This is a genomic window from Pseudomonas sp. S2_B10 (assembly GCF_054668425.1).
The window spans coordinates 4,564,974-4,622,644 of sequence record NZ_CP162768.1 but is presented as its reverse complement, the minus strand read 5'-3'; the positions used below and the strand labels follow the sequence as shown (position 1 = coordinate 4,622,644).

The 57,671-nt window shown below is 60.9% G+C and carries 48 protein-coding genes (2 of these 48 cut by a window edge); 25 read left to right on the top strand and 23 right to left on the bottom strand.

Annotation, left to right across the window (positions count from 1 at the left end; genetic code table 11):
- A protein-coding gene (gene arfB / locus AB4O45_RS20645) for an alternative ribosome rescue aminoacyl-tRNA hydrolase ArfB (protein WP_016771119.1) crosses the window boundary here: on the bottom strand, positions 1 to 366 show its 5' portion. It extends 48 nt beyond the left edge of the window; only the first 366 of its 414 coding nucleotides appear in the window; it begins with the start codon at positions 364 to 366; its stop codon lies beyond the left edge, outside the window.
- Positions 367 to 590: 224 nt separating this feature from the next.
- Positions 591 to 2,003, bottom strand: coding sequence for an amino acid permease (locus AB4O45_RS20640; protein ID WP_252868992.1), 1,413 nt, complete (start codon positions 2,001 to 2,003; stop codon positions 591 to 593).
- Between the two features lie 891 nt (positions 2,004 to 2,894).
- Here AB4O45_RS20640 and AB4O45_RS20635 point away from each other — a divergent pair.
- Positions 2,895 to 3,032, top strand: a complete 138-nt coding sequence (locus AB4O45_RS20635; protein WP_003222780.1) for a hypothetical protein — start codon at positions 2,895 to 2,897, stop codon at positions 3,030 to 3,032.
- 71 nt (positions 3,033 to 3,103) lie between these two features.
- On the top strand, positions 3,104 to 4,069 hold the full coding sequence (locus AB4O45_RS20630; protein WP_076566543.1) for a M29 family metallopeptidase: 966 nt from the start codon (positions 3,104 to 3,106) through the stop codon (positions 4,067 to 4,069).
- A 196-nt stretch (positions 4,070 to 4,265) separates the two neighbouring features.
- On the opposite strand, the gene rluB is transcribed toward AB4O45_RS20630, so the two are convergent.
- The 6 genes from rluB to AB4O45_RS20600 form a co-directional block, all read right to left on the bottom strand.
- Positions 4,266 to 5,486, bottom strand: coding sequence for a 23S rRNA pseudouridine(2605) synthase RluB (gene rluB, locus AB4O45_RS20625; RefSeq protein WP_041478987.1), 1,221 nt, complete (start codon positions 5,484 to 5,486; stop codon positions 4,266 to 4,268).
- Positions 5,487 to 5,628: 142 nt separating this feature from the next.
- On the bottom strand, positions 5,629 to 5,820 hold the full coding sequence (locus AB4O45_RS20620; protein WP_016771121.1) for a DUF1289 domain-containing protein: 192 nt from the start codon (positions 5,818 to 5,820) through the stop codon (positions 5,629 to 5,631).
- Between the two features lie 143 nt (positions 5,821 to 5,963).
- Positions 5,964 to 6,929 carry an SMC-Scp complex subunit ScpB gene (scpB, locus tag AB4O45_RS20615; protein ID WP_041478986.1) on the bottom strand — a complete coding sequence of 322 codons (966 nt, stop codon included), beginning with the start codon at positions 6,927 to 6,929 and terminating at the stop codon, positions 5,964 to 5,966.
- An 11-nt stretch (positions 6,930 to 6,940) separates the two neighbouring features.
- Positions 6,941 to 7,639, bottom strand: coding sequence for a segregation and condensation protein A (locus AB4O45_RS20610; RefSeq protein WP_172828192.1), 699 nt, complete (start codon positions 7,637 to 7,639; stop codon positions 6,941 to 6,943).
- Positions 7,640 to 7,762: 123 nt separating this feature from the next.
- A complete protein-coding gene (locus AB4O45_RS20605) occupies positions 7,763 to 8,392 on the bottom strand; it encodes an L-threonylcarbamoyladenylate synthase (RefSeq protein ID WP_041478985.1) in 630 nt (209 codons plus the stop codon).
- A 13-nt stretch (positions 8,393 to 8,405) separates the two neighbouring features.
- Complete coding sequence (locus tag AB4O45_RS20600) at positions 8,406 to 9,269, bottom strand: PHP domain-containing protein (RefSeq protein ID WP_252868989.1); 864 nt, start codon at positions 9,267 to 9,269, stop codon at positions 8,406 to 8,408.
- 87 nt (positions 9,270 to 9,356) lie between these two features.
- On the opposite strand from AB4O45_RS20600, the gene AB4O45_RS20595 reads away from it, so the two are divergent.
- The 6 genes from AB4O45_RS20595 (at position 9,357) to AB4O45_RS20570 (ending at position 13,687) form a co-directional block, all read left to right on the top strand.
- On the top strand, positions 9,357 to 9,953 hold the full coding sequence (locus AB4O45_RS20595) for a septation protein A (protein ID WP_024012071.1): 597 nt from the start codon (positions 9,357 to 9,359) through the stop codon (positions 9,951 to 9,953).
- Position 9,954: 1 nt separating this feature from the next.
- On the top strand, positions 9,955 to 10,254 hold the full coding sequence (locus AB4O45_RS20590; protein WP_016771127.1) for a YciI family protein: 300 nt from the start codon (positions 9,955 to 9,957) through the stop codon (positions 10,252 to 10,254).
- A gap of 108 nt (positions 10,255 to 10,362) precedes the next feature.
- Complete coding sequence (locus AB4O45_RS20585; RefSeq protein WP_460160482.1) at positions 10,363 to 10,773, top strand: translation initiation factor 2; 411 nt, start codon at positions 10,363 to 10,365, stop codon at positions 10,771 to 10,773.
- A 7-nt stretch (positions 10,774 to 10,780) separates the two neighbouring features.
- Positions 10,781 to 11,458: a response regulator transcription factor gene (locus AB4O45_RS20580; protein ID WP_016771129.1), complete on the top strand. Its 678-nt coding sequence runs from the start codon at positions 10,781 to 10,783 to the stop codon at positions 11,456 to 11,458.
- A gap of 259 nt (positions 11,459 to 11,717) precedes the next feature.
- Positions 11,718 to 12,170, top strand: a complete 453-nt coding sequence (locus AB4O45_RS20575; RefSeq protein ID WP_042607494.1) for a Spy/CpxP family protein refolding chaperone — start codon at positions 11,718 to 11,720, stop codon at positions 12,168 to 12,170.
- A gap of 176 nt (positions 12,171 to 12,346) precedes the next feature.
- Positions 12,347 to 13,687, top strand: coding sequence for a sensor histidine kinase (locus tag AB4O45_RS20570; protein ID WP_236167940.1), 1,341 nt, complete (start codon positions 12,347 to 12,349; stop codon positions 13,685 to 13,687).
- Positions 13,688 to 13,901: 214 nt separating this feature from the next.
- Here the strand turns inward: AB4O45_RS20570 and AB4O45_RS20565 are convergent, their stop codons facing one another.
- Positions 13,902 to 14,468 carry a nitroreductase family protein gene (locus tag AB4O45_RS20565; RefSeq protein WP_056783730.1) on the bottom strand — a complete coding sequence of 189 codons (567 nt, stop codon included), beginning with the start codon at positions 14,466 to 14,468 and terminating at the stop codon, positions 13,902 to 13,904.
- 121 nt (positions 14,469 to 14,589) lie between these two features.
- Here AB4O45_RS20565 and AB4O45_RS20560 point away from each other — a divergent pair, with 121 nt between their 5' ends.
- Positions 14,590 to 16,044, top strand: coding sequence for a TrkH family potassium uptake protein (locus AB4O45_RS20560; RefSeq protein ID WP_024012066.1), 1,455 nt, complete (start codon positions 14,590 to 14,592; stop codon positions 16,042 to 16,044).
- Here the strand turns inward: AB4O45_RS20560 and AB4O45_RS20555 are convergent.
- Complete coding sequence (locus AB4O45_RS20555) at positions 16,001 to 17,062, bottom strand: AraC family transcriptional regulator (protein WP_202947690.1); 1,062 nt, start codon at positions 17,060 to 17,062, stop codon at positions 16,001 to 16,003. The genes AB4O45_RS20560 and AB4O45_RS20555 overlap by 44 nt on opposite strands.
- A 165-nt stretch (positions 17,063 to 17,227) precedes the next feature.
- On the opposite strand from AB4O45_RS20555, the gene AB4O45_RS20550 reads away from it, so the two are divergent.
- Positions 17,228 to 17,539: an Mpo1-like protein gene (locus tag AB4O45_RS20550; protein WP_236167941.1), complete on the top strand. Its 312-nt coding sequence runs from the start codon at positions 17,228 to 17,230 to the stop codon at positions 17,537 to 17,539.
- Positions 17,540 to 17,553: 14 nt separating this feature from the next.
- On the top strand, positions 17,554 to 18,144 hold the full coding sequence (locus tag AB4O45_RS20545) for an HD domain-containing protein (protein ID WP_056783723.1): 591 nt from the start codon (positions 17,554 to 17,556) through the stop codon (positions 18,142 to 18,144).
- 110 nt (positions 18,145 to 18,254) lie between these two features.
- Here the strand turns inward: AB4O45_RS20545 and AB4O45_RS20540 are convergent, their stop codons facing one another.
- Positions 18,255 to 19,070 carry a UDP-2,3-diacylglucosamine diphosphatase gene (locus tag AB4O45_RS20540; protein WP_056783721.1) on the bottom strand — a complete coding sequence of 272 codons (816 nt, stop codon included), beginning with the start codon at positions 19,068 to 19,070 and terminating at the stop codon, positions 18,255 to 18,257.
- A 135-nt stretch (positions 19,071 to 19,205) separates the two neighbouring features.
- Between AB4O45_RS20540 and AB4O45_RS20535 the strand changes: the two genes are divergently transcribed.
- Both AB4O45_RS20535 and AB4O45_RS20530 read left to right on the top strand, forming a co-directional pair.
- The gene (locus tag AB4O45_RS20535; protein WP_095180690.1) at positions 19,206 to 19,970 is read left to right on the top strand and encodes an AraC family transcriptional regulator; all 765 of its coding nucleotides are present in this window, start codon (positions 19,206 to 19,208) and stop codon (positions 19,968 to 19,970) included.
- Between the two features lie 72 nt (positions 19,971 to 20,042).
- Complete coding sequence (locus tag AB4O45_RS20530) at positions 20,043 to 20,936, top strand: DMT family transporter (RefSeq protein WP_095180689.1); 894 nt, start codon at positions 20,043 to 20,045, stop codon at positions 20,934 to 20,936.
- Here the strand turns inward: AB4O45_RS20530 and AB4O45_RS20525 are convergent.
- A complete protein-coding gene (locus tag AB4O45_RS20525; protein WP_076566525.1) occupies positions 20,930 to 21,217 on the bottom strand; it encodes an Rdx family protein in 288 nt (95 codons plus the stop codon). The genes AB4O45_RS20530 and AB4O45_RS20525 overlap by 7 nt on opposite strands.
- 71 nt (positions 21,218 to 21,288) lie before the next feature.
- Here AB4O45_RS20525 and AB4O45_RS20520 point away from each other — a divergent pair, with 71 nt between their 5' ends.
- Positions 21,289 to 23,478: a patatin-like phospholipase family protein gene (locus AB4O45_RS20520; RefSeq protein WP_310214889.1), complete on the top strand. Its 2,190-nt coding sequence runs from the start codon at positions 21,289 to 21,291 to the stop codon at positions 23,476 to 23,478.
- A 128-nt stretch (positions 23,479 to 23,606) separates the two neighbouring features.
- Here AB4O45_RS20520 and AB4O45_RS20515 read toward each other — a convergent pair whose 3' ends face one another.
- The 3 genes from AB4O45_RS20515 to recQ all read right to left on the bottom strand — a co-directional run bounded on the left by AB4O45_RS20515 (position 23,607) and on the right by recQ (position 28,410).
- Complete coding sequence (locus AB4O45_RS20515; protein WP_252868982.1) at positions 23,607 to 25,409, bottom strand: FimV/HubP family polar landmark protein; 1,803 nt, start codon at positions 25,407 to 25,409, stop codon at positions 23,607 to 23,609.
- 127 nt (positions 25,410 to 25,536) lie between these two features.
- Positions 25,537 to 25,971: a MarR family transcriptional regulator gene (locus AB4O45_RS20510; protein ID WP_016771142.1), complete on the bottom strand. Its 435-nt coding sequence runs from the start codon at positions 25,969 to 25,971 to the stop codon at positions 25,537 to 25,539.
- Between the two features lie 309 nt (positions 25,972 to 26,280).
- Positions 26,281 to 28,410 (bottom strand): DNA helicase RecQ, encoded by a 2,130-nt coding sequence (gene recQ, locus AB4O45_RS20505; protein ID WP_460160481.1) that lies wholly within the window; start codon positions 28,408 to 28,410, stop codon positions 26,281 to 26,283.
- Between the two features lie 397 nt (positions 28,411 to 28,807).
- Between recQ and AB4O45_RS20500 the strand changes: the two genes are divergently transcribed.
- From AB4O45_RS20500 to AB4O45_RS20490, 3 genes are all read left to right on the top strand, one after another.
- Complete coding sequence (locus AB4O45_RS20500) at positions 28,808 to 29,395, top strand: UPF0149 family protein (RefSeq protein ID WP_101158594.1); 588 nt, start codon at positions 28,808 to 28,810, stop codon at positions 29,393 to 29,395.
- Between the two features lie 10 nt (positions 29,396 to 29,405).
- On the top strand, positions 29,406 to 29,801 hold the full coding sequence (locus AB4O45_RS20495; RefSeq protein ID WP_056783699.1) for a YbaN family protein: 396 nt from the start codon (positions 29,406 to 29,408) through the stop codon (positions 29,799 to 29,801).
- 149 nt (positions 29,802 to 29,950) lie between these two features.
- Entirely contained in the window at positions 29,951 to 32,971 is a 3,021-nt protein-coding gene (locus AB4O45_RS20490; protein ID WP_460160480.1) for an Ig-like domain-containing protein, read from the top strand.
- Positions 32,972 to 33,138: 167 nt separating this feature from the next.
- Here the strand turns inward: AB4O45_RS20490 and AB4O45_RS20485 are convergent, their stop codons facing one another.
- Positions 33,139 to 40,986, bottom strand: a complete 7,848-nt coding sequence (locus tag AB4O45_RS20485) for a retention module-containing protein (protein ID WP_460160479.1) — start codon at positions 40,984 to 40,986, stop codon at positions 33,139 to 33,141.
- Between the two features lie 532 nt (positions 40,987 to 41,518).
- Here AB4O45_RS20485 and AB4O45_RS20480 point away from each other — a divergent pair.
- The 3 genes from AB4O45_RS20480 (at position 41,519) to AB4O45_RS20470 (ending at position 46,578) form a co-directional block, all read left to right on the top strand.
- Positions 41,519 to 42,877 carry a TolC family outer membrane protein gene (locus AB4O45_RS20480; protein ID WP_016771146.1) on the top strand — a complete coding sequence of 453 codons (1,359 nt, stop codon included), beginning with the start codon at positions 41,519 to 41,521 and terminating at the stop codon, positions 42,875 to 42,877.
- 169 nt (positions 42,878 to 43,046) lie between these two features.
- Complete coding sequence (locus AB4O45_RS20475; RefSeq protein ID WP_457264029.1) at positions 43,047 to 45,206, top strand: type I secretion system permease/ATPase; 2,160 nt, start codon at positions 43,047 to 43,049, stop codon at positions 45,204 to 45,206.
- A gap of 10 nt (positions 45,207 to 45,216) precedes the next feature.
- A complete protein-coding gene (locus tag AB4O45_RS20470; protein ID WP_056783689.1) occupies positions 45,217 to 46,578 on the top strand; it encodes an HlyD family type I secretion periplasmic adaptor subunit in 1,362 nt (453 codons plus the stop codon).
- A 118-nt stretch (positions 46,579 to 46,696) separates the two neighbouring features.
- On the opposite strand, the gene AB4O45_RS20465 is transcribed toward AB4O45_RS20470, so the two are convergent.
- Positions 46,697 to 47,293, bottom strand: coding sequence for a tRNA-uridine aminocarboxypropyltransferase (locus AB4O45_RS20465; RefSeq protein ID WP_353187803.1), 597 nt, complete (start codon positions 47,291 to 47,293; stop codon positions 46,697 to 46,699).
- Positions 47,294 to 47,299: 6 nt separating this feature from the next.
- A complete protein-coding gene (locus tag AB4O45_RS20460) occupies positions 47,300 to 48,193 on the bottom strand; it encodes a LysR family transcriptional regulator (RefSeq protein WP_095180681.1) in 894 nt (297 codons plus the stop codon).
- A 396-nt stretch (positions 48,194 to 48,589) separates the two neighbouring features.
- On the opposite strand from AB4O45_RS20460, the gene speB reads away from it, so the two are divergent.
- The 4 genes from speB (at position 48,590) to AB4O45_RS20440 (ending at position 52,980) form a co-directional block, all read left to right on the top strand.
- Positions 48,590 to 49,540 carry an agmatinase gene (gene speB / locus AB4O45_RS20455; protein WP_003222717.1) on the top strand — a complete coding sequence of 317 codons (951 nt, stop codon included), beginning with the start codon at positions 48,590 to 48,592 and terminating at the stop codon, positions 49,538 to 49,540.
- A gap of 10 nt (positions 49,541 to 49,550) precedes the next feature.
- Positions 49,551 to 49,973 (top strand): YybH family protein, encoded by a 423-nt coding sequence (locus AB4O45_RS20450; protein ID WP_460160478.1) that lies wholly within the window; start codon positions 49,551 to 49,553, stop codon positions 49,971 to 49,973.
- A 51-nt stretch (positions 49,974 to 50,024) separates the two neighbouring features.
- The gene (locus tag AB4O45_RS20445; RefSeq protein WP_460160477.1) at positions 50,025 to 51,527 is read left to right on the top strand and encodes a purine-cytosine permease family protein; all 1,503 of its coding nucleotides are present in this window, start codon (positions 50,025 to 50,027) and stop codon (positions 51,525 to 51,527) included.
- A 73-nt stretch (positions 51,528 to 51,600) separates the two neighbouring features.
- A complete protein-coding gene (locus AB4O45_RS20440; RefSeq protein WP_056783679.1) occupies positions 51,601 to 52,980 on the top strand; it encodes a sodium:solute symporter family protein in 1,380 nt (459 codons plus the stop codon).
- Between the two features lie 161 nt (positions 52,981 to 53,141).
- Here AB4O45_RS20440 and AB4O45_RS20435 read toward each other — a convergent pair whose 3' ends face one another.
- Positions 53,142 to 53,270, bottom strand: coding sequence for a PA1414 family protein (locus tag AB4O45_RS20435; RefSeq protein ID WP_003184145.1), 129 nt, complete (start codon positions 53,268 to 53,270; stop codon positions 53,142 to 53,144).
- A gap of 142 nt (positions 53,271 to 53,412) precedes the next feature.
- A complete protein-coding gene (gene ptrR / locus AB4O45_RS20430; RefSeq protein WP_056783676.1) occupies positions 53,413 to 54,306 on the bottom strand; it encodes a putrescine utilization regulator PtrR in 894 nt (297 codons plus the stop codon).
- A 103-nt stretch (positions 54,307 to 54,409) separates the two neighbouring features.
- Between ptrR and AB4O45_RS20425 the strand changes: the two genes are divergently transcribed.
- A complete protein-coding gene (locus AB4O45_RS20425) occupies positions 54,410 to 55,591 on the top strand; it encodes an MFS transporter (protein WP_460160476.1) in 1,182 nt (393 codons plus the stop codon).
- On the opposite strand, the gene AB4O45_RS20420 is transcribed toward AB4O45_RS20425, so the two are convergent.
- From AB4O45_RS20420 to AB4O45_RS20410, 3 genes are all read right to left on the bottom strand, one after another.
- Positions 55,539 to 56,468: a DMT family transporter gene (locus AB4O45_RS20420; protein WP_460160475.1), complete on the bottom strand. Its 930-nt coding sequence runs from the start codon at positions 56,466 to 56,468 to the stop codon at positions 55,539 to 55,541. The two genes, AB4O45_RS20425 and AB4O45_RS20420, sit on opposite strands and share 53 nt — an antisense overlap.
- A 253-nt stretch (positions 56,469 to 56,721) precedes the next feature.
- A complete protein-coding gene (locus AB4O45_RS20415) occupies positions 56,722 to 57,114 on the bottom strand; it encodes a DUF2177 family protein (protein ID WP_460160474.1) in 393 nt (130 codons plus the stop codon).
- 95 nt (positions 57,115 to 57,209) lie between these two features.
- Positions 57,210 to 57,671: the 3' portion of a CvfB family protein gene (locus AB4O45_RS20410; RefSeq protein WP_016771157.1), read on the bottom strand. It continues 375 nt past the right edge of the window; only the last 462 of its 837 coding nucleotides appear in the window; the start codon falls outside the window, past its right edge — the gene reads right to left on this strand; its stop codon occupies positions 57,210 to 57,212.

Here is a 57,671-nt window from a genome sequence, read left to right as displayed (position 1 = left end):
TTTCGACTCCAGCCGACGCTTCTTCGAGCCGAGGGTCGGCTTGGTAGGGCGGCGTTTCTTTTCCACTTTGGTGGCGCTGAGAATCAGCTCGACCAGCCGCTCCAGCGCATCGGCGCGGTTGGCTTCCTGGGTTCGGTATTGCTGCGCCTTGATGATCAGCACGCCATCGCTGGTGATACGACTGTCACGCAGTGCCAGCAGGCGTTCCTTGTAGAACTCCGGCAACGACGAGTTGGGAATGTCGAAGCGCAAGTGCATGGCGCTGGAGACCTTGTTGACATTCTGCCCACCGGCGCCTTGCGCGCGGATGGCGGTCAATTCGATCTCGGCATCCGGCAGATGCACGTTGTTGGAAATCACCAGCATGGAAAAGCGTCCGTAATCAGAGCGCGCAGGATAACCTGATTCACTCAACCTCTGTGGGAGCGAGCCTGCTCACGAAGGCGGTGTGGCAGTCGATGCAGATGTTTCTGATGGACCGCTTTCGCGAGCAGGCTCGCTCCCACAGGGTTCGGTGTGATGTCAGATTTTTCCATTTCAAAACAACAAACCCGGCACTCTGGCCGGGTTTGCTGTTTCTGCTTGAGCGGTTACTTGGCGATCACTGGCAGCGCCTGCTGGGCACTGCGCTTGTTCTTGATCAGGTAGCAGACCCACATGAACACCACCCACACCGGAATCGCGTATACCGATATCTGAATCCCCGGGATCAGCAGCATCACGCCGAGGATGAACACCACGAACGCCAGGCAGACGAAGTTGCCGTACGGGTACCACAGCGCCTTGAACAGCGGCGTCTGTCTGGTCTGGTTCATGTGCTGGCGGAATTTGAAGTGCGAGTAGCTGATCATCGCCCAGTTGATCACCAGCGTCGCAACCACCAGCGACATCAGCAGTTCCAGCGCGTGCTGCGGGATCAGGTAGTTGAGCAACACGGCAACCAGCGTCACTGCCGCCGAAGCCAGAATCGAACGCACCGGCACGCCGCGCTTGTCGATCTTCGCCAGAGCTTTTGGCGCATCGCCCTGCTCGGCCATCCCCAGCAGCATACGGCTGTTGCAGTAGGTGCCGCTGTTGTACACCGACAGCGCGGCGGTCAGCACGACGAAGTTGAGAATGTGCGCGGCGGTGTTGCTGCCGAGCATCGAGAACACTTGTACGAACGGGCTGCCGCTGTAGGAATCGCCCGAGGCGTTGAGCGTTTCCAGCAGGCTGTCCCAAGGAGTCAGCGACAGCAGGATCACCAGCGCGCCGATGTAGAAAATCAGGATGCGGTAGATCACCTGGTTGATCGCTTTCGGAATCACGGTTTTCGGCTTGTCGGCTTCAGCGGCGGTGAAACCGAGCATTTCCAGACCGCCGAAGGAGAACATGATGATCGCCATGGCCATCACCAGACCGCTCACCCCATTGGGGAAGAAACCGCCGTGGGACCACAGGTTGCTCACCGAGGCTTGCGGGCCGCCGTGGCCGCTGACCAGCAAGTAGCTGCCCAGGGCGATCATGCCGACGATGGCCACGACCTTGATGATCGCAAACCAGAATTCGGCCTCACCGAAGACTTTGACGTTGGCCAGGTTGATCGCGTTGATCAGCACGAAGAATGCAGCAGCGGAGACCCAGGTCGGGATGTCCGGCGCCCAGTAATGGATGTACTTGCCGACCGCTGTCAGCTCGGACATGCCCACCAGAATGTACAGAATCCAGCAGTTCCAGCCCGAGAGGAAACCGGCGAAACCGCCCCAGTATTTGTGGGCGAAGTGGCTGAAGGAACCGGCCACCGGCTCTTCGACGATCATTTCGCCGAGCTGGCGCATGATCATGAAGGCGATGAAGCCGCAAATGGCGTAGCCGAGGATCATCGACGGGCCGGCGGATTTCAGTACCCCGGCAGAACCGAGGAACAATCCGGTACCGATCGCGCCACCGAGGGCGATCAGTTGAATATGGCGATTTTTCAGGCCGCGCTTAAGCTCGCCTGATTGCGAGGGTTGTCCACTCATGAAAAGGTCTCACGCAAGGTTTGATGATGTTCAGTAGACGTTGCTGCAAGGTTGCGATTTCAGGCAGCCCCGATCAAACCCCAGCGCAGGCACCAGGAGTTCAGCTCATTTACAACGGTCATGCGTCACCTGTTTGTTTTTATCTGTGACGAAATCGAACCCGGCACGCTTGTGGCGCGGCGGAGTGAACAAGGCGGATAGCCTCGAGATTTTTGCGATTACGCAGAGGGTCACAGTTAAAACGCGGCGCATTGTACACCGCTAACCCCCTGCTGCCAGACCCGCCTGATCAGCGTGTCGGTTGCCGGGATTGCACGTGTCCGCCTCGACAGTGCCGAGCGGCTGCAAAATATGAGTCAGGCCTTTGCAGGCCATCGACGGGGACGAGGAAAAAACCGTCCCACGGGGAGAAGTGGAAATCAGTCGCGGCGTTCATTGCGCCTCCTTCTTGTTATTCGCCTGCACGACAGGCATGGGGCGCATCACACCCTGCCTGAACACTGGAAACAAGCGCGCCAGAGCCTTGCGCGGCAGCTGTCCTCCCGGCTTACGGAAGCTTTTCCTTACAACCGATGCGGAGGCGGGAAATCACCGCTCCGGCGGGGTCTATTCGTCACGTTTTGTTTACAACGCGTAACGAATATTTTCCGAATCAGAAATTTCCGAAGGACGTCTGCATATTGACGGTAGCTAGCTTGCTATCAATTTCGCCTGCCTAGTTTTTTGTTTTCAAATAAGAAAACCGATCCTGAAAAACAGAACAAAAAGTCTATTTAAAAATTAAATGGATAAAATTTTGCATTACGAAAAAGCCTCAACTAGGTTTTTCACGTCTCACCGGCCACCTCGACCGGTCAGTCATAAACCGTGAAATTCTCTAGGAGATCGACCATGCAAGCATTGGAAAAAGACTTGGATACCGAACTGCAACTGGACGAATGGTTTGAAGCGCCAACCCATGAGGCCGCTGTGGAAATGATGCAAGCCGACGCGGTGGTTCCGTTCGGCACGGCGATGTGGCCTCTGTAAGACATCCCGGGCAGGCACGGTCCGGCCGGTCGTGCCTGCCGCTTCATTCCCCGGTCAGTCAGGGAGGATTCATGGACAAGCCCCGCGCCATCTCGCATTTCCTTTACTACCTCGAACATCACCCTGCCCTCGCCGGCCTCGACTCGGCGAAGGTCATGCTTGGCCACACCGCCGATTACGAAGCCCTGACCGGCGCCATTGCCGAACAGGCCGGCGAGCATCCGCGCTTTCAGTTCAGCGCCCGGCGTCTGGACCTGGAAAGCACCGCAGCGCTGTCCGCGGCGATTGCCGACAGCGATCTGTACATTTTCTTCTACGACTCTTCCACCCTGCCCAACCCACGCCCCGACGGCCCGGAATTCGTTCGTGCGCTGCAAGCGGTGATGGCGGAAAACTGGAAGAAGTCGCTGCTGTTCAAGGATTACGGCGACTATTTCTACGACACCTTCAGCATCACCCCGCAACGCATCGCCGGGCTCAACAGTCACCTGATCCAGCGCATGTCCCAGGCGACCACGCTGAGTTTCAAGGATGACCACGGCTCATGGTTCGAAACGCCGATGAGCAGCATCAAGAAGTGGACCGACATCAATGGCGTCGGCAACTTCGACCTCGCCCCCGGCGAAATCGCCACCCATAGCGAAGCCATCAATGGCCACGTGAAGTTCAAGGGCACCTTCCTCAGCACCATCCCCTTCGCGCGCAAGTACGGCGTGCTGGAATCGCCGCTGGAGCTGTGGATCGAGAACTCGACCATCAGCCGCATCGCCACCGACGTGCCGGGGCTGGAACATGATTTCAACAAGTACCTGGATGCCAACCCGTCGAACCGGCGGATTGAGGAGTTGGGGATTGGCACCAACGAAGGCGTGAAGGATCTGTATGCGCGCAATGCCGGGTTTGAGGAGCGGCATTGTGGGTTGCATCTCGGATTAGGCGGTGGCGCCAAGGGCAGTCATCACCTGGATCTGATCTTTTCGGGCGGGGTGTTGGCGCTGGATGACAAGCCGGTTTTCGATGGCCGATTTGTGTTTTAGGCGACTGACGCCTTCGCGAGCAGGCTCGCTCCCACAGGGATTTATGTTCGACGCAACTCCAATGTGGGAGCGAGCCTGCTCGCGAAGAGGCCCAATCAGACGCTACATGAGTTTCGCCAGACGAAAAAAAACGCCAACCCTAAGGTTGGCGTTTTTGCTTCAACTTGCAGCTTGCAGCTAGTAACTCACAGCTGCCTTATTCCGGCTTTTTGCGACCGAAACCCGGGCGCTGACCGGAACCGGCCGGTGCGCCGCGACGCTTGCCCGAGGGCTTGTCGCCGTCGACCAGTTTGATCCCCGGGCGCTTCGGCGCCGGTTTGGCCGGGCGCTTGTTGGTGGTGTCGGCTGGACGATCCGCTACCGGCGTACCGCGACCGGCAGGAGCGCCGCGTTCGCCACGCTCAGTACGGCCATTGGCCGGACGCGGTGCGCGCTCGCCGTCACGGGCGACTGGCTTGCGACCTGGACGCTCGCCTTCGATCTGCGGCTCACGGCTCGGGCGCGGCGCGGTCGGTGCGCCGGCGGCTGGACGCAGGGTGCGTACGCGCTCGGTCTTGGCCATCGGCCGCGACGATTTGCGCTGCATGCGTTCGAGCTTGTCCTTGCTCTTGGCGTTCAGCTGCGGCATTGCCACCGGCGTCAGGCCGACTTCGGCGCTGAGGACGTCGACTTCGTACTGGCTCATTTCGCGCCAGCGGCCCATCGGCAGGTCGGAGTTGAGGAACACCGGACCGAAACGCACGCGCTTCAGACGGCTGACCACCAGACCCTGCGATTCCCACAGACGACGCACTTCACGGTTGCGCCCTTCCATGACCACGCAGTGGTACCAATGGTTGAAGCCTTCACCGCCCGGCGCCTGTTGAATGTCGGTGAAACGCGCCGGGCCGTCTTCCAGCACCACGCCGGCCTTCAGGCGTTCGATCATCTCGTCGTCGACTTCACCGCGTACACGCACGGCGTACTCGCGGTCCATCTCGTAGGACGGGTGCATCAGACGGTTGGCCAGCTCACCGTCAGTGGTGAACATCAGCAGACCGGTGGTGTTGATGTCGAGACGGCCGATGTTGATCCAGCGGCCTTCTTTGGGGCGCGGCAGCTTGTCGAACACGGTCGGACGGCCTTCCGGGTCGTCACGGGTGCAGATTTCGCCGTCGGGCTTGTTGTACATGATCACGCGGCGCACCGACTCGGCGGCCTCTTCGCGTTTGATCACTTTGCCATCGATGGTGATGGCGTCGTGCATGTCGACGCGCAGGCCGAGGGTGGCGTCTTTGCCATTGACCTTGATCCGGCCCTGGCTGATCCAGGATTCCACGTCACGGCGCGAGCCGACGCCGATACGGGCGAGGACCTTCTGCAGCTTTTCGCCTGCTGGGCCGATTTCCTGGTCGTCTTTCTGATTGATGTCACTCATCTGGGCACCTCCCGGTGTGGTCTGTTCAGGCGGCGCCTGAAGTATTGAAAACTGGGTCCAGGCCGAAGGGATCGGCGAAGGGTCGCGAATCATACGCGGATGTGCGCCATCGCGCATCAGAGACTAGCTGATCGATTGCCGGTTATTTCTTTTTCCGCCGACCGGCACCGCCGAGTTTGATCAGGCGCAGCGCGGCTTCGGCCAGCACCGTGCGTTTGTCGTCCTTGTCGAGCTTCTTCCAGGCCTTGATCTCGCGCTTGCTGCGACCGCAACCCAGGCAGATGTCGTCGGAGAATTTGCAGAGGCTGATACAGGGGTCTTTGGTTGAGCTCATCGCAATCTCCAGAACGACATTTCACCCTGTGGGAGCGAGCCTGCTCGCGAAGGCCCGTTGTCATTCAGCATTAATGTATCTGACACACCGCCTTCGCGAGCAGGCTCGCTCCCACAGCGTCTTCACTGGTTTCTCGATAGGCGTCAGTCTTCGAACTCGCGCCGTTCGGCTTCGATCGCCTCGGCCAGTGCGCGGGCTTCGGCTTCTTCTTCGCTGAGTTCCGGTTCAGGCTGTTCGAGGGCGGCAACGGCGGCCAGGAGCTTCTCGCGGGCCTCGGCGACACCGAGAATGTCTTCTTCCGGTTCGGCGTCAGGCGCCGCTTCAAGTTCAACTTCAGCTTCAACAACCGGCTCGATGATCTCAGGCTCAGCCACCGGCGCTTCGCCATCCACCGCATCGCGCAGCAAATCGTCGAAATCGGTTTTGATGCCCTCTTCCATGCTGTCCAGCTCCAGCAGCAGGGAATGGAAACTGGTTTCTTCCTTCTCCTCCTCCGGTTCGGCGCTGGCGTCGGCCAGTTCCTGCAGGCTCTGCGGCACCGGCGCGTCGTCGAAATCGAGCACCGGCTCGGCTTCCATCTCGCGCAGCTCGGCCAGCGGCGGCAGATCTTCAAGGTTTTTCAGGTTGAAGTGATCGAGAAACGCCTTGGTCGTGGCGAACATCGCCGGTTTGCCCGGCACGTCCCGATAGCCGACGACGCGGATCCACTCACGCTCGAGCAAGGTCTTGACGATGTTGCTGTTGACCGCCACGCCACGCACGTCTTCGATCTCGCCACGGGTGATCGGCTGGCGATAGGCGATCAGCGCGATGGTCTCCAGCAACGCACGGGAATAGCGCTGCGGGCGCTCTTCCCAGAGACGGCCGACCCACGGTGAAAACTTCTCGCGGATCTGCAAGCGATAGCCCGACGAGACTTCCTTGAGTTCAAAGGCGCGGCCCTCGCAGGACTTGCCGAGCAGGGTCAGGGCTTTCTTGAAGACCGCCGGCTCCGGCCGCTCGCCTTCTTCAAACAGTTCATACAGGCGCTCAAGGGACTGCGGCTTTCCCGAGGCCAACAGAAAGGCTTCAAGCAGGGACGCCAGCTCGCGGGGTTCAGTCAGGTTCATACAGGGACTCGTTATTCGGCTCGGGCTCGCACGTGGATCGCAGCGAACGGCTCATTCTGCACCAGCTCGACCAAGGATTCCTTGACCAGTTCAAGGATCGCCATGAAGGTCACCACCACACCCAGGCGGCCTTCTTCAGCGGTGAACAGCTCGACAAACGGCACGAAGCCGCCGCCCTTGAGCCGTTCCAGCACATCGCTCATGCGTTCGCGGGTGGACAGCGCTTCGCGACTGACCTGGTGGCTTTCGAACATGTCGCCACGGCGCAGCACCTCGGCCATGCACATCAGAATCTCTTCCAGCGCGACGTCGGGCAACAGCTTGCGCGCCCGCGCTTCTGGGGCGTCGAGCTTGGGCACGATCACATCGCGACCCACCCGGCTCAACCCATCGATACCTTCGGCAGCAGCCTTGAAACGCTCGTATTCCTGCAAGCGGCGGATCAGTTCGGCGCGTGGATCGTCTTCTTCATCTTCGACGGTTTCAGCGCGCGGCAGAAGCATGCGCGACTTGATCTCGGCGAGCATCGCCGCCATCACCAGGTATTCGGCGGCCAACTCCAGACGCACCGATTGCATCAACTCGACGTAGCCCATGTACTGGCGAGTGATTTCCGCCACCGGGATGTCGAGGATGTTGATGTTCTGTTTGCGGATCAGGTACAGCAGCAGGTCGAGCGGGCCTTCGAAGGCTTCAAGGAAGACTTCCAGCGCATCCGGCGGGATGTACAGGTCCAGCGGCATTTCCATGACCGCCTGACCATAGACCATCGCGAACGGCAGTTCCTGCTGGGCGCCGGCCTGGGGATCGACCACGGTTTCCACTGCGGACATTCAGGCCTCGACCATGAACGGCGTCGGATCGCCGCAACCGACGCGGACCACTTCCGGGTCGTCGCCGGTCAGGTCAATCACCGTCGAGGCTTTGATGCCGCCGAAGCCGCCGTCGATGATCAGATCGACCTGGTGCTCGAGCAACTGGCGCATTTCGTAGGGATCGGTAAGTGGGTCTTCATCGCCGGGCATGATCAGCGTCACGCTCATCAGCGGCTCGCCGAGTTCGGCCAGCAGCGCCAGCGCGATCGGATGGCTTGGCACGCGCAGGCCGATGGTGCGTTTTTTCGGATGCAGCAACAGGCGCGGCACTTCGCGGGTGGCGTTGAGAATAAAGGTGTAAGGCCCCGGCAGGTGCGCCTTGAGAATGCGGAAGGTGCCGGTGTCGATCTTGGCGTAATTGCCCAGTTGCGACAGGTCGCTGCAGATCAGCGCGAAGTTGTGCTTTTCATCGAGCTGACGCAGACGTCGCACACGCTCGATGGCGGTCTTGTCGCCAATCTGGCAACCAATGGCGTAGGACGAGTCCGTGGGATAAATCACCACCCCGCCTTTGCGGATGATCTCGACCGCCTGTTTGATCAGGCGCGCTTGCGGGTTTTCCGGATGTATCTGGAAAAATTGACTCACATTCTCTACCTGTTCAGACGGCGGCAATATCTGTGTCATGTTTGAACCGACACCACAGGGGTGGAAGGTCCTCGGGAACCGGCCGGTACTGGCCGATCTCGGACCAGCCGCCAGGGCCATGGAAGTCACTGCCGGCGCTGACCAGCAGACCGAACTCACGGGCAAGGATCGCCAGGCTGCCCACCTGTTCTGCGGGCTGATGGCCATTGACCACCTCGATAGCATGCCCGCCTGCTTGAATATAGTCGGCAATCAGCTTTCGGCGCTTGCTACGGGTGAAATCGTAGTGCCATGGATGCGCCAGGCTGACCCAGGCACCGGCGGCGCGCAGGGTTCCGACAGTGTCTTCCAGCGTCGGCCAGTGCAGTTTGACATCGCCGAGTTTGCCGGCGCCGAGCCATTTGCGAAATGCCTCGGCGCGATCCTTTACATAACCTTCACGCACCATCCAGTCGGCGAAATGCGGCCGGGCCGGCGCGTTGCCGCTGTCACCCAGTTCCTGCTGGATCTGCCGGGCGCCGTCGAGGGCACCGGGCATCCCCTTGAGTGCGAGCTTGCGGCTTATTTCTTCCGACCGCAGCCAGCGGCCATCGTGCAATTTGGCGATCGCTTCAACCAACGGCGCGGCGTTGACGTCGAAACCGTAGCCCAATACGTGAATGGTCGCCCCGCCCCAGGTGCAGGACAATTCGACGCCGTTGACCAGTTGCATGCCCAACTCGGTGGCGGCAGCACGCGCCTCGGCGAGCCCCTCAAGAGTGTCGTGGTCGGTCAACGCCAGGACTCGCACGCCGTTTTCGAACGCACGCGCAACCAGAACCGCAGGCGCCAGGGCGCCATCGGAGGCCGTGCTGTGGCAGTGCAAATCAACATTCACGGGGAGTTGTAACCTCAAATCAGCTGGCGCTATCGCGCGCCCATATGTTTGTTATTATGCCGCCACATCCAGCTTCTGGCTCTCACTGTGAAACAATTCATCGATTTCATCCCGCTTCTGCTGTTCTTCATCGTTTACAAACTTGATCCACGGGTCGTCGACATTGCCGGCCAGCAAGTGACCGTAGGCGGTATCTACAGCGCCACGGCGATGCTGATCATCAGTTCCCTGGTGGTGTACGGCGCGCTGTTCATCAAGCAGCGCAAGCTGGAAAAGAGCCAGTGGCTGACGCTGATCGCCTGTCTGGTATTCGGCAGCCTGACGCTGGCCTTCCACAGCGAAACCTTCCTGAAATGGAAAGCGCCGGTGGTCAACTGGCTGTTCGCTGCGGCGTTCATCGGTAGCCACTTCATCGGCGATCGCTTGCTGATCAAACGCATCATGGGTCACGCGCTGACCCTGCCGGACCCGGTCTGGACCCGCCTGAACATCGCCTGGATCGCGTTCTTCCTGTTCTGCGGCGCCGCCAACCTGTTCGTCGCTTTCACCTTTCAGAGCATCTGGGTCGACTTCAAGGTGTTCGGCAGCCTGGGCATGACCGTGCTGTTCCTGGTCGCACAGGGCGTTTACCTGTCGCGCCATCTGCATGACACCGATACCACAACGCCAAAAACCGAGGACTGACATGCTCTACGCCATCATTGCCACCGACGTTGCCAACTCGCTCGAAGCTCGCCTGTCCGCGCGCCCGGCGCATCTGGAACGCCTGCAAGCGCTCAAGGGCGAAGGCCGCATCGTGCTGGCCGGCCCGCACCCGGCGGTCGACAGCAATGATCCGGGCGCAGCGGGGTTCACCGGCAGCCTGATCGTCGCCGAGTTCGACTCCCTCAGCGCCGCTCAGGCCTGGGCCGATGCCGACCCGTACATCGCCGCTGGCGTTTACGCCAATGTGATCGTCAAGCCGTTCAAGCAAGTCCTGCCTTAAGTCCTGCCACGCGATGAACCTTCTCGGTTCATCGCGCTCTCAATCGCTCATTATTCTCGTTTGCCTGCCGACAACCTGCCCAATATCCATTTGGAAACAGGTGTCGCGATGCGCAAGGGTCCGTTGTGTCTGATGTTGCTCACGTTGTCGATCATGGCCCCCGCCCATGGTGAGGAAACCACCGAAGGCGGCAGCTCCACGCCATTGTCATTGAGCGCCGGCAGCCAGATCCCCGAGCTGCAGCAGCGGCTGAAGGCCAGTGAACAGCAGCGCGAAGAACTGAACAAACAACTGCAAAATGCCGACAACACTCGCGAAAGCGCCCAGCTCGCCCGGCTGCGCCAGGAGAACCAGCGTCTGAAGCTGCAACTCAAGGAAGCCCAGGCCAGCCCGCTGCCGCGTTTGCTGACCGATCAACAGCAGTGGTTCGTCACTGGCGCCGGGGTAGCGCTATTGGCGCTGCTCTGCGGTATCTTTGCCAGCGGTGCAAGCCGAAAACGTCGGCAATGGCTAAATTGAGTGAGTCATGAGCGAGCTGTTATTGATTGATGATGACCAGGAGTTGTGCGAACTCCTGAGTAGCTGGTTGAGCCAGGAAGGCTTCCAGGTGCGCGCCTGCCACGACGGCCAGAGCGCCCGCAAGGCGTTGGCCGAAACCGCCCCGGCGGCGGTAGTGCTGGACGTGATGCTGCCCGACGGCAGCGGTCTGGAACTGCTCAAGCAATTGCGCAACGACCACGCCGACCTCCCGGTGCTGATGCTATCAGCGCGTGGCGAACCGCTGGACCGCATCCTCGGCCTCGAACTGGGCGCCGACGATTACCTAGCCAAACCCTGCGACCCCCGCGAACTGACCGCGCGCCTGCGTGCCGTGTTGCGCCGCAGCCACCCGGCAGCCGTTTCGACGCAGCTCGAGCTGGGCGACCTGAGTTTCAGCCCGGTGCGCGGCGTGGTCAGCATCGACGAAAAAGAACTGACCCTGACCGTCTCCGAAAGCCGCCTGCTCGAAGCCCTGCTCAAACAGCCGGGCGAGCCGCTGGACAAACAGGAACTGGCGCAACTGGCCCTCGGCCGCAAGCTGACCCTGTACGACCGCAGCCTCGACATGCACGTCAGCAACCTGCGCAAAAAAATCGGCCCCCACCCCGACGGCCGCCCGCGCATCGTTGCGCTGCGTAGCCGTGGTTACTACTACAGCCTGTAAAACCATCTTGTTCCGTGTACAAGCTGCCCAAGGCGGCGATCTTCAGGCTGCAGGACGCAGAGCGTCCTCGGCTGCATTCCTACGCAGAGCGTGGGAACGATCAGATCGCAGCCTTCAGCACCTCCTGCACTGGATATGTGTAAGGCCGGGCACGAAACGTCTTTACCGAAGCTTTACGCTGCGCTGACCGCCGTTGACCTTGATCTGCGTAATCTGCACTCATCCGGAACGTACCGGGAACGAGACAAGGAGATACACCATGCGCAAGACTCTTATCGCTCTGATGTTCGCTGCCGCTCTGCCAACCGTGGCCATGGCCATGCCGCAGGATGGCGGTCCGCTGGGTGGTCCACTGGATGGCCCGCGCCACGGCGGTCAGATGCACGGCGGCATGCACGGCAAAGGTCCGTACAGCCAGCTCGACCTGACCCGCGAACAACGCGAGCAGATTCGCAAGATCATGGGCGAGCAGATGCACGAGCGTAAGCAGGTGGTCGACAAGTACCTGGAAAAACTCTCGCCGGCCGACCAGAAAGCCATGAAGGACGAGATCGCGGCCAACCACAAGAAAGCCGAGTCCGATGTCCGGGCACTGCTCAAACCCGAGCAACAGAAGCAGTTCGACGAAATCCAGAAGAAACGCGCCGAACGCCGCGCCGAGTGGGCCGAGTTCAAGGCCTGGAAAGCGCAGCAGGCACAAAAGGCGCAATAATGGCTTGACCCCGGGCCCGACGACTTACCTCGTCGGGCCTGTTCCATTCAAATCGAATGTGGGAGCGAGCCTGCTCGCGACGGCGGTGTATCAGCCAGCGATGGATTGACTGACACTACGCCTTCGCGAGCAGGCTCGCTCCCACATTTGAACGGTGTGTTTTTTGAGGATTTTCTGTGCGTTCACTGTTCTGGCGGATTCTTGCGAGCTTCTGGCTGGCCATCGCTCTGGTAGCCGGGCTGTCGATCCTGCTCGGGCACATGCTCAATCAGGACGCGTGGATTCTCAGCCGCCATCCCGGCCTCAACACGCTGGCGGCGGAATGGACGCAGACTTACGAAACCCAAGGCGAAGAAGCCGCCCAGGACATCCTCGAACAACGTAAACGCCAGTATCACATCGACGTTCAGGTGCTCAACGAAACCGGCGATCCGGTGGTGCGTGGCACCTTCCCGCGCCGCGCCGCAGCATTCGAGGCGCGGCAGAACAACGACGATCGCCGCCTGCCGTGGCGGCGCCTGACCGACGAAATCACCAGCGAAAAAACCGGTGACACCTACCTGTTCATCTACCGCATCCCGCACCCGGAACTCGACGCCTGGCACCGCGAAAGTCTGCTCTGGCCACTGAGTGCGCTGGGTATTGCGCTGGTGGTGCTGACCCTGTTCAGTTTGCTCGTGACTTTCTCCATCACCCGCCCGCTCAGTCGCTTGCGCGGCGCGGTGCATGATCTGGGGCAGACGACTTATCAGCAGAACAGTCTGGCGAAACTCGCCAACCGCCGCGACGAATTCGGCGTGCTGGCCACCGATTTCAACCGGATGGGCGCGCGCCTGCAAAGCCTGATCGGCAGTCAGCGCCAGTTGCTGCGCGATGTCTCCCATGAACTGCGCTCACCACTGGCGCGCCTGCGCATCGCGTTGGCTTTGGCCGAGCGCGCCAACCCGCAAGAGCGCGAAAAACTGTGGCCACGCCTGACCCGCGAATGCGATCGGCTGGAGGCGTTGATCAGTGAAATTCTGGTGCTGGCGCGAGTCGATGCCGACAATGCCAGCGCTGAAGAAGTCGACCTGAATGCGTTGCTCGCCACACTGCAAAAGGATGCGCAGTTGGGCTCTCCCGAGCAGACCGTACGCCTGCAAGCTGAGTCACAACTGAATCTCAAAGGCTGGCCGACGATGATCGAGCGCGCCGTGGATAATCTGCTGCGCAACGCCCAGCGCTTCAACCCGAGCGATCAGCCAATCGAATTGCAGGCTGCGCGGCAGGGAGAGCGGATTGTCATCAGCGTGCGCGACCACGGGCCGGGGGTGCAGACCGAACATCTGAGTCAGTTGGGCGAGCCGTTCTACCGGGCGCCGGGGCAGACCGCTGCCGGGCATGGCCTGGGGCTGGCGATCGCCAAACGCGCGGCAGAACGGCATGGCGGCACGCTGACGCTGGCCAATCATCCGCAGGGCGGCTTTGTGGCGAGTCTGGAATTGCCGCTGGTACCGGGAGTCGTGGTCCAGCCCTGAAAAAGCCCCTCACCCCAACCCTCTCCCGGAGGGAGAGGGGGCCGAGCGAGTTGTCTGCCGTTGTGCATCGACCTTATGGATTCGCAGAAACCAGACGTCCGGTATCCCGACGCTGGATTCAGCGAAGGACGCTCAGGTCGGTGTAATTCCAAAGCATCCCCCAATCAGTCCCCTCTTCCTCTGGGAGAGGGTTAGGGTGAGGGGCTTTTGATCTTCAGACCTTACCTGGCCAGGCGCTGACGAACTCAGCCAGATCAACCTTCTCCGCCACGCGCGGCTCTTTCTGCGGCGTGCCGAGATAGAGGAACGCGATCACCTCCTCGCCTTCCACCAGCCCCAGGCCTTCGGCCACATGCTTGGAGTACGCCAGATCCCCGGTGCGCCACACCGCGCCAATCCCCTGCGCATACGCCGCGAGCAAAATCCCGTGGGCCGCACAGCCGGCCGTGAGCAGTTGCTCGGCCTTCGGGTATTTCACGTGTTCCTGCAATTTCGCGATGACCACAACCACCAGCGGCGCGCGCAGTGGGCCGTTGCGCGCCTTGTCGATCATCGCGTCGGTGACTTCACCGCCCTGCTGGCGGGCCGCCTCGGCCAGCAACTCGCCCATTTGCTCACGCGCTGCGCCTTCGACGGTCAAAAAGCGGTACGGCTGCAAGTGCCCGTGATCCGGGGCACGCAAGGCCGCGCCGAACAGGGCTTCGCGCTGCTCGGCAGTAGGGGCCGGTTCGACCAGGCGGGGAACGGAAACACGGTTGAGCAACGCGTCGAGAGCCTGCATCGGCCACCTCCTTTGAAAAATGTGCAGCTATTCTAGCTGCAACTGCGCAGCGCCTGCCGGTTTACATGCCTTGCCCCACAGGTAGAATGGCGCCCTTGTTCAATCAGCCCGAGCGGATTTCATGGCGTTGCCGACCTTACGGATCATTGGTTTTATCATCGGCATCTTCCTGATAACCCTGGCTGTGGCCATGGTCGTGCCGATGGCCACGCTGGTGATTTTCGAGCGCACCAGCGATCTGCCGTCGTTCCTCTGGGCGAGCATGATCACCTTTGTCGCCGGCCTCGCTCTGGTGATACCCGGCAGACCGGAACACATTCACCTGCGCCCGCGCGACATGTATCTGCTGACGGTCAGCAGTTGGCTGGTAGTGTGCATTTTCGCCGCGCTGCCGTTTCTGCTGACCCAGCACATCAGCTACACCGACTCGTTCTTCGAAAGCATGTCCGGCATCACCGCCACCGGTTCCACGGTGCTCAACGGCCTGGACAACATGTCGCCGGGGATTCTGATGTGGCGGTCGCTGCTGCACTGGATCGGCGGCATCGGCTTCATCGGCATGGCGGTGGCGATTCTGCCGCTGCTGCGCATCGGTGGCATGCGCCTGTTCCAGACCGAATCCTCGGACCGCTCGGAGAAGGTCATGCCGCGTTCGCACATGGTGGCGCGGTTGATTGTGGCGGCCTACGTCGGCATCACCATTCTCGGCAGCCTGGCGTTCTGGTGGGCCGGGATGAGCCCGTTCGATGCGATCAACCACGCGATGTCGGCGATTTCCACCGGTGGTTTCTCGACCTCTGACCAGTCGCTGGCCAAGTGGACGCAACCGGCAGTTCATTGGGTGGCGATTGTCATCATGATCCTCGGCAGCCTGCCGTTCACCCTGTACGTGGCGACGCTGCGCGGTAACCGCCGTGCGTTGATCAGGGATCAACAGGTGCAGGGTTTGCTGGCGATGTTGCTGGTGACCTGGCTGGTGCTCGGCACCTGGTATTGGTGGACCACCAAGCTGCATTGGCTGGAAGCGCTGCGGCATGTGGCGCTGAACGTGACCTCGGTAGTCACTACCACCGGCTTCGCCCTCGGTGACTACAGCCTGTGGGGCAACTTCTCGCTGATGCTGTTTTTCTATCTGGGCTTTGTCGGCGGCTGCTCAGGTTCGACGGCGGGCGGGATCAAGATTTTCCGTTTCCAGGTCGCCTACATCCTGCTCAAGGCCAACCTCAATCAGCTCATCCACCCGCGCGCGGTGATCAAACAGAAGTACAACGGTCACCGTCTCGACGAAGAAATTGTCCGTTCGATCCTGACTTTCTCGTTCTTCTTCGCCATCACCATCTGCGTGATCGCGCTGCTGCTGTCGCTGCTCGGAGTCGACTGGATGACCGCACTGACCGGTGCCGCCAGCACCGTGTCCGGCGTCGGCCCGGGTCTGGGCGAAACCATCGGCCCGGCCGGCAACTTCGCGACGTTGCCGGATGCGGCGAAGTGGATTCTGTCGTTCGGCATGCTGCTCGGCCGACTGGAGATCATTACGGTGTTTGTGCTGTGTATTCCGGCGTTCTGGCGTCATTGACTGCGTCCGGCACCTGCGTCAGGCGCAAGCGGTATTCGCCGGGTGTGGTGTCGAACCAGCGGCGAAAAGCGCGGAAGAAGTTGCTCGGGTCGGCAAAGCCCAGCAGGTAGGCGATTTCCAGCAAGGTCATGCTCGGTTGCGCCAGATATTGCTCAGCCAGCTCGCGCCGGGTGTCGTCGAGCAACTGCTGAAAACTGGTGCCCTCCTCCTGCAAGCGCCGCTGCAAAGTGCGCTGCGACAGGTGCAGCGTCTGCGCCACGGTGTCGCGCTTGGGTTCGCCCTGGGGCAACAAACGGCACAGCACCTGGCGTGCCCGGTGCGTCACGCGGCTCTCGGAGAACCGCGCCAGATATTCCCCGGCAAAGCGATCATGCAACAGCGCCATGGCTTCATTGGCGGTCGGCAGCGGCGCCTCCATATCGGCCCGTTCGAAGATCAACGCGTCGTATGGCGCGTTGAACACCAGCGGTGCGTGAAACGCTTCTTTATAAGGTTGCAGATTTGTCGGCTGATCGCCCTGAACCAACACTTTGACCGGGTGCAGCGGACGCCCGGTCAGCCAGCCGCACAGCGCCAACGCGCAGGCCAGTGACGCTTCGGCACTCTGCCGGGTCGGCGGCAGATGATCGCCGTGCACGGTGAGAATCAGCGCGTAACCTTCGTCGAGCAGGCGAAAGCTCAGGTCAGCGCTTTCGGCAATGATGCGTTGATAGCGCACCAGACGCTGGAAGCCTTCAGCCAGGGTATTGCTCGACATCAGCGCATAGCCGGCGACATGAAACGAGGCCGGGCGCACCACTTTGCCCATGTTCAGGCCGATCGCCGGGTTGCCGGAAACCTCGACCGCGCGCTGCCAGAGCCGGGTCATGGAGTCTTGCGGGAAGCGTGCATCCGGATCTTCAAGGGCGCTGAAATCCAGCCCCAGTTGCCTGAACAGAACCCGGCAATCCAGGCCGTCCATCTCCAGTGCTTTGACAATCCCCATCGCCCAGCTTGCAGAAGTCGTTCGTTCGCTCATGGTTGTTATTCTTTTACATGACGGGCTGCAGATAACCGCCCTATTTGCGAAGGATACTAAAGTGGCGCCGATTGTCACTGGCCCACGCCAATGATCACTCTAGACTCAAATAAGCTCCCCGCCGAACAACTTGTCGCCAGAACAATCACCACAGAGAGCGCGGTCGTGGAAAACATCAAGCAGTTCAACAGCTTCGCCGAGTTCTACCCCTTTTACCTCGCCGAGCACAGCAACAGCACCTGCCGTCGTCTGCATTTCATCGGCACGTCTCTGGTCATCTTCATTCTCGCGCTCAGCATCGCCAAAGGCGCCTGGCTGCTGTTGCTCGCGCTTCCTCTGGCCGGTTACAGCTTTGCCTGGATCGGCCATTTCTTTTTCGAGAAAAACCGCCCGGCGACGTTTCAGTATCCGCTGTACAGCCTGCTCGGCGATTTCGTCATGTACCGCGACATGATTCTCGGTCGCGTGGCGTTCTGAATGAGGGTCTGCCAATGAATGCCCATGCTCGCTTCACCCATATGAAGGACGGCACCGAGGAAGACTGGGCGATTATCGCCGCCGATTTCAGTGCCTATGCCAGACAGCTGCCATCGCGGATCCTCGCGCATTTGAAGCTGCTTGAAGGCGACTTCGGTGGTTTCCCGGTGGATCGCCTGACCCACTCGTTGCAAACCGCGACCCGCGCGTTTCGCGACGGGCGTGACGAGGAATACGTGGTCTGCGCGCTGTTGCACGACATCGGCGACACCCTCGGTTCCTACAACCATCCGGACATCGCCGCAGCGATTCTCAAGCCGTTCGTGAGTGCGGAAAATCTGTGGATGGTGGAGAAGCACGGCATCTTTCAGGGCTATTACTTCTTTCATCACCTGGGCATGGATCGGCATTTGCGCGAGCAATTCAAGGACCATCCGCAGTTCCACGCCACTGCCGAGTTCTGTGCCAAATACGATGCGGCGGCGTTTGATCCGGCGTATGACACGCTGCCGCTGAGCTTCTTCGAGCCAATGATGGAGCGGCTGTTTGCGCAGCCGAAGAACTCGATCTACAAAGCCGCGATGCAAGAACACAGCCCGGCCTGAGAACACATGTGGGAGCGAGCCTGCTCGCGAAAGCGCTGTATCAGGCACATAAGCTTTGTCTGACACTACGCCTTCGCGAGCAGGCTCGCTCCCACAGGGTGATCTTTCGCTCAGGCGAGCTCGGCAACTTTGGCAGCCTTGAGCTCCGCCTCCCGCGCCTGGGCATCCGCCAGCCGATACAACTCGATCGTGCCGTCCCAATGCTCGATCAACGCGGTGCACGATTCGACCCAGTCGCCACAATTGAGGTAGTCCACCTCCCCCACCTTACGAATCTCGGCATGGTGTATATGCCCGCAAACCACGCCATGCAGTTCGCGCTTCACGCACTCGTGGGCGATGGCTTCTTCAAAGTCGCTGATGAAACTGACGGCGGTCTTGACCTTGTGTTTCAGGTACGCCGACAGCGACCAGTAACCGTAGCCATAGCGGGCGCGCCAGTGATTGAGCCAGCGGTTGAGGGTCAGGGTGAATTCGTAGGCGGAGTCGCCGAGAAACGCCAGCCAGCGGTGATAGCGGGTGATCACGTCGAACTGATCGCCGTGAATCACCAGCAAATGCCGGCCATCGGCGGTGACATGCACCACTTCGTCGACCAACTGGATATTGCCCAGAATCAGTTTCGAATAGCGCCGCAGGAATTCGTCATGGTTGCCGGTGACATAGATCACCTCGGTGCCGCGCTTGCTCATGGTCAGCAGGCGGCGGATGACGTTGGTGTGGGCTTGCGGCCAGTACATGCCGCTGCGCAGTTTCCAGCCGTCGATGATGTCACCGACCAGATAGACCTTGTCGGCGTGGTAGCCCTTGAGAAATTGCGACAAGTGCTCGGCCTGGCAATCCCGGGTGCCCAGGTGCACATCGGAGATCCACAGGGTTCGCACCCGTTGTTTGCGACTGGGTCGGGCGAGCTCGGCGCTGGTCATGGGCAACCCTCTGCGATGTTTTCGCCAGCTTGCGCGCGCCGGGTTAATCGACCGTGACAAGCGTGAGTCAGTCGTGTGACAACGCATCCGGCGTACGGCGGTGTAGACTGAGGGCCACTTCGGAGACAACCTGCCATGCGACCGATCCTCACCTTGCGTCAGTACACCCACGACTTGATTGTGCACAGCCACGAGCACCCGCAGTTGGTGTTCGGGCTGTCCGGTGCGCTGGATTTCGAGGTCGAGGGCTGTGGCAGCCAAGTGCGTCAGCAGAGTGTCGTGGTGGTTCCGTCCGGCGCTCATCATGCCTGCGACAGTCCCCAAGGCAGCAGCTGCCTGGTGCTCGACATCCCTGAAGGGCAATGGGTGCAGGATTCGCTGGGCGCGCATGCCGAGGCCAGTCGCCGCTTGCTCGATCATCCGGGGCGGCTGTCGCTGGACTCGGGGCAGAGCCAATTGGTCAGCTGGCTGGCGAACAGTCCGGTCAGCGATCCGTTGATCGCGCAGCAAGGCGCGGTGTTGCTGTTGGCCAGTCTCAATCACGCGCAACCTGCCGAACTCCGCGCGCGTCGCTTGCCCTACGCCGCGCTGGATGCGCACATCGAGCAATACGCCGCCTATCCGCTGCAAGTGGCCGACCTGGCGCGCGTGGCCGGGTTGTCCAGCGCGCGCCTGCACGCTCGGTTCATGGCCGAATGCGGACAGACGCCGATGGATTACATCCGCAGTCGACGCCTGCATCTCGCGGTGCAACTGCTGCGCGACACTGCATTGCCGATTGGTGAAGTAGCCAGTCGCGTCGGTTACAGCTCGCAAAGTGCGTTCTCGGCCGCAGTCCTACGTGAGTTCGGCTCGTCGCCCGGACATCTCCGGCGCGATTCCTACGACAAAAGACGATAGCCTGCCGACAGACTTGCAGGCCGAGACGCGGTTCAATGGCCCCATGAAGTTGAACCTGAAAAAAGGAATGCAATGACTCCGCGTACCGCCCTCGGCGCTCTGCATATCGGCGCTTTGATGTTTGGCCTGACCGGTGTGTTCGGCAAACTCGCTGCCGCATCCCCTGCTGTGATCGTATTTGGACGTGCAGCTTTCGCCGTGCTCGCCCTGGCATTTTTTGCCCGTTTCGCCAGCCAGCATGGTTGGCAGAAACTTCAGGCCGTGGACTGGCGGCGCCTCGCCCTCAGCGGCGTGTTGCTGGCCGGGCACTGGGTGAGTTTCTTCATATCCGTGAAGATCGCCGGGGTGGCCATCGCCACGTTGGGCTTTGCCAGTTTCCCGGCGTTCACGGTGATTCTCGAAGGACTGATCTTCCGCGAACGCATCCGTGCCAATGAAATCGTCCTGGTGGTATTGGTCAGCATCGGTCTGGTGCTGGTGACGCCCGCATTTGATCTGGGCAGCGGCGCCACCGTCGGCTTGCTTTGGGCAGTGTTGTCCGGCCTGCTGTTTTCCCTGCTGTCGCTGACCAACCGCGCCAGTTCCGGGCGCATCCCGGCGGTGCAGGCAGCGTTGTGCCAGAACGTCGTCGTGGCGTTGTGTCTGTTGCCGGTCGCGGCGCCGCAGTTGAGTCAGGTCCGAGCGCTGGACTGGTTGTGGATCGCCCTGCTCGGAGTGTTCTGCACGGGCGTGGCGCACAGCCTGTTCGTCGCCAGTCTGGCGGTGATCAAGGCACGCACGGCGGCAGTGGTGTTCGCCATGGAGCCGGTCTACGGCATCACCCTCGCCTGGCTGCTGTTCAGTGAAACCCCGACCCTGCGGATGCTCATCGGTGGCGCGTTGATCATCGTCGCGATTGTGGTGTCGGCGCGGATGTCAGGCGGCAGCGACAAGACAACCGTCGCCGCCGAGGCCGCCTCTCACTGAGTGCGGTCGTTGTGGCCGAGGTCGCGGTCAGGATCGATCTGATCGCGCACTCGCTGCTTCAATACCTTGGCCTCAGGGAAACCACCGTCGGTCTTGCGCTCCCAGATCTGCACACCCGCACAAGTGATATGAAACACCCCACCGGTGCCCGGCACCAACGACACTTTGCCCAAGTCGTCAGCGAAGGTGCTGAGCAGTTCCTGAGCCAGCCACGCCGCGCGCAGCAGCCACTGGCATTGAGTGCAATAAGTGATGACAACTTCGGCTTTGGCGACGGTCATGATCGCTGAAACTCCTGAGACAGAGGGCGCCGCTATAATAGCCGGCTTTACCGCTTGCCCCGAGACTCACAATGCGCCGTTTGCTGTTCTGCCTGCTGCTTGGTTTCCTTCCCCTGCTGGTTCACGCCAGTGAAGCGCCACGACCGAAAGTCGGCCTGGTGCTGTCCGGCGGCGCTGCGCGCGGGCTGGCGCACATCGGCGTGCTCAAGGCGCTGGAAGAACAAGGCATCAGGATCGACGCGATTGCTGGCACCAGCATGGGCGCGGTAGTCGGCGGCCTGTACGCCTCGGGCTATAAGATCGACGAGCTGGAAAAACTCGCCCTGAGCATCGACTGGCAAGCGGCGCTGTCCGACGCGCCGCCGCGTGAGGACGTGCCATTTCGACGCAAGCAGGACGACCGCGATTTTCTGGTGAAGCAGAAACTCAGCTTCCGCGACGACGGCAGTCTCGGCCTGCCATTGGGGGTAATTCAGGGCCAGAACCTCGCACTGTTGCTGGAAAGCCTGTTGGCGCACACCAGCGACACCCGCGACTTCGACAAACTGCCGATCCCGTTTCGGGCCGTGACCACCGACATCGCCAATGGCGAAAAAGTGGTGTTTCGCAAAGGCCACCTGCCGCAAGTGATCCGCGCGAGCATGTCGATCCCGGCGGTGTTCGCCCCGGTCGAGCTCGATGGGCGCCTGCTGGTGGACGGTGGCATGACCGACAACATCCCGCTGGATGTTGCGCGGGAAATGGGCGTCGACATCGCCATCGTCGTCGACATCGGCACGCCGCTGCGCAATCGCAAGCAACTGACCACGGTGGTCGATGTGCTCAATCAGTCGATCACCTTGATGACCCGGCGCAACTCTGAAGAACAACTGGCGACTCTGCATGCCAATGACGTGTTGATCCAGCCTGCGCTGGCCGCGTTCGGCGTGACCGATTTCGGCAAGGCTCAGGAGATGATCGACGCCGGTTACCGCGCCACGCGGATCCTCGATGCGCGGCTGGCGCAACTCAAGCCGACTCAAACCCAGGACGCGGAACTGAACGCCGCCCGTCAGCCGGGCCAGCGCACGCCGATCATCACCGCGATCCGCGTCGAAAATGACTCGAAGGTCGACGATGACGTGATTCGCTATTACATCCGCCAACCGATCGGAGCGCCGCTGGACCTGGGCCGCCTGCATTCGGACATGGGCACGCTGTACGGCCTCGATTACTTCGATCAAGTGCGTTACCGCGTGGTGCACAAAGGCCAGGATCACACCTTGGTCATCAGTGCCAGCGGCAAGCGCAGCGGCACCGATTACTTGCGGGTCGGCCTGAATCTGTCGGACGACATGCGCGGCGACAGTGCTTTCAACCTTGGTGCCAGTTATCGCGTCAACGGCATCAACCGCCTCGGTGCGGAATGGCTGACCCGCGCGCAGATCGGCGACAAGCAGGAGCTGTACAGCGAGTTCTATCAGCCGCTGGACGTCGGCTCGCGTTACTTCGTCGCGCCCTACGGGTCGTTCGAGGCGCAGAACGTTGACTCGGTGCTGGATAACGATCCGATCGCCCAGTATCGCGTCGAGCGTTACGGCTTCGGCCTCAACCTCGGCCGGCAGATCGGCAACAACGGTGAAGTGCGACTCGGCGTCGGCCAGGCCTGGGGCAAAGCTGACGTACGCATCGGCGATCAGGATCTGCCGAGCGAGAGTTTCAACGAAGGCTTCTATACCGTGAAGTATTCCTACGACTCGCTGGACAACGTCTACTTTCCGCACGAGGGCAAGGACGTCAGCCTGACGTTTGCCCAGTTCGAACCGGGCCTGGGTTCAGACAATCGCTATCGCCAGTGGGAATTGAATTTCGACAAGGCCATGAGCCACGGGCCGGATACGCTGATACTCGGCGGGCGCTACGGCCGGACGCTGGACGATGCCAATGTGGTGACCTCAAGCTTCCTGCTCGGCGGCGCGCGGCAGTTGTCAGGATTCCGTGAGGATGCGCTGTCCGGGCAGAATGTCAGCCTGATGCGCGCCGTGTACTACCGCCGCCTGACGCCGCGCTCGTACCTGCCGCTGGACTTCCCGCTGTACGCCGGCGCCTCGCTGGAGCGCGGTCGGGCGTGGAACAATGACAATGAGTTCGACAGCGGCTACATCAACGCCGCGAGTGTGTTTATCGGCTTCGACACGCCGCTGGGGCCGTTGAACTTCACGTATGGGTTGAATGATGCGGATGAGCAGGCGGTTTATCTGAATCTGGGGCAGACGTTCTGACCTGAGACGGTGTTGGCCGATCTGACGCCTTCGCGAGCAGGCTCGCTCCCACAGGGAGAGCGCATTCCATTGTGGGAGCGAGCCTGCTCGCGAAAGCGGTCTCGGATGAACGCGAAATCCGTTGGCGCTCAGCGAATCCCCGCCAACAACGTCCTTGCCGTCTGCTTCAACGGCTCATCCCCTTCCCTGAGCAATTCATTGAGCAGCGCGATCGCACTGTCGATGTCGCCATCGTCGATGCAGGTTTGTGCCTGTTCGAGCTTGCCGGCGGACTCGATGTCGGTGGACTCGGGTGGTTGCAGATCCAAAGGTTCCAGCACCAGCGACGGCTCGGGATCGCCGAACTCATTGAGAAAGTCATCGTCGAGCGGCTGGGCGTCGGGTTCGGGTATCCATTCAAGTTCGGCTTCTTCAGCAGATGCAGCCTGTGGCAGGTCAAAATCGACAGGCAGCACTGACAAGCTAGTGCCCAGCTCTGGATCATCGATTGGCGGTGCGGCGGAATCGGTGCGGCTGTCGTTCAGATCCCAATTTGAATCCATCGACAGCTCGCCCAGATTCAATTCGAAATCATCCTCGAGAGCGCCGGGCGACGATGCAAGCGGCGCAGCTGCGGTCGCTGCCGTGGCCACGGGCAGCTCAGGCGCGATTGGCGTTGCTGCAAATGCCGCCGGTGCGGCGCCTGCCAGTTTGGGATGGCGAGCGCGGGTTTCAATCAGTTCGCGCTCATCGACGCCAAGCGCACGCAGGCGGTTTTCCTGCTGTTCGTAAGCGGCGCTGTCACCCTGGCGCCCAAGAACCTCCAGCAACTGCAAACCGAGATCGGTGCGTTCAGGCTCCTTGTGCAAGGCATCGCGCAGCAGCCCGGCGGCTTCGCTGAGCCGGCCGTAGGCCAGATAGATGCCCACAGCCTCCAGCACGTCGCCGGCACCGGGTTCGTCGCGATGATCGGCGGCCGCGTGCGCACCGACAGATTGTTGAAGTTCAGGCTCATCAACGTTGTCTTCGGCGCTCACAGGCAATAGCGGCATCGGCGTGCCATCTGCGGTCGAACCTTGCTGACGGCGACGTATGAGCAACGCAGCCAGCACGCCCAGCAGCAATAGAAGTCCGCCGAGCAGCGGCCAGTTCACGCCATCGTCTGCCGCCTCGACCGGGGCTGAAACAGCGGCCGGAACCGGAGCGACCACGGGCGGTGGCGGTGCTTTCTGCACTTCGGCCAAGCGGGTTTGCAAATCTTCAATCTGCTTCTTGCCGTCGGCTATTTGCACTTGCTGCTCTTGCAGCCTGAGGTTCTGTTCGTCGAGGGTCTTTTGCAGTTGCTGGGTGAGCAGCACGCTGGCGGCCAGTTGCTCGGCCTGCGCATCATTGGCAGGCGGCGCCGGCGTTGGCGGCACAGGCGTCGCAGGGCGTTTGCCTTGGGCAGCCTGGGGCGGTGCGGTAACCGGTTCGACGGTTGGAAACTCAGAAGATTGCGGGCGCGGATCCGGCTCGTCGGTGGCGGGCACAATGCCCGGCGAACCCGGCGGGTCGATCAGCACCGTGTACTCGCGCAGCAGACGGCCGTTGGGCTGATCGAGCTGCACGAGAAAATTCAGGAAAGGTTCGTTGACCGGTTTGCCGGACGTCACCCGGATCATCTGGCGGCTGCCGCGCAGGATCGGAGTGAACTTGAGGTCATTGAGAAAGAACACCCGCTCGACGCCCGCCCGGCCGAACTCATCCGCCGAAGCCAGGCTGGCCGAGAGATCGTTTTGCGTCAACGTGCCGACATCGACCAGCGCGATGTCGGCCTTGAACGGCTGATTGAGGGCTGAGTGAACAGTGATTTCGCCCAACCCCAACGCCATCGACCAGGTCGAATAGCTGAAAACGCCAGCGAGCAGCAGCCATTTGGCGCCCCCGCGCAGCACGTGCCGACTTGCGAGCATGAGCATCCCTTAAATAAGCAAAACCGGTTTCTATGCGTTCGCACATCCGGTACGAACACGATATTGCCCAGTAGTTCTTATAGTCCGCTCAGCGCGATCTCTCAAAAAATCGCTGCCGGGATGTGCCTCAAGATTTTTCCAGGTTGGCCAGGATGTGACCGTGTACGCGCATGCACACCTTCAAATCCGCCTCATCGACGCCCTCGAACAATTCGTGGCGCAGTTGCGTGGCAATGGTTTCGATTTGTTCGATCAAGGGCAAGGCAGGTGCGCAGAGCACGATTTTTTTCGCCCGGCGGTCTTCCATCACGGACTGGCGTTGCACCAGTCCCTGGTTCTCCAGACTATCGAGCAAGCGCGCCAGGGTCGGGCCTTCGACGCCGACACTCTGCGCCAGTTCGCGTTGGGTCGGCGCCTCTTCAAAACGCGCCAGATGCAGCAGCACCAGCCAGCGCGCCTGCGACAGGCCCAGCCCGGCGAGGCGACGATCCAGTTCGGCACGCCAGCCACGGGACATCTGGGCCAGTTGCATACCAAAGCGATGTTGATCGGTTAACGGCATAAAACACTCACGGTTAGACTGAAAATACGGAAAATCTAATTATTAGTCAGCTAAGCATGGGCGGCAGTTATAGGCAAGAGTGGCTCTGTACTGAATCGTTACAACTGCGCGAAGATCAAAAGCATCCCTCACCCTAGCCCTCTCCCAGAGGGAGAGGGAACTGAGCGGGGGATGCTTTGAAAATTCGCCGACCCGACAGCGCTCGCTGAATCCATAATCGACTCGGTTTTGCAGGTCGAGTCTGCCGCCAGACACCGCGGTCGGCTCCCTCTCCCTGTGGGAGAGGACTGGGGTTAGGGAACGGCCAGATTACATCTCGAATTCAGACTGCAACGCCGCCCGCACGCAATACAGCACACCTTCAGGAACACGTCCGGCGAACAACTCGGCGACTTCGGCGACGGACGGCAACTCGCCCTCGCCATCGAGAAACGCGTCCTGCACTTCACCCATCAGCTCTTCTGGCAAATCCAGCGCCTGCTCCAGCGACAACTGATGCTTGCCGATGGCTTCGGCGAGCATGGCGTAGACGTTCTTCTCCGAGCACTGCAACTGCCCGGCGATCTGCAGCGGGGTCATGCCGGCGCGGGCCAGGGTGATCAGCTCGTGACGGACATCGGCGACCACCTTCGGCGCCTCCGCCTCGCCGCCGAGCACTTCGAGGAAGGCTTCGCCATAGCGCTCCAGCTTGCGTGCGCCGACGCCGCTGACCCGGGCCATTTCCGCCAGCGAGGTCGGCTGGCTGCGGAGCATTTCCAACAACGTCGAGTCGGGGAAGATGACGTACGGCGGCACGCCGTGTTCTTCGGCCAATTTGCGCCGCAGTGCGCGCAAGGCTTCCCACTGTTCGCGTTCCTCGCCGCGCACCAGTTGGCTGGCCTGGCTCTTGCTGCCCGTTTTGGCAGTGACTTGCGGTTTCAGGTCGCGGCGCAGTTCCAGCTTCACTTCGCCTTTGAGCAGCGGCCGGCAACTGTCATTAAGACGCAGACCGCCATAGCCCTCGTGATCGACATCGGCCAACCCACGCGCCACCAACTGGCGGAACAGCGAGCGCCACTCGCTCTCGCTCAACGCTTTGCCAACGCCAAACACCGACAAATGCTGATGGCCGAAGCTGCGCACCTTTTCGTTGTCCTTGCCCAGCAACACGTCGACCAGATGACCGACGCCATAGCGCTGGCCGGTGCGGAAAATCGCCGACAAGGCCTGACGAGCAGGTTCGGTGGCGTCCCAGGTCTGCACGCCGTCGACACAGTTGTCGCAGTGCCCGCACGGTTCTGGCATGTCTTCATCGAAATAGGCCAGCAACGCCTGCCGGCGGCAGCGGGTTTCTTCGCACAGCGAGAGCATGGCGTCGAGCTTGTGCTGCTCCAGACGCTTGTGCCGCTCGTCGCCTTCGGAGTTCTGCAGCATCTGCTTGAGCATCACCACGTCTTGCAGACCGTAGGCCATCCACGCATCCGCCGGCAGCCCGTCACGGCCGCCGCGTCCGGTTTCCTGGTAATACGCCTCAAGGGATTTCGGCAGATCGAGGTGCGCGACAAAACGTACGTTGGGCTTGTCGATGCCCATGCCGAACGCCACGGTGGCGACCATGATCAGGCCTTCCTCGTTGAGGAAGCGCTTCTGGTGATAGGCGCGCAGATCGTTGGGCAGACCGGCGTGATACGGCAGCGCCGGGAAGCCCTGCTCGCTGAGGAACGCCGCAACTTCTTCGACCTTCTTGCGCGACAGGCAGTAAACGATGCCGGCGTCGCTGCGCCGTTCGGCGAGGAACGCCAGCAACTGTTTGCGCGGCTGCTCCTTGGGCACGATGCGATAGAAGATGTTCGGGCGGTCGAAACTCGACAGAAAGCGCTCGGCGTTCTGCAGGTGCAGGCGATCGACAATTTCTTCGCGGGTGCGCTTGTCGGCGGTCGCGGTGAGGGCAATGCGCGGAACGTTGGGGAACAGCTCGGCCAATTGACCCAGTTGCAGGTATTCGCGGCGGAAATCGTGACCCCATTGCGACACGCAATGCGCTTCGTCGATGGCGAACAGGGCGATTTCCAGGCTTTGCAGGAACGCCAGCATGCGTGGCTGCACCAGACGCTCGGGCGCGAGATAGAGCATTTTCACTTCGCCGCGCTTGATCCGCAGGGCGAGATCACGCTGCTGCTCGGCACTCAGCGTGGAGTTCAGCGCAGCGGCGGCGACGCCCAGTTCTTCAAGGGTGGCGACCTGATCGTCCATCAGCGCGATCAACGGCGAAACGACCACCGCCAGGCCCTCGCGCAACAGTGCCGGCACCTGGAAGCACAACGACTTGCCGCCACCGGTAGGCATCAGCACCAGCGCATCACCGCCGCTGGCCACGCGCTCAATGATCGCACCCTGACGGCCACGGAAACTGTCGTAGCCGAAGATGTCCTTGAGGACGCGTTGAGCCTGTTCGAGCATAAAAACTCCAAAAATCTACCGATACATCCCTGCTCAGGCTGGTTCAGAGCAGCCTCGGCTGCTTAAACAAAACGTAAGAACACATTGCATGACCAGCGCAGCGCCGGCAGGGATCGCAAAACGCGGCAGTATACCCGAGGCCTTCGCCGCACAGGGTGCCGCTGAGAAGACACCGCCCGACCGACACACAAAAAGCCCTTGTGGGAGCGAGCCTGTTCGCGAAAGCAATCGGTCAGTCAATGCAACAGTGCCTGACATGCCGCCTTCGCGAGCAGGCTCGCTCCCACATGGCTTTGTATACCGTCCGGCATTTACGGCAAATCTGCCAAGCGGCTGGCTAGAGCGCGCAAGAAAGCCTAGAATTCCCGCATTGTTTATTCCCCAAGGTAGCCCCGTAATGTCCTTCGCTGAGCAACTGACCCGCCTGCAAGTCTTCCTCGATGCCGACGAGCTGCACGACGAGGCGCTGGATTACGTCGCCGCCCACGGTTACCTGACCGCGCTGTCTATCTGCTCCGAAGACGTTCCGGAGCGCGAGTGGATCGACGCGCTGTTCGCCGAAGAGCCACATTACGCCGACGAAGCCCAGCGTGCCGAAATCGAAGCCACACTGATCGGCCTCAAAGCACACATCGCTCGCCAACTGGCCTCGGATGAAGAATTCGAATTGCCGTGCGAACTGGATCTGGGCGAAGAGCCGGACGATTCCGAACTGCGCGGCTGGTGCATCGGTTTCATGGAAGGCGTGTTCCTGCGTGAAGCGGCCTGGTTCGAAACCGCCGAAGAAGAAGTCAGCGAAATGCTCCTGCCGATCATGGTCGGTTCCGGCCTGTTCGACGAGCAGCCTGAGTTCGAAGACATCGCCAAGGACGCCAACCTGATGGACGACATGATCGTTCAGATCCCGGAAGCCCTGACCGCGCTGTATCTGCTGTGCCAGGCCCCCGACGAAAAACCGGCGATCCTCAAGCCTCGTCATCACTAAGAACCGGCCTATGGACAACCCCATAGGCAACCGCCCCCTGATGTTGCGCTACGTCCTGCTGGCCATCGGCTGGCTCAGCGTCGCATTGGGGGTGATCGGCATCTTCCTGCCGGTCCTGCCCACCACCCCCTTCCTCCTGCTCGCCGCGGCCTGCTTCGCGCGCAGCTCTCCGCGCTTCTATCGCTGGCTGGTCGAACATCCACGGCTGGGGCCATGGATTCGCGACTACCTCGAAGGCAACGGCATCCCGCTCAAAGGCAAGGTCTACGCGATCGGCCTGATGTGGGTGAGCATTCTGTTCTCGTGTTATCTGGTGCCGTTGGTTTGGGCGCGTGGGTTCATGCTGACCAGTGCGGTGTTGGTGACGGTTTATATTGTGCGGCAGAAGACCTTGAAAAAACGCTGATTGCTCCACCGTCGGCGGCACAACCGTTCATCCGATATCAGTCCCCACCTGTCAGAGTTGACAGGTGCGCGCTTTAACGTCGCATGCTTAATTCTTCCGTATCGGCGCTGACAGCCCAGGTAAGCGCCCCGTATGGAAGGCGAAAATTCATGACCAGCTCACAATACCTGATATTCCCTCCTGCGCCGCGTTCCGGTATCGGTGTGCTGGCCCTCTATCCGCCGCAACCACTCCTGTACAAGCTGCAAACTGACCAGAGCTACGGTATCAACATCGCCATGATTGCTCAGAACATTAACGGATTGGGCTTCAGTCTCCCGGCATATCTGTCTCAAGCCCTCGGTGACCGTATCGAAGTCTTCCTCGATAGACCCGATGTCACCACCCCTTCGTCCGTGATTGATTTCGCCCTTACAGAGGACGATTTTGAGGCCGATGGAAAGACCCCTAAAACCGTACTTTTTGACATTACAGCTGAAACCCTCGAGGAGAAATTCCTGCCGTTTACCGACGTCAGGCTGGATTGCTGGATTAAAGTCACGAGACTGAGCGGCAACCCGGGGGAATCGCCACACTCACAACTCTGGTTCAAACATCCCGCTCCGGGCGAAGCGGACATTGACGGCGGCAAGCCTTCCAATCAGGGCCTCAAGCTGCCGATCGCATCGGAAAGTATCGTCGATCAGAACGTCATCGATGAGGGCATGGAAGTCACGGTCAAGCATTACTTCAATCAGCAGATCGGCGATACGGTCGTGCTGACATTTGGTTCGCTGCGGCTGGACTTTGTCGTTACCGACGACTCGGCCGACATCGTTTTCAAGCTGACGCCTGACTTGCTCGGCAAATTGCAACAAACCAGCAATCTGGTGGTGCGCTGGAGCGTTTATGACATTGTCGAGAACTCCAGTGGTTTTTCGGAACCGCTCATTCTGCCGTTCAAGCCCGTAATAACCCTGCTGACCGCGCCGATTTTCGAGCAGTCCGATGCCGACGACGTAATACACCATGACTGGCTTGCAGGCGGCCCGACGAACATTCTCCTGACGGGCAGTTTTGCGATCAACGATGTGATCGCCCTGACACTGGAAGGATTCACCCGAAACAACGTGCCAGTCACTCATACCTATTCTTTAACGGTGACCGTAGACAGCAAGACACTGAACTTTCCCGTGGAAAATTTCCGCATTCAAAATGTGATAGGTGGAAGTTTACGGGCAACTTATATTCTGACCAGAGCAGGTCAGTCCAAACTTTCCAAACCTGCTGACGTCACCGTTGCGGGTAAATCCTTGCCACTGGGAGCACCGGAGGTCACCCCACTGGTGGAAGGTGAGCTGGCAGTCGACACTGCCAAAGCCTTTATAAATGTCGCCAGTTTCTGGCCCTTGAAACAAGGGGCAGAGGTCAAGCTGCATTGGCAGACCACAGACATCAACGGCAAGTTGGTACGGTTTACTTGGGGACAGCTTGTAACGGATCCTTCAAAGCCCATCGTTTTCGAGGCCGAGAACGAGTACATCAAGCCCTACGCCAGCGCGAGACTGGCCGTGCAGGCCACCATCACCAATCCCGGCGAAAGTGAAGTCTTTTCCGATATCGCGCAGTTGAAGATCGGCGATCCCAAGGAGCTTGTCCTCACGCCGCCCTCACTGGTATCGCCTTTCACTAATCCGCTTGATCCCTTGGCAGCGCTGCCGAGCATGCTGGTGGAATATCTCGATGCCAAGACCGAGAAGGTTCGCCTGGTGTGCACACCACTGCCCTTGGGATTTGATCGCTTCCCGCTGGTAGATCTGGATTCGGCCAAACAAGCCCGCTTTACGTTCGACAGGCGCCTCATTGTGGCGCTTCACGGTGAAACCGTGCGATTCAAATTCAACCTGAATCAGGACGGCAAGAAAATCGGATCTTCTCCGGAAACTGAGATTTCTTTCAAACTGATCGCTGATCAGGATCCCAGGTTTCCGAGACCGCGAATCATTGGCATTGATAACGCAATCCTGGACGTAAAAAAACTGACCAGCGCAGACAAATTGGCGGTCAACCTCTGGCACGGACAACGGCCGGGCCAGAGCATGACGCTGGTGCTGATCGGCATCGACAGCAAAGACAACCCTGTTCGCCACGTCATCATGAACGCGGAGGCGAGCGTCACCAGCGCCGGGCTGATACGGGAACTGTCAACGCCGACGCTGGAAGTGTTGAAAAATCTCAAAAGCGGCAGTACGGCGACATTGATATTTTCCGTGCGCCTGGGGTTGCGCGGCAATCCAGTGGAATTTCCCCACCAGACCTATCAGATCGAATCTCTGGTTGAGTTGCAGCCGGTCATCACACTGATTAAGGACTCGCAGAACAGGGAGATTCCGCATAGCGACCTGACGGTTGATCCGAATGTCACGATCGAGGGAACTGCGAGCGTAGAACAGCAGGTTGAAGTTCTGGTGAATGGCAAGTCGATAGAGACATTGACCACAGACAAGGACGGGAAATTTTCAACGCTATTGAAGGGGCTCGTTGTCGATGTACTGACAGTCGTGCAGATTCGAGCACTCTATGGCGACGGTCTTCTCTCTCCTTTACGCTCGTTCACGCTGCGCAAAGCGCTGCAAGTCAACAACAGCGCCATGGCCCTGTCAGGACTGAGAGTTTATGCATGGCGCCACACTCACAGTGCAGATTTTCCAAACAATACCCAAATCCGCGCCGCCGTCCCGTCTACAGGCGTCCACCCGATCACCTACAGAAGCAGTAATCCGAACGTGGCTTATGTCGACGGCAACGGGAAAGTCACGGGCATACGTAACGGCAATACGTACATTACCGTACAGGACCGATTCAGCTCATTTTCCTATTACGTCAGTGTGACGAATGTTTATCAGTTGGCTATCGGCGGCTACGGCATGACACACCAAGAGGCGCTCAACTGGCGATACAGCATTCCGGGCGCAGAAGCCATGGGTGGTGCACTGCACACAATGCAAGTGGTATATGGACCCGATCCTTATTGGCCAATAGCCGCTGGGGGCATATACCGGATGTGCGATGAAGGCGGCTGCCCGAGCAACTCGCGGTCGATATATGCGCATGCCAATGGCGGAATTGTTTGCCATCCGGACCTGAATGCCCGATGGGCGCCATGGTGTATCCATCCCATTTACGGATAAACCGGCCTCTTCGCGAGCAGGCTCGCTCCCACAGTTTCACCGCTCTCCCCTGTGGGAGCGAGCCTGCTCGCGAAGGCTGACTTAAAGACAACACGTCTCTACAGACAGACAAAACCCACCGTCCCGAATCAACCGGGGCGGCGGGTTTTGTTGTTTCAGACCTCAGATCAGACCGTATCCACCTTCAACGAATGATCATTTAGCATGCCGCTGATGATCGTCGCTGTGTCGTGACCGCTGGCAATCATGCCGCCTGCGCCCGGGGTCACGCCGTAGTGGCTGGCGAGGTTGACGCCGGCCAGGTCGATGGTCTGGCTCGGCGCGGCGCCGGCCATGGCGCTGACGTCGATGCTGGTCATCACCGAGGCGCCGCTGCCGCTGACGGTGAAGTGCAGATAGTCGTCCAGCGACGCGGTACTGGCGTTTTCGCCTTGCAGCAGTTGCGACAGATCGAGCCTGTCGGTACCGGGGGTGAAATCGGTAATCAGGTCATGGCCGCTGTTGCCCTTGAGCCACTGGAAGGTGTCCGCCCCTGCCCCGCCCGTCAGCGTATTGTTGCCCATGCCACCGATCAGCAAGTCATCGCCAGCGCCGCCATTGAGGAAGTCGTTGCCGAGGCCACCGTTGATCACGTTGTTGTTGCCGTCGCCGGTGAGGCTGTCGTTGAAGTTGGAGCCGAGCAGGTTTTCGATGCCGGTCAACGTGTCAGTACCGGCGCCGAGGGTGTTCTGCGCACCGAGCAGGCCGAGATTGACGGTGACGGCGGCTGTGGCGTGGGCGTAGCTGGCGGAGTCGCTGCCAGTGCCGCCGTCGAGCAGATCGTTGCCCGCGCCGCTGTAGAGCAAGTCGTTGCCAGCGTCGCCGTGCATTTCGTTATTGCCGGAGCCTGCCGTGAGTACGTCGTTGCCGTCGCCGGCATTGATCACGTTGTTGCCGCTGCCCGCCACCAACACATCGTCGCCAGCAGTGCCGGTCAGGGTGTGGCCGTCCTGATAGCTGATGCTGACGTTGGCCGTGTCGCTGCCGCCGTGGTTGTCGTTGGCGGCGTAAGTGCCGTGGTAGTCCGGCGTGATGTCGTGGGCCGCGGCGTAGTTGAGGGTCATGGTCAGCTGGTAGTTCTCCGCCGCATTCGGGTTGCCGCCACCATTACCAATGTTGGTGATGTGAATCTGGTAGACGCCGTCCGCCGAGGCGCTGAGGGTCTGGCCGTCCGCCAGCGCCATCCAGGCACCGCCGTTGAGCGAATACTCCATGCTGATCTTCCCGGCACCCAGATTGTGATCCAGATTGAGGGTTTCGCCCTGGCGCAGGTTCACGGTAATGCGGTCTTCATCGTTGGCATTGCTGTTGCTCACCATGCCGAGATAACCGCTGACCACCAGCACGGCGGTCATGGTCGCGGCATTGGCGCTGAAGGCGCTGCGCACGTTGGCCAGGTTCTGGTTGGCTGCGTTATTGGTCTGCCCAGTGAAGCCGATCAGGCCGCTGCCGGTGAAGTCCGCCGCTTTCGACACCCAACCGGTATTGAAACTGGTGGGTGTGGCGTTGAGGGTGTCGCCGTTCGGATCGGTGTCATTGGCCAGCAACAGCTCGCCCGGCACCACGATATTGCCCGACAGCACGTTGGTGATGACGTGATCGTCCATCGCCACCGGTGGCGCGTTGGGGATCACTTTCACCGTCAGGGTGGAGCTGGCCAGATCGCCGTCGTTGTCGCTGACGGTGAAGCCGATGTTTTCGGTGATCACCACTGCGGTGGTTTTCTGCGAGGTGTAGCTGTATTCGCCGGTATCAAGATTGACCACCAGCGTGCCGCTGTTGTTGGTGGCAATGCTGACGCTGTTGTTGGCGGTATTGAAGGTGCCGTGATTGGCGCCGCCGCTCGCGGTCAACGAACCCTGGCCACTGAGGGCTTTCGGATCGTAGGTGTAGGTGGTGCCGTCGACCACGATCGACTTGATGAAACCGCCATCGGCGCCGAACGAACCGCCCTCGCCCAGCAGCGAACCGGTGACCGGCGCGCCCTGCACGGTGCCGGACAATACCGAGTTGAGCTGATTGAGATCGGTGACCACCACCGCATTGGTATTGGTGTGGTTGATGCCATCGTAGGCCAGCGGATCGAGGTTGGCGTTGCTCACGCCACTGCCCAGACCAATGGCGTAGTTCTTGATGTTGTTGGCGTCGAGGAAGTTTTTCAGCGCGGCTTCGTCAGCCGTGCCGATGTCGCCCTCGTTGGGCTTGCCGTCAGAGAAGAAGTAGCCGACGTTCTGTGCCCCGGTGAGTTTGCCGGAGGTGTTGAACGCGGTCTGCATCGCTGCTACGGCAGCATCGTAGTTGGTGCCGCCGCCAGCGTTGAGACCGGCGAGGAGTGTCTTGGCGGTGGCGACATCCACCCACACGGTGGTGCGGTCGGCGGCATTGCTGCTGAACGTCACCAGCTGCACTTTCACATCGCCCAGATCATCGTACTTGTCGAGCAAGGCACCAATGGCCTGCTTGGCCAGTGCCAGCCGCGACAGGCCCGGCACGCCAGAGGCATCAGCCATACTGCCGGAGATGTCGAGGACGATGAGAATGTTCGAATCGATCTCCACTGCGGTTACCGAGCGATCCGAGGCAACGGCTTTCGGTATGTCGTCGACGATGTTGACCACGAGGGTGCTGGTGGTGCTGTTGCCCAGTGCATCGGTGGCTTTGTAGGTGAACGTTTCGCTGAGGGTGTTCGGCCCGTCGTTGGCGTTCGGCGCGGTTTTCGGCGCCGAGGTCAGCGTGTAGGTGTAGGTGCCGTCAGCGTTGAGCAGCAGTTGCCCGTAGCTACCGGTGGCGTTGCCGACCAGGGTGTAAGTGATCGCGCCGCTGCCGCCACTGACCGAACCGACCAGCGTGCCGCTGGCGGTTTCACCGGTATTGCCCGGTTCGCTGCCGGTGACTGTGCCGGGGGCGAGATCCTGGCCATCCTTGTTCAAGTCGAGGGCTTTTTCATAGACCGTCACATCCTGATCGACCGAGGCGACCAGTTTGCTGTCGGCGACGTTGATGGTCAGCGTCGTGGTGCTTTCATCGCCATCGCTGTCACGGATGGTGTAGGTGAACGTGTCGGTCGCGCCCGGCGGGCTCACCGAGTTCGGGTTGCTGTGGTAAACCGCATTGCCCGCCGCGTCGAGGGTCAGGTAGCCGTAGTTGCCGTTGATGTTGCTGTTGAGCCCGCCGCTGGCTGATGTCGCGGTGTTGCTGCCGGCGCGCACGCCGACCACCGTTGCGGCACCATCGGCGCCGCTGAGGTCATTGCCGAGCACACTGACATTGACCGTGCCGCCCTCCGCTACCGAGCCGGTATCGGCGTTGGCAGTCGGCAAATCGTCGACGATATTGACGTTGATCTGACCGCTGGCGGTACTGCCATCGGTATCAGTGGCGACCACGTCGAAGCTCTCGCTGAGGCTGTTGGCACCGTTGGCGTTCGGATGAGCTTCGTTGTCGACCAGGGTGTAGCTGTAACTGACCACGCCGGTGGCCGGATCGTAACCGGTGATGGTGAAGGTGCTGCCCAGTGGCGAGACCACCGATTGCGGCAAACCGGCGGCGACGCCATTGCTGATCACCGCAATGCCGCCGACCGTGAGGGTTTGCAGGCCATCGAGGGCGGTCACGGTGAAGCTGCCGCTTTGGGTCAGCGCCGAGGTGTTGGGGCTGCTGCCGTCGCTGAGGTTTTTCTCGTAGACGGTGATTTCGCCGCCCTTCACATCGAGGCCGTCGAGGCACACCGGATCGTCGTTGTTATGGATGTTCAGCACCAGGTTGGCGGTGCTGGTGTCGCTGTCGGCATCGGTGATGGTGTAGGCGAAGGTTTCCGTGCCGTTGCCGCCGCCGTGGAGGTTTTTGAAGTCGGCGTCATTGGCGTCCAGCGTGTAGGTGTAAGTGCCGTTGGCGTTGAGCACCAGGGTGCCGTAAGTGCCGGTGAAAGTACCGGCGGTCACCGGGCCGCTGGCGACGCGGTCGGCGCCTTGCACATCGTTGTCGAGGACGTTGCCGGTCAGGGTCACCTGGGCTTCGGTCGCGTTGTCGGCATTGCTGTCATTCAGCGCCTTCGGCACGTCATCGACGATGCTCACAACGATCGTGCTGGTGACGACATTGCCCAGCGAATCGGTGGCCTGATAGGTGAAGGTTTCGCTCAGGCTGTTGGCGCCGTCGTCAGCATGCGGCGTGGTGGTCGCTGGCGAAGTCAGGGTGTAGGTGTAAGTGCCATTGGCATTGAGGACGATCTGCCCGTAATTACCGGTGGCGCTGCCGATCAGTGCATAGCTGATCGCGCCGACCGCACCAGTGACCGAGCCGACCAGGGTGCCGGAAGCGGTTTCGCCAGTGCTGTTCGGATCGCTGCCGACCACACTGCCCGCCGCCAGATCCTGGCCATCCTTGTTCAGGTCGAGGGATTTTTCGTAGACGGTGACGTCAGTGTCGCTGACCGCTTTCAGGCAGCTGTTATAGACGTCGATGGTGATCGTCGTGGTGCTTTCATCACCATCGGAATCGCGCACGGTGTAGGTGAACACATCCACCGCACCCGGACCGTTCACCGCGTTGGGATTGCTGTGATAAACGGCGTTACCGTTGGCATCAAGCGTGAGGTAGCCGTAGGTGCCGTTGATCTGCGAATTGAGTCCGCCGATGGCCGAAGTCGAGGTGTCGGCACCGGCACGCACGCCGACGACTGCGCCGGTAATCGCCGGGCCATCCGCGCCGCCGACATCGTTATCCAGCACATTGCCGCTGACGGTGCCGCCCTCCGCCACCGAAGCCGCGTCCGCATGCGCGGTCGGCAAATCATCGACGATATTGACGTTGATCTGGCCGCTGGCGGTACTGCCATCGGTGTCAGTCGCCACCACGTCGAAGTTCTCGGTGAGGCTGTTGGCGCCGTTAGCGGTTGGATGAGCTTCGTTGTCGGCCAGGCTGTAGCTGTAACTGACTACACCGGTTGCCGGGTCATAACCGGTGATAGTCAACGTGCTGCCCAGGGGTGTGATCACCGATTGCGGGAAACCTGCGGCCACGCCGTTGGTGATCACCGCGATGCCGCCAACCGTGAGGGTCTGCAGACCATCGAGAGCACTGACGGTGAAAGTGCCGTTCTGGGTCAGCGCCGGGGTGTTGGGGCTGGTGCCGTCGCTGAGGTTTTTTTCGTAGACGGTGAGTTCGCCACCGTTGACGTCGAGGCCGTTGAGCAGCACCGGGTCGTCGTTGTTGTGAATCTGCAGAACGAGGTTGGCAATGCTGGTATCGCCGTCGGCATCGGTGATGGTGTAGGCGAAGGTTTCCGTGCCGTTACCGCCGCCGGTCAAGGCTTTGAAGTCGGCGTCGCTGGTGTTCAGCGTGTAGGTGTAGGTGCCGTCGGCGTTCAGCATCAACGTGCCGTAAGTACCGGTGAAAGTACCCGGCGTGACTGGGCCGGTCGGTACGCGATCGGCGCCTTGTATGTCGTTGGTGAGGACATTGCCAGTCAGCGTCAGTTGGCTTTCTGAGGCAGTGCCATTGCTGTCATCGTTGGCTTTCGGCAGGTCGTCGACGATGTTCACATCCAGCGTGCCGTTGGCTGTCGTGCCGTTGTCATCGACTACCGTAACCGCGAACTGCTCAGACAAATTATTCGCGCCGTTGGCGTTCGGATGCGCTTCGTTGTCGGCCAGGGTGTAGCTGTAACTGACCACGCCGGTTGCAGCGTTGAAACCGGTGATGGTCAGCGTGCTGCCCAGTGGCGTGGTGATCGATTGCGGGAAGCCTGCGGCGACGCCGTTGGTCACCACGGCGATGCCGCCGACGGTCAGCGTGGTGACGCCGTCCAGTGCAGTGATGGTGAACGTGCCGTTCTGCGTCAGCGCGCCAGTGTCCGGGGCGCTGCCGTCGCCGAGATTTTTCTCGTAAACCGTCAACTCGCCACCGGCGACGTTCAGGCCGTCGATGATGACTGGATCGTCGTTGTTGTGGATCTGCAGAACCAGATTGGCAGTGCTGGAATCGCCGTCGGCATCAGTGATGGTGTAGGCGAAGGTCTCTGTGCCGTTACCGCCGCCGGTCAAGGCTTTGAAATCGGCATCGCTGGTGTTCAGGGTGTAGGTGTAAGTGCCGTCGGCGTTTAGAACCAAGGTGCCGTAAGTACCAGTAAATGTACCGGCCGTGACTGGACCGGTGGGTACGCGGTCGGCGCCTTGTATGTCGTTGGTGAGGACATTGCCAGTCAGCGTCAGTTGGCTTTCTGAGGCAGTGCCATTGCTGTCATCGTTGGCTTTCGGCAGGTCGTCGACGATGTTCACATCCAGCGTGCCGTTGGCTGTCGTGCCGTTGTCATCGACTACCGTAACCGCGAACTGCTCAGGCAGATTGTTCGCGCCGTTGGCGTTCGGATGCGTTTCGTTATCAGCCAGGGTGTAGCTGTAACTGACCACGCCGGTTGCAGCGTTGAAACCAGTGATGGTCAGCGTGCTGCCCAATGGCGTGGTGATTGACTGCGGGAAGCCTGCGGCGACGCCGTTGGTCACCACGGCGATGCCGCCGACGGTCAGCGTGGTGACGCCGTCCAGTGCAGTGATGGTGAACATGCCGTTTTGCGTCAGCGCGCCAGTATCCGGAGCGCTGCCGTCGCTGAGGTTTTTTTCGTAAACCGTGAGCTCGCCGCCAGCGACGTTCAGGCCGTCGATGATGACTGGATCGTCGTTGTTGTGGATCTGCAGAACCAGGTTGGCGCTACTGGTATCGCCGTCGGCATCAGTGATGGTGTAGGCGAAGGTCTCTGTGCCGTTGCCGCCACCGGTCAAGGCTTTGAAATCGGCATCGCTGGTGTTCAGGGTGTAGGTGTAGGTGCCGTCGGCGTTCAGAACCAAGGTGCCGTAGGTACCGGTGAATGTACCGGGCGTGACTGGACCGGTGGGTACGCGGTCGGCGCCTTGTATGTCATTGGTGAGGACATTGCCGGTCAGGGTCAGCAAGGTTTCCGAGGCAATGCCGTTGGCGTCGTCAAACGCTTTGGGCACGTCGTCGGTGATGTTCACGTCGAGGGTGCCGGTGGCGCTGTCGCCATTGCTGTCGGTGGCGATTACGGTGAACTGTTCGCTGAGATTGTTCACGCCGTCGCCGGCCGCGTGGGTTTCGTTGCCGTTGAGGGTGTAGCTGTAGCTGACCGTGCCAGTGGCCGCGTTATAACCGGTGATGGTCAGGGTATTGCCCAGTTGCGTGGTGATCGACTGGGGAAAGCCGATCGGCACGCCGCCAACGATCACGTTGATGCCGCCGATGCTCAGGCTGTTCAAACCATCCGCTGCCGAGACCGTGAAGCTGCCACTTTGCGTCAGCGCGCCTGGATTGGCCGCTGTACCGTCAGGCAGATTGGCTTCATTGAGGTTGAGTTCACCATCCGCCCCATTGAGGCCGTTGAGGATGACCGGGTTGTTCACTGGTGGCGGTGGCACCACGACCGGCGCCGGCGTGTCGTCACCATTGTCGATGTCCGCGTCGCGACGATAATCAGGAAATTCGGGAATGCCATTGAAACCGGCAGTGGGGAAACCGATGATCGGATCGACCCGGCCGCCGACTTCGGTCAGTAGAACGAAACTGTGCCCGCCGCCCAGTTCACCGGTATTGCCGGTGGGCGCGTTGGGGCCGGCCGCAGTGGCTTCGGCAGTTTTGCTTGGGTCTTCACCGGCGGCGATGGCTTGCTGGATTTGCTCGACATCGGTCAGTTGCGCCTGGCTTGGGGTCTGCGCTTCGTCGACGTTCACCGGCACAGCCTGGTCGGCCAGCAATTGCCCGGTCATGGTGATGCTGCTGCCCCGACCGAGGGTCAATTCCTCGCCGTTTTGCAGTTTCACTGCCACCGCGCCTTCCGCGCCGGTGATCAGTTGATCGCCGGCGTACAAACGATCGCCTTCGAACAACGGACGCTTGATGCCGTCGCTCGCTTGAGCGAACACCTGACCAATGACTTTTGTGACCGTACCGATGAGCGCTGCCATGTGAAATCCTCCGCTGCCGACCACCGTCGGCACAGGTTCGCGAAGCAGCCCATGGCTCAATCGGGTTGCCGGGGGCGACGCTCGCACCCTCGACAGTTCGTTTCGCAGGCCCGGCTTGAGGTGAATTGTCAGCGCTATCAAGCACTTGCCAACCCTGTTCAATCCGCCGACCCACTAGCGCTACGTAACGGTGGTGAATCACCTGAGTGACAAAAATCTGTCGCTCATTCACCGTTACGCGTCCCTCCCCTTCAGCAGTACTTCGCAGTGTCTCGCAAAGTGAATGGAACTTTCCTCAAGCCTTTTCGAGCTCCCTAAAGCGCATAAAACAAAGGCTTTCGAGCTGAACAATGTGCTGCTTTTGAAAAACCGCATAAGTTTTTTTTGGAATAAACCTTATGAAAATTTTTTCTTAGCTACGCTCTAGGATGTTCTTAGCTCTGTTGTTACAAGAGTGAAACGCTTATACCCAAAATTTACGTCAAATATTTGGCGACGGTAACACAACATTGAGATCCAGGGAGATGCACCCATGCGCGTTTTAACCCCCCTCTGCAGCGCGGTTTTGCTGGCCATGGCTTGCACTTCCCAAGCCCAGGCGATGAACCTCACCGAGGCGATTCAAAGCACCATCGCCACTCACCCGGAACTGGCGTCGCGCGTGGACGCCCGCCTGTCAGCGGATGAACAGGTGAAAGTGGCCAAGGGCGGGTTTTATCCGTCGGTCGATCTGAACGCCGCCTACGGGCGCGGCTACAGCGACAACACCAACACCCGCGCTTTCGGTAACCACAACACCGAAATCCTCAATTACACCCAGTCGGAGCTGCGCTTGCGGCAGATGATCTTCGACGGTTTCAACACCGCCAACGAGGTCGAGCGCACCAAGGGCGTGTCCAACTCGCGCGCCTACTACGCGCAAGGCACCGCGCAGGATCTGGCCCTGCGCACCATCGAGGTCTACCTCGAAGTGCTCAAGCGTCGGGAACTGGTGACGCTGGCCAAGAACAATTTGCAGGCGCACTTGCGCGTCAACGATCAGATCGGCCTGCGCACCGAGCGCGGCATCGGCAGCACTGCAGACTCGGATCAATCGGTTGCCCGTCGTGCACTGGCGCAGAACAACCTCGACACCGCCGAAGTCGATCTGGCTGACGCCGAATCGAATTTCTACAGCGTGGTCGGACGCATGCCCGATGAGCTGGAAACCCCGGCCTCGACTCGCGGTGAGATGCCACCGGACCTGCGTGAAGCGCAGCAAAGCATGGTCGACAACAACCCGTACCTGAAATCGGCCCAGGCTGACGTGCAGTCCGCCGAGAGCCAGTACGAAGTGGCCAAGTCGCCGTTCTACCCGCGCTTCGACGCGGAAGCGGCAGTGGGCGCGAACAACAACGTGCAGGGCGACGAAGGCCACGACAACGAATGGCGTGTCGGTGTGGTGATGAACTACAACCTGTTCCGTGGCGGCAGCGACAAGGCACGTCTGGCCGCGAATGCCCACGACATCAATCAGGCGATGGACATCCGCAACAACGCCCTGCGTCAGCTCAACGAGAACATTCGCCTGGCCTGGAACGCCATGGAGAACGCCAAGAAGCAGACGCCGACGGCCCGCGAATACGCCGAAACCACCAAACGCGTGCGCGCCGCTTATCAGGACCAGTTCGGCCTCGGCCAACGCACCCTGCTCGACCTGCTCGACAGCGAAAACGAGCTGTACAACGCCAACCGTCGCTACACCGAAATCCGCTACACCGAGGAATACTCGATGTACCGCGTGCTGGCGAACATGGGCCAGTTGCTGAGCAAGCAACGCGTGGTGCTGCCGGCTGATGCGATTGCCACGACCGAAGTGAAAAACCAGGCGCGCCTGCCCGAGTTGAAATAGCCCCTCCGGGACGCGCCGACGGCTGCGATCTCTGATCGTTCCCACGCTCTGCGTGGGAATGCAGCCCGTGACGCTCCGCGTCACTGGACGCAGAGCGTCCCTAGAGGCATTCCCACGCAGAGCGTAGGAACGATCCGATAACCGAGCCCGTTCAACAGAGGCAATCACTATGACCAGCATGGAACCCGGCGCCACCGGGGTCGATCCGCGCCTGAGCTTCGACGATCCGTTACTCGACGGTCTGCTGATCCTCTGCAAACTGCATGGCGCCACGGTCAGTCGTGCCAGCCTGAGCGCCGGGCTGCCCCTGAACAAACAACGCCTGAGCCTCGATCTGCTGCCCCGCGCAGCAGCGCGGGCCGGATTACAGGCGCGGTTGTTGCGCCGTGACCTGAAAGACATTTCACCGCTGAACCTGCCGATCCTGCTGCTGCTCAACGACGGCCGCACCGCTGTGCTGCGGCGGTTTGGCGAGGATGGCAAAGCCCTGCTGCTGCCCAGCGAAGCCGACGGCGGCGAGCAATGGGTGAGCCGCGAAGAGCTTGGCGAACACTACAGCGGCCAGGCCTTGTTCGCCCGTCCGCGTCACGAACTCGAAGACCTGCGCGCGCCGCTGGTGCCACGGGTAAATGCGTGGTTTCGCGACACTCTCAAACTGTCGAAATGGCTGTACAGCGATGCGATCCTCGCCAGTTTCCTGATCAATTTGCTCGGCCTGATGGTGCCGCTGTTCGTCATGCAGACCTATGATCGCGTCGTGCCGAATCAGGCGACCTCGACGCTGTGGGTGCTGTCGATCGGCCTGTTGATCGGCACCGGTTTTGAACTGGTGCTGCGCGTGGTCCGTGCGCACCTGCTCGACACCGCCGGCAAGAAAACCGACGTGATCCTCTCGGCGACGTTGTTCGAGCGCATCACCGGGATGTCGATGAAAGCGCGGCCGGCGACCATCGGCGGCTTTGCGCAGAGCATTCACGATTTCCAGGGCCTGCGTGAATTTCTCACTGCCGTGACCCTGACCAGCCTGATCGACTTGCCCTTTGTGGTGTTGATGCTGGTGGTGATCGGCCTGCTCGGCGGCTGGCTGGTGGTGATTCCACTGTTGGCGTTTCCGATCACGATCATTTTCGCCATGGTGATTCAGGTGCGCCTGCGTGACACCGTGCAAAAAAGCCTGAGCCTCGGCGCGGAGCGTCAGGCGGTGCTGATCGAAACCCTCGGAGGCCTGGAAACCCTCAAGGCCTGCGGCGCCGAAAGCGAGCGTCAGCACAAATGGGAAAGCACCCACGGCGCCCTCACCCGCCTCGACAGTCATGCGCGCAACCTGTCGGCGCTGGCCACCAACGGCACGCTGTTCATCCAGCAGTTTTCCGGGATGGCGACGATTGTTGCCGGGGTCTACAGCATCATTGCCGGCAACCTCAGCGTCGGCGCGCTGGTTGCCACTTACATGCTCGGCAGCCGCGTGCTCGCCCCGCTCGGCCAGATCGCCGGGCTGATCACCCGCTACCAGCAAGCGCAACTGACGATGAAAAGCACCGACGCGCTGATGGCCCTGCCGCAGGAGCGCGACGGCAAACAACGACCACTGGAACGTACGCAGCTGCAAGGTGCCCTCGACGTCAGCGGCGTGACATTCCAGTACAACGGCCAGAATGCGCCGGCGCTGAGCGAAGTCAGCTTCAGCCTGAAAGCCGGCGAGCGGGTCGGCATCATCGGCCGCAGCGGTTCGGGCAAAAGCACGTTGGCGCGGCTGGTCATGGGCTTTTATGAAGCGGAGCAAGGCCAACTGCTGCTCGACGGCCTCGACCTGCGCCAACTGGACGTGGCTGACCTGCGCCAGCAGATAGGTTATGTCGCCCACGACCTGCCGCTGCTGGCTGGCAGCCTGCGCGACAACCTGACCCTGGGCGCGCGCTACATCAGCGATTCACGCATGCTCGAAGTCGCCGAACTGACTGGCGTCACCGAACTGGCCCGGCAACACCCGCAAGGCTTCGACCGACCGGTGGGCGAACGCGGGCAACTGTTATCCGGCGGCCAACGCCAGGCGGTGTTGCTGGCGCGCGCGTTACTGCTCGATCCACCGATCATGCTGCTCGACGAACCCACCAGCGCCATGGACAACAGCAGCGAAGATGCGCTGCGGCAGAAACTGCATGGCTGGGTGCAAGGCAAAACCCTGCTGCTGGTCACCCACCGCACCTCAATGCTGAGCCTGGTGGACCGGTTGCTGGTGCTGGACAACGGCCGGGTCGTCGCTGACGGCCCGAAAGAAGCAGTCATCGAAGCGCTGCGCAAGGGCCGTGTCGGCTCGGCGGCGGTCTAGGAGTTACGCCATGCCTGCTTCTTCCGATAGCAACAAGCGCGGCTACTTCGACAGCTTCGGCAAAAGCGCCGAAGCCGAGTTCATGCCGGAAACCGCCGGCGCGGCGTTGCAGGATTCGCCGCGCAAATCGCGGATCACCGTGTGGCTGGCGGCAGCGCTGCTGATCGCCGCCCTGGTCTGGGCCAAATTTGCCGTGCTCGAAGAAGTCACCATGGGCGAAGGCAAAGCGATTCCGTCGAGCAAGGTCCAGGTGATCCAGAACCTTGAGGGCGGTATCGTCACCGAGATTTTCGTTCGCGAAGGCCAGATGGTCGGCAAGGGCGACACCCTGCTGCGTCTGGATGACACGCGCTTTCGCTCGAACAAGGGCGAGAGCGAGGCCGACCGTTACGCGCTGACCGCACAGGTTGAACGGCTGTCAGCCGAGGCCGAGGGACGCCCCTTCAAACTCTCCGCTGAAGTCATCGCCAAGGCGCCGCAAGTCGCCGAGGACGAGCGCTCGCTGTACGAGCAACGCCAACGCCGCTTGGCCAGCGAACAGCGCACCCTCAGCGAACAATTGCGGCAGAAAACCCAGGAACTGGCCGAGTTTCGTTCCAAGCAAGGCCAGTTCAGCTCGAGCCTGGCGCTGCTGCAACAAGAGATGAACATGTCCGAACCGCTGGTAAAAACCGGCGCCGTGTCACCAGTGGAAATCCTCCGGCTCAGGCGCAGCGCTGTGGAGATCCGTGGTTCGCTGAACGCCACCACGCTGGCGATTCCCCGGGCCGAATCGGCCATCGCCGAGATCCGCAGCAAGATCGACGAATCCGAGCAAACCTTCCGCTCCGAGGCCGCCAAAGAGCTGAATGAGAAACGCACCGACCTGTCGAAAATCACCGCCTCGAGCATCGCCATCGACGACCGCGTCAGCCGCACTACGGTGACGTCGCCGGTGCGTGGCGTGATCAAGCAGATGAAGGTCAACACCATCGGCGGCGTGGTCCAGCCGGGCAGCGACATGGTCGAAATCGTGCCGCTGGAAGACAACCTGCTGATCGAAGCCAAGGTCCGCCCGCAGGACGTCGCGTTCCTGCATCCGGGCCAGAAAGCCATGGTCAAGTTCAGTGCCTACGACTACACGATTTACGGCGGGCTGAGCGCCAAACTGGAGTTGATCGGCGCCGATACGATCACCGATGATAAGGGCAACAGCTTCTATCTGATTCAGGTGCGCACCGACAGGAATCACCTGGGCGGCGACGTGAAACCGCTGCTGATCATCCCGGGGATGGTGGCGACGGTGGACATCATTACCGGCGAGAAAAGCGTTTTGGATTACCTGCTCAAACCGGTGCTGAAAGCGCGGACCGAGGCGATGCGCGAGCGCTAGTGATCTTTGAATTGCGGTGATTGATCTGGCGCTTTCGCGAGCAGGCTCGCTCCCACAATTGGAATGCGTTCCCCTGTGGGAGCGAGCCTGCTCGCGAAGAGGCCCGCACAGACAATGATCATCTGTCGCCATGGTTACGCTGAAAAACCTCCTCCCCCATCGCCGCAATCTGCCCTTCGATCAGCGCTTCAAACGGTTTCAGTAACGGCGCAAACGTCGTCGGTGCTTCGAGGGTTTCCAGCGCCTGGACGATCGCCTCGATCGTCGATAGCGCTCCCGGCCCCGGTGCCTTGCGCAAGCGATAGCGCGACACGCCGCCCTCGGCCAGCGTCACCCGTGGCAGTGCTGCCAGCAGCGGATTGAGGTGCAGCATCTTGCGCGCTTTGCGCCAGGTGCCGTCCGGGACGACCAGCAACATTGGCTGATCATTTGGCGCGTAAACCTGCAACGACTGCGCATCGTCAGCCGGGAACAGCAAACGCGCCTGATAACCCGGCTGGTTCAACAGTTTCGGCAAATCTTCGAATACCTCGCCGACAATCAGCTCGGCATTGCTCAGTCCCAGCGCCGCCAGCCGCGCGGTATTGAGCGCGTGACTGACCTCGCTCGGATGCTGCAGCAGCAACACCCGGGTGCGGCTATCGAGGTGCGGAATCAATGGGCACAGGCAATGGGTCTGGGGGCGCAGGCAGCGCGGGCACTGGGGTCGGGACATGATGGGTTAGGCCTGATTCAATTGCGCTTTGAGCAAATCGCGGAAGGTCTGGATCAGCGGCTCGCGGCTGCGGCCCCTGCGCATGATCATCGAAAACGGCGCCTGATAACCGAAGGTCGCCGGCAGCAGAACGCGCAGATCGCCCTTGTCGGCCCAGGCCTGCGCGTAGTGTTCCGGCAGGTAACCGATGTAGGCGCCGGAGAGCACCAGAATCAGCTGCGCTTCCATACTTTCCACGGTCGCGGCACTGTGTTTGAAACCGTGGCGGGCCAGTTCCGCCTGACTCCAGTAACCGCGCCCGACCATTCGTTGCTGAGTGATGACCTGCTCGGGGATGCGCCGCTCGTTGAACAACGGGTGACGACTGCTGCAATACAGCCAGTGCTGCTCGCGGTACAGCGGCATGTAGACCAGACCGCTCATGCGCGTGGAAAACGCACCGATGGCCAGATCGAGGCGATTGTCCTGCACGCCGAGCTGCAATTCGTAAGGGCTCATCACCGACAGGTGCAGATGCACCGCCGGGTGTTCCTGGCTGTAGGCGCCGATGGCTTCGGCAAACGGCAGGGCCTTGTCGCTGACCGTGGAATCGATCACGCCAAGGTTGAGCGTGCCGCGCAGTTCGCCCTTCAGCGCGGCGGCGTATTGCTCGAAGCCTTCAAGCTCGGCGAGCAGGCGCAGGGTTTCCTGATGGAACAGCTCGCCCTTGCTGGTCAGGCTGAAGCCACCGCGCCCGCGATGGCACAGCACCAGACCGAGCGCGGTTTCGAGCTGGCTCATGTAAGTGCTGATCGCCGAGGTCGACAGGTTGAGTTCCTGCTGCGCGTTGGCAAAACCCTGATGGCGCACGACGCTGACGAATATGCGCAGGAGTTTCAGGTCGGGTAAAGCGTTGGCCATGTCTACTCCGGGCTTTGCAACTGTGTGTATGTGGGAAAAGCCCCTCACCCCAGCCCTCTCCCCGAGGGAGAGGGAGCCGATCTCCATGGCTTTCAAATCCTGAGTTCGACTCGATTTTTCAGGTCGATGCAGATTCCGCCAACAACTCGGTCGGCCCCCTCTCCCTCTGGGAGAGGGATGGGGTGAGGGCAACAATCTTCAGCCCTACACTTCATTCGAACCCACCAAAGTCTAATCCCACCTCTCCCATTAGTTTAGAAAAATCTGAACTAAGTTTTTGCCCGTAGCGATTCTTCCCCGTCACTACATTTCGCATGATCGGCCCCACAGCGGCGTCCGAACCTGTGCTCAACGGCGCGCCGGCATAAATAAAACAAAGACGATGAGGCCCTACCCGTGGACAAGATTCTTCACCAACCACTGGGCGGCAATGAAATGCCGCGCTTCGGCGGCATCGCCACCATGCTCCGACTTCCCCATGTACCGACCGCTGCCGGCCTTGACGCTGCCTTCGTTGGCGTGCCGCTGGACATCGGCACTTCGCTGCGCCCCGGCACCCGCTTCGGGCCACGCGACATCCGCACCGAATCGGTGATGATCCGCCCGTACAACATGGCCACCGGCGCCGCGCCGTTCGACTCGCTGTCGGTGGCCGACATCGGTGACGTGGCGATCAACACCTTCAACCTGCTCGACGCCGTGCGCATCATCGAAGAAGCCTACGACAACATCCTCGAGCACAACGTCATCCCGATGACGCTGGGTGGCGACCACACCATCACCCTGCCGATCCTGCGCGCGATTCATAAAAAGCACGGCAAGGTTGGCCTGGTGCACATCGATGCCCACGCTGACGTCAACGATCACATGTTCGGCGAGAAGATCGCCCACGGCACCACGTTCCGTCGTGCCGTCGAAGAAGGTCTGCTCGATTGCGATCGCGTGGTGCAGATAGGTTTGCGTGCCCAGGGTTACACCGCCGACGACTTCAACTGGAGCCGCGATCAGGGCTTCCGCGTCGTTCAAGCCGAAGAGTGCTGGCACAAGTCGCTGGCGCCGTTGATGGCCGAAGTGCGCGAGAAGGTCGGTGGCGGTCCGGTGTATCTGAGTTTCGACATCGACGGCATCGACCCGGCCTGGGCGCCCGGCACCGGCACCCCGGAAATCGGCGGCCTGACCACCATTCAAGCGATTGAAATCGTCCGTGGCTGTCAGGGCCTCGACCTGATCGGCTGCGATCTGGTAGAAGTCTCGCCCGCTTACGACACCACCGGCAACACCTCGCTGCTGGCCGCCAACCTGCTGTACGAAATGCTCTGCGTACTGCCTGGCGTGGTTCATCGCTGAGGGTCGGGTCATGCACGCACGTGATCAGGTTCTGCACGCGGCCGCCAAGTTGGTCGCCGCGTTTGCGCGTAACGATCGCGAAGCTTACTTCGGCGCATTCAGCACCGATGCCAGCTTCGTTTTCTACACCCTCGACCAGCCGTTGCTGTCGCGCGATGCCTATCAGGCGTTGTGGGACCGCTGGCGCGCCGAGGAGGGTCTCGAGGTGCTGTCGTGCACCTCGAGCAACGCCTTTGTCAGCCTGCAGGGTGACGTGGCGGTTTTCATCCATGACGTGGCCACCGAGCTGCGCATGCAAGGGGAGCAACACTTCAGCCAGGAGCGCGAGACGATTGTTTTCAGAAAACAAGCGTCGAGCCTAGAACAACAAGGCCTATGGCTGGCCTGTCACGAACATTTGTCCGCAATGCCGGAAGGGCTGCCACCCCCTTAGCCAATGGTGACGCTCACGCACGATGAGCGCGCCTGATGATCGGAGCAGATCATGAATAACAACAACAACGAAAAAAGCCTTAGCAGCATCGAAACAAACGGGGTCGAACAGATCCCGGATCATGAGCGCGACGCCCGACCCAGCGACCTGTTTCGCTTGATCTTCGGCGGCGCCAATACGTTTGCCACCGCTGTGCTCGGCAGCTTCCCGGTGCTGTTCGGCCTGTCGTTTCAGGCCGGTGTCTGGGCGATTGTGCTGGGTGTGGTGGTCGGTGCGCTGATCCTCGCGCCGATGGGCCTGTTCGGCCCGCTCAACGGCACCAACAACGCCGTGTCTTCCGGTGCGCACTTCGGCGTGCACGGGCGGATTGTCGGGTCGTTCCTGTCGTTGTTCACGGCGATCGCGTTCTTCTCGCTGTCAGTGTGGAGCTCGGGTGATGCGCTGGTCGGCGGCGCCAAACGCCTCGTCGATTTGCCGGAAACCGACCTGACCCTGGGCCTGGCCTACGGTCTGTTCGCGCTGCTGGTGCTGACCGTGTGCATCTACGGTTTCCGCATCATGCTGTGGGTCAACCGCATCGCCGTGTGGGCCGCGAGCCTGTTGTTCCTGCTCGGCATCTTCGCCTTCGCCCCTGCTTTCGACAGCCAGTACGCCGGCAGCGTGGCACTGGGTCAGGCCGGGTTCTGGGCGGCATTCATCGGCGCGGCGCTCGTGGCGATGAGCAACCCGATTTCCTTCGGTGCGTTCCTCGGCGACTGGTCGCGCTACATCCCGCGTGAGACGCCGAAGGGCCGGATCATGCTGGCGGTGATCGCCGCACAACTGGCGACGTTGATCCCATTCCTGTTCGGCCTCGCCACCGCCACCATCGTCGCGATCAAGGCACCGGACTACATCGCCGCGAACAACTATGTCGGCGGCTTGCTGGCCGTGTCGCCGAGCTGGTTCTTCCTGCCGGTGTGCCTGATTGCGGTGATTGGCGGCATGTCCACCGGCACCACGTCGCTGTATGGCACCGGGCTGGACATGTCCAGCGTGTTCCCGCGCGTGCTCTCCCGGGTCAAGGCGACCTTGCTGATTGGCGTGCTGTCGATCGCCTTCATCTTCATCGGCCGTTTTGCGGCGAACCTGGTGCAGAGCGTGTCGACCTTCGCCGTGCTGATCATTACCTGCACCACCCCATGGATGGTGATCATGATCATCGGCCTGCTGGTACGGCGCGGCTTCTACTGCCCGGATGACCTGCAAGTGTTCACCCGCGGCGAACAGGGCGGACGCTACTGGTTCAACCACGGCTGGAACTGGCGCGGTCTCGGTGCATGGATTCCGAGTGCGCTGGTCGGCCTGTGCTTCGTCAACCTGCCGGGGCAGTTCGTCGGCCCGCTGGGCGAATTGGCCGGTGGCATCGACATCAGCCTGCCGGTGACATTGGGCCTGGCGTCGGTGGTGTATCTGACGCTGCTGCGCCTGTTCCCCGAACCTCGGGAAGTGTTCGGGCCAACGGATGTGCGCAGTGAAGCCGCAATAAAACCTCAACTGCGTCAGGCCGCCTGACACGAATCCCCTGTGGGAGCCTTGCAGACCCCATTTGCTTGACCATAAAAAAGACAATCGGAGACACGCCATCATGGCTTTGGATTTATTCGTCGTACTCATTTATGCCGCTGCGATGCTGATTCTCGGCTACTACGGCATGCGCAAGGCCAAGACCCACGAAGACTATCTGGTTGCCGGGCGTAACCTGGGGCCGTCGCTGTACATGGGCACCATGGCAGCAACCGTACTCGGCGGCGCGTCCACCGTCGGCACTGTGCGTCTGGGCTACGTGCATGGCATTTCCGGTTTTTGGCTGTGCGCGGCACTGGGCTGCGGCATCGTCGCGCTGAACCTGTTCCTCGCCAAGCCCTTGCTGAAACTCAAGGTATTCACCGTCACCCAGGTCCTGGAGAAGCGCTACAACCCGATGGCGCGCACCGCCAGTGCGACAATCATGCTCGCTTACGCGCTGATGATCGGCGTGACCTCGATTCTGGCGATCGGCACCGTGCTGCAAGTGTTGTTCGGTCTGCCCTTCTGGATTTCCGTACTGCTGGGCGGCGGTATCGTGGTGATTTACTCAACAATTGGCGGCATGTGGTCGCTGACCTTGACGGACATCGTCCAGTTCGGCATCCAGACGGTGGGCCTGATGTTCCTGCTGCTGCCGATCTGCCTGTACCGCGTAGGCGGCTGGGATCAACTGGTCGCGCAACTGCCGGCGGCCAGCTTCAACTTCACCAGCATCGGCTGGGACACGATCATTACCTACTTCATGATCTACTTCTTCGGCATCCTGATCGGCCAGGACATCTGGCAGCGGGTGTTCACCGCCAAAAGCGAAAAGGTCGCCAAGTACGCCGGCACCTCGGCCGGGATCTACTGCATCATTTACGGCCTGGTCTGCGCCTTGATCGGCATGGCTGCGCATGTGCTGATTCCGGATCTGGACAACGTCAACAACGCGTTCGCCGCCATCGTCAAAGTCTCGCTGCCCGACGGCATCCGTGGCCTGGTGATCGCTGCCGCACTGGCGGCGATGATGTCCACCGCCAGCGCCGGCCTGCTCGCCGCGTCCACCACCCTGACCGAAGACCTGCTGCCGAAACTGCGCGGTGGCAAACAGTCCAATGTCGCGGTCAGCCGTCTGTTTACTCTGCTGACGGGGATCGCGGTGTTGGGCATTGCTCTGGTCGTCAATGACGTGATCAGCGCGTTGACCTTGGCTTACAACCTCTTGGTCGGTGGCATGTTGATTCCGCTGATGGGCGCGATTTTCTGGAAGCGTGCGACTACTGCCGGGGCGATCAGCGCCATGACGCTGGGCTTTGTCACTGCGCTGGTGTTCATGGTCAAGGACGGCATGGACGCGAACACGCCGATCTATTACAGCCTGGGTGTCAGCCTGGTGAGCTTCGTACTGGTGAGCCTGTTCTCGCCGCGCCCGGCGACCGTGGCCACTGCGGTGTGAATCGACTGTAACGAGGTGATGTTTTCTTCAGCGGGTGTGGCGTCGGTAGCCACACCCGTTTTTTTCGCTTGGCGAAAAGCAAAAGATCGCAGCCTTCGGCAGCTCCTACCATTTGTAGAAACTGCCGACGGCTGCGATCCTGAAATCTCTGATCGGAGGTATTAACGGCGACGTGGCTGGCGCCGACGCTGTTCGTCGTCCGTGCGAATCGGTACCGGTTGCAGAGGCGGTTCGATCAAACCGAGGGCAACTCCCAAATCGTGCAGCCAGTTCTGGATTTTCTCTTTCATCGTCATGCCCCCTTCAGGGTGGTGCTGAGCGGCCGGAATTCTGAGGCCGCTTCGCACTGATAATAGTCCGAAGTCCTACGCAATGCTCGGCCAAATCCGCAATGATCTGTTACTGAATTGAACAGAATCTGTTGCGATTGGTTCACGCGGTTTCCCGCACTTCATGCAAAGCCACGGGATAGACCGCTTGCTGCACGTCGATCCAGGCATTCAGGTTGGCCCCGGCCATACCCTTGCGCCACATGAGCCATGTTGTCGCACCCGCGAACGGCTCGGCCAACGGATGCACCGCGACGCTTTCGCGACCCGGCAGGCTGGCGAGCATCGACTCGGCCATCAACGCCACACCACTGCCGGCAATCACACAGGCGAGCATGCCCTGATACGACTCGATCTCCATCGGCCGACCCATTGCTGCATGGTAGTGAGAGAACCATGCCTCCAGGCGCATGCGATATGAACAACCCTGGCGAAAAGTGAACACCGAGCGCCCTTCCACGTCCCGCGCGGTGCGTACTGGCGGATGGTCGATTTCAGTGATCAGCACCAGCCGTTCCTCGCACAACGGCACGCCATCGAGCCCGGCCAGTTGCAGCGGTCCGTCGACCAATGCCGCGTCAAGGCGACCGGTGAGCAAACCTTCGAGCAGTTCGCCGGTCGGCGCCGATTGCACCTGCAAATTCACTGTCGGGTATTGCTTGTGATAACGCGCCAGCAACGCCGGCAGATGAATCGCCGCCGTGCTGTACATGGTGCCCAGCACGAAGTCGCCGGCCGGTTGCCCGCCCATCACCGCCGCACTGGCCTGATCGCGCAGAGCGAAGAGTTTGCCGGTGTAGTCGAGCAGCACCTTGCCCGCCGGCGACAACTGCAAACGCTGCCGTTCGCGGACGAACAGCTCAACGCCGAGCTGCTCTTCGAGCTGTTTCAGGCGCGTCGACAGATTCGACGGCACACGATGCAGGCGCTCGGCGGCGCGGGTGATCGAGCCTTCCTCGGCGACCGCCTGAAATATCCGCAGTTGGCTGAATTCCACTGCTTTCTCCTGAACAGAACAAGTTACTCACTATTATTCAATTTTAAAGAAAGTCAATCGATCCTAGCCTGACGGTCATTGCTGCCTTGAAGGAAGCCCGACCATGTCGCCGCTGATACGTTTATCCGCCTGTTTCATTGCCCTGATGATGGCCATGGGCATCGGCCGTTTCGCCCTGACGCCACAGATGCCGCACCTGCTCAGCGAAGGGCAGATCGACCTCACCGCTGCCGGGCTGATCGCGGCGGCCAACTACTTTGGCTATCTGCTTGGTGCTGTGGATGCGATGTTCGCCCAGCGGCCGCAGCAGGTGCAGCGGCGATTGCATGGCGGGCTGTGGCTGTGCGTGCTGCTGACCCTGGCGTCGTTCTGGGCCAACGGTTTCTGGTCGCACTTGCTGTTGCGTTTTGGTACCGGGGTGGCGAGCGCCTGGGTGCTGGTGATGATTACTTCGCTCAGTCAGCCGCTGGCGGCGGCAGCGGGTCGCCCGCGCTGGGGTGCTCTGGTTTTTGCCGGGCCGGGGCTGGGGATTTTTCTCACAGGCTTGCTGGCGCTGGTCTCACATCGCTTGCAGCAGACATCGGCAACCCTTTGGCTGATTTACGCGGCGGCTGCGTTGCTGATGATGCTCGGCGTTTGGCGGTTGTTGCCGCAGCCTGCAGCGGCAACGAAGACGGCGATCACCCCGGCGACTTCAGCGAATCGAGGCATTGGCCGACTGGCACTGGTGTATGCGCTGTACGGCATCGGCTACATCATTCCGGCGACGTTTCTGGCGCAAATGGCCAACGCGCAGTTTCATGGCCAATGGCAGGCAGATCTGTTCTGGCCGTGTTTTGGCCTCGGCGCGGCGATCGGTGTGTGGTTGGTGAGTCTGCGCCGACATGATCCCGAGACCACGCGGCACTGGCTGATGGCGACGTTGTGGCTGCAAGCGGCCGGAGTGTTCGCCTGCCTGCTGGGCAGCGGCCTCGGCCTGGCGTTGGGGGTGATCCTCTGCGGCACGCCGTTTCTGGCCTGCATGCAACTGGTCATGCAGCGTTCGCGAGAGCTGGCGCCCCACGCCACTCAGCGCAACGCCGGGATGCTCACGGCGTGCTTCGCTGTCGGCCAGCTGAGCGGCCCGCTGCTGGCGGCGCTGAGCAGCCATTTCAGCGGCGGCTTGCAGCCAGCGCTGCTGATCGCCGGCGCCGGCCTGTTGCTGGCCGGCGCGCTGGCGATGCAGGCCAGGGCTACTGGCCCAGCGCCTTGCGCAAACGCCGACGCAGCCACTGTTCGGCGCTGACGAAAGTGATGCCGAGCAGCACCAGCACGGCGCCGATGACGAAGTTCACGCTCAACTGTTCGCCGAGCAGCAGCACGCCGAAGGTCACGCCGAACAACGGCGTCATGAACGAGAAGACCGCAAGGTTGGCCGCCAGATAACGGCGCAGCAGCCAGAACCACACCAGGTAACTGAAGAACGACACCACCAGGCCCTGGAACAGCACACTGGCCACCGCCACGGTAGTCAGGCTGACGTGGGTGATCTGGCCGCTGAACAACGCGATCAACAGCAGACCGAGGAAACCGACCAGCAACTGATAGAACAGGGTCAATGTCACCGGCGCTTCCGACAGTCGCGAGGCGCGCACCACCACGGTGGTCGCGCCCCAACAGGCGCCGGCCAATACGCCGAAGGCATCGCCCAGCAGCATGCGCCGATCAAGGTTGTCCCACGACACACCACCGGCGAAGGCAATCGCGATGCCGATGAACGCCAGCAGAATCCCCAGCCATTGCAACGGGCGCAACCGCTCGCTGGCCAGCAGGAAATGCACGCCGAGTGCGGTGAAGATCGGCGCGGTATACAAGAACACCGACATATGCGCGGCGGTGGTCAATTGCAGACCTTCGGCGATGAACAGAAACTCCAGACCAAACAGCGCACCGGCCAGCAAGCCGCCGCGCCAGGTGCTGCCGACCTGATCCCAACCACCCTTCCAGCAGATCAGCAAACCGACCAGCAACGCAGAAATCCCCGAGCGTCCCGCCGCTTGCATCACCGGCGCGATGTCCGTTGCCGCCCATTTGATCAGGACTTGCTGCACACCCCAGATCAGGCACAGGCCGATCATCACTTGCAGGGCAAAACCGTCGGCATTGCGCCGCTCGGCACTCACCGCAACACCTCGAACACACACAACATGGCAGGCCATCCAATGGTCAGAAAACAGTGTCGGGGATTATCAATCAGATGCGCGGAAAAAGCCGTCTGGAAAAGACCTTTATTTGGTCAGTGGCGTCAGCGCTGAATGGTTGACGGCTGCGCCGTCATTCGCGGGCAAGCCCGCTCCCACAGAGGGTTCGGTGAACACGTGGGAGCGAGCCTGCTCGCGAAGAGGCCAGCATTGCCAACACAACTGCCGAATCAGCTCACGTGAATCGCTTCGCCATCAAATAACCCACCGTGCAAGCAACCGCCGTCGCCACTGTCCCCCACGCCCAGTCCATCAAACTTACCTGCACCGACCAATCGCGCAAGGTCGCCCAATTGGTCAGGTCATAAGTGCCGTACGCCACCAGTCCCAACAGCGCACCCAGCTTCGCCGCCCTTCGCCAGCTCAGCGCCGGCAACACCACGAACACCACGCAGCCAATAACGTACAGGCAATAAAAAACCGCTGCGGGCAACAGCAGCGGTTTATCCAGCATCAGCGAACCGAGCAGTTCGCGATAGGTCGGCGCCATCAGCAGCCCGAGCCAGATGCCATCGAGCAGCAGAAACGTCAGTAGCGTCGAGACGTATGCGATCAGCGCCTTTTTCATTGGCTCACCCCTTTAGATGTGGGAGCCGCCGATTTTCAAGATCAAGATCAAAAGATCGCAGCCTTCGGCAGCTCCTACCATGGGCCTGCGGTGAGTCAGGTTAGTTCAATGCGATCGGCGTGAATGACGATCTTGCCTTCCTTGTACAGCGAGCCGATGGCTTTCTTGAAGTTGCCCTTGCTGACGCCGAACAGGCTGCTGATCAACGCCGGATCACTCTTGTCGCTGACCGCCAGGGTGCCGTCGTTTTCGCGCAACTTGCCGAGGATCTTCGAACTCAGGCTGCTGGCCGCTTCCTGGCCAACCGGTTGCAGGCTCAGGCTGATCTTGCCGTCGGCGCGCACTTCCTTGATGAAGCCTTTCTCGCGCATGCCCGAGCGCATGAACTTGAAGATCTCGTTCTTGTGGATCAAGCCCCAATGCTTGTTATTGATGATCGCCTTGAAGCCCATGTCAGTGGCTTCGGCCACCAGCAGATCAACTTCCTGGCCCGGGCTGTAGGTGGCCGGGGTCTTGTCCAGGTAACGATCAAGACGCGCGGTGGCGGTGATGCGGCG

Bases quoted from the DNA above. Each gene is read 5' to 3' on its own strand.
- AB4O45_RS20450 (WP_460160478.1), top strand. From the start codon at position 49,551: ATGCACGCACGTGATCAGGTTCTGCACGCGGCCGCCAAGTTGGTCGCC.
- AB4O45_RS20540 (WP_056783721.1), bottom strand. From the start codon at position 19,070: ATGACCAGCGCCGAGCTCGCCCGACCCAGTCGCAAACAACGGGTGCGA.
- scpB (WP_041478986.1), bottom strand. From the start codon at position 6,929: ATGAACCTGACTGAACCCCGCGAGCTGGCGTCCCTGCTTGAAGCCTTT.
- AB4O45_RS20560 (WP_024012066.1), top strand. From the start codon at position 14,590: ATGGCGTTGCCGACCTTACGGATCATTGGTTTTATCATCGGCATCTTC.
- AB4O45_RS20580 (WP_016771129.1), top strand. From the start codon at position 10,781: ATGAGCGAGCTGTTATTGATTGATGATGACCAGGAGTTGTGCGAACTC.
- AB4O45_RS20520 (WP_310214889.1), top strand. From the start codon at position 21,289: ATGCGCCGTTTGCTGTTCTGCCTGCTGCTTGGTTTCCTTCCCCTGCTG.
- AB4O45_RS20630 (WP_076566543.1), top strand. From the start codon at position 3,104: ATGGACAAGCCCCGCGCCATCTCGCATTTCCTTTACTACCTCGAACAT.
- AB4O45_RS20465 (WP_353187803.1), bottom strand. From the start codon at position 47,293: ATGTCCCGACCCCAGTGCCCGCGCTGCCTGCGCCCCCAGACCCATTGC.
- AB4O45_RS20510 (WP_016771142.1), bottom strand. From the start codon at position 25,971: ATGCCGTTAACCGATCAACATCGCTTTGGTATGCAACTGGCCCAGATG.
- AB4O45_RS20470 (WP_056783689.1), top strand. From the start codon at position 45,217: ATGCCTGCTTCTTCCGATAGCAACAAGCGCGGCTACTTCGACAGCTTC.
- AB4O45_RS20460 (WP_095180681.1), bottom strand. From the start codon at position 48,193: ATGGCCAACGCTTTACCCGACCTGAAACTCCTGCGCATATTCGTCAGC.
- AB4O45_RS20585 (WP_460160482.1), top strand. From the start codon at position 10,363: ATGCGCAAGGGTCCGTTGTGTCTGATGTTGCTCACGTTGTCGATCATG.
- rluB (WP_041478987.1), bottom strand. From the start codon at position 5,486: ATGAGTGACATCAATCAGAAAGACGACCAGGAAATCGGCCCAGCAGGC.
- AB4O45_RS20535 (WP_095180690.1), top strand. From the start codon at position 19,206: ATGCGACCGATCCTCACCTTGCGTCAGTACACCCACGACTTGATTGTG.
- AB4O45_RS20525 (WP_076566525.1), bottom strand. From the start codon at position 21,217: ATGACCGTCGCCAAAGCCGAAGTTGTCATCACTTATTGCACTCAATGC.
- recQ (WP_460160481.1), bottom strand. From the start codon at position 28,410: ATGCTCGAACAGGCTCAACGCGTCCTCAAGGACATCTTCGGCTACGAC.
- AB4O45_RS20415 (WP_460160474.1), bottom strand. From the start codon at position 57,114: ATGAAAAAGGCGCTGATCGCATACGTCTCGACGCTACTGACGTTTCTG.
- AB4O45_RS20490 (WP_460160480.1), top strand. From the start codon at position 29,951: ATGACCAGCTCACAATACCTGATATTCCCTCCTGCGCCGCGTTCCGGT.
- AB4O45_RS20640 (WP_252868992.1), bottom strand. From the start codon at position 2,003: ATGAGTGGACAACCCTCGCAATCAGGCGAGCTTAAGCGCGGCCTGAAA.
- AB4O45_RS20530 (WP_095180689.1), top strand. From the start codon at position 20,043: ATGACTCCGCGTACCGCCCTCGGCGCTCTGCATATCGGCGCTTTGATG.
- AB4O45_RS20485 (WP_460160479.1), bottom strand. From the start codon at position 40,986: ATGGCAGCGCTCATCGGTACGGTCACAAAAGTCATTGGTCAGGTGTTC.
- AB4O45_RS20480 (WP_016771146.1), top strand. From the start codon at position 41,519: ATGCGCGTTTTAACCCCCCTCTGCAGCGCGGTTTTGCTGGCCATGGCT.
- AB4O45_RS20575 (WP_042607494.1), top strand. From the start codon at position 11,718: ATGCGCAAGACTCTTATCGCTCTGATGTTCGCTGCCGCTCTGCCAACC.
- AB4O45_RS20495 (WP_056783699.1), top strand. From the start codon at position 29,406: ATGGACAACCCCATAGGCAACCGCCCCCTGATGTTGCGCTACGTCCTG.
- AB4O45_RS20475 (WP_457264029.1), top strand. From the start codon at position 43,047: ATGACCAGCATGGAACCCGGCGCCACCGGGGTCGATCCGCGCCTGAGC.
- AB4O45_RS20515 (WP_252868982.1), bottom strand. From the start codon at position 25,409: ATGCTCGCAAGTCGGCACGTGCTGCGCGGGGGCGCCAAATGGCTGCTG.
- AB4O45_RS20635 (WP_003222780.1), top strand. From the start codon at position 2,895: ATGCAAGCATTGGAAAAAGACTTGGATACCGAACTGCAACTGGACGAA.
- AB4O45_RS20445 (WP_460160477.1), top strand. From the start codon at position 50,025: ATGAATAACAACAACAACGAAAAAAGCCTTAGCAGCATCGAAACAAAC.
- AB4O45_RS20545 (WP_056783723.1), top strand. From the start codon at position 17,554: ATGAATGCCCATGCTCGCTTCACCCATATGAAGGACGGCACCGAGGAA.
- AB4O45_RS20555 (WP_202947690.1), bottom strand. From the start codon at position 17,062: ATGAGCGAACGAACGACTTCTGCAAGCTGGGCGATGGGGATTGTCAAA.
- AB4O45_RS20590 (WP_016771127.1), top strand. From the start codon at position 9,955: ATGCTCTACGCCATCATTGCCACCGACGTTGCCAACTCGCTCGAAGCT.
- AB4O45_RS20500 (WP_101158594.1), top strand. From the start codon at position 28,808: ATGTCCTTCGCTGAGCAACTGACCCGCCTGCAAGTCTTCCTCGATGCC.
- AB4O45_RS20620 (WP_016771121.1), bottom strand. From the start codon at position 5,820: ATGAGCTCAACCAAAGACCCCTGTATCAGCCTCTGCAAATTCTCCGAC.
- AB4O45_RS20425 (WP_460160476.1), top strand. From the start codon at position 54,410: ATGTCGCCGCTGATACGTTTATCCGCCTGTTTCATTGCCCTGATGATG.
- AB4O45_RS20435 (WP_003184145.1), bottom strand. From the start codon at position 53,270: ATGAAAGAGAAAATCCAGAACTGGCTGCACGATTTGGGAGTTGCCCTC.
- AB4O45_RS20440 (WP_056783679.1), top strand. From the start codon at position 51,601: ATGGCTTTGGATTTATTCGTCGTACTCATTTATGCCGCTGCGATGCTG.
- AB4O45_RS20565 (WP_056783730.1), bottom strand. From the start codon at position 14,468: ATGCAGGCTCTCGACGCGTTGCTCAACCGTGTTTCCGTTCCCCGCCTG.